Source organism: Vibrio amylolyticus (assembly GCF_023145695.1).
In the GTDB taxonomy this organism is placed as follows: domain Bacteria; phylum Pseudomonadota; class Gammaproteobacteria; order Enterobacterales; family Vibrionaceae; genus Vibrio; species Vibrio amylolyticus.
In genome coordinates, this window is the sequence record NZ_JAJHVV010000006.1 from 57,672 (window position 1) to 115,342 (window position 57,671).

Sequence of the window (57,671 nt, forward strand, 5' to 3'; positions counted from 1 at the left end):
GAACGTGGCTTTAACGCGGTGGCAGAACTGTTGGAAAGCGATTATCAGCCACAAGATGTAAGCAAATTATTGCTTAAAATTGGTTCAACCATGATGGCAACCATGGGCGGTGCATCGGGTGCGATTTTTGGCACATTGTTCCGATCTGGTGCGAAAGCGATTAAAGGAGCAACTGTTCTTGATACGAGCTCGTTATCGACGTTTCTTGCGGCAGGCTTACATGCTGTTTACGAGCGTGGGGGTGCGAAACCGGGTGACAAAACCATGATTGACGCATTAGTCGCAGCAGTGAAAGAATCTGAAAAACACAGTGGCGATCTTACAGAATCATTACCGGCAATCGTCAAAGCGGCGCATCAAGGTGTTGAAGCAACGAAAGATATGATTGCAACTACTGGTAAGGCGAAAACATTGGGTGAACGTTCACTTGGTCACCCAGATCCGGGCGCGGTATCCATGGCGCTTATCCTTGAGTTTATGTGTGAATTTGCGACAGAGCAGGTAGCCGCATGAAAAAACTCTGGATAGGAACCAGTTGGAAGATGAACAAGGACAGTGACTCTGCGCAAGCCTGGGCAAGCGCAGTGTTGCCAAGAATTGAGAAGCTTCATCCTCAATTACAACCATTTGTCATTCCGCCATTTCCATATATCTCTTCAGTGAGTAGCGCTTTTGATGCCAGCGTCATGAAAGTGGGGGCACAGAACATGTGCTGGCAGGAAGAAGGCGCTTTCACCGGAGAAGTATCGCCATTGATGGTCAAAGACTGTGGTGGTAGCGTGGTTGAAATGGGTCACTCAGAACGTAGAGCCCAATTTGGCGAGACAGATGAAACGGTGAATATGAAGGTTCATGCCGCATTAAGGCATGGGTTAACGCCGTTAGTCTGTGTCGGTGATAGTGGAAAAGAGAAGCGTTGGGGGGTGTCTCGTGAAGCGGTAATTAAGCAGGTTAAGATCGCGTTATACGAGGTGCCAGATCATCAAATTCCACAAGTCATCATCGCATATGAGCCTATTTGGGCGATTGGTGAGAGCGGTATTCCTGCAACACCACAAGAAGCAGAGTCAATGCACTTCGCGATTAGACGCGCGCTAAGAGAGCTTTACGGTGCTGATTTAGCGGATGCGATGACGCTACTATATGGTGGGAGCGTCAATTTGGATAACGCATCAAACTTACTCGATCAACCGAACATCGATGGTGTTTTTGTTGGTCGAACCGCATGGAATGCGTCGGGTTACGTTCAGCTACTCGAAATAGCGAACAGCAAATTTAGTAGTTAGTCCTGTTGCCAATTATACGGCCTGTGAAAGCAGAATGTTGATTGGCATTTTTTCTTTCTATTTATTTTCTATTCAACATATTTCGAGAACCTAGCCGTTTATAAAGGAAGTATAGCGATGAGTATTTTAGACAGACTCGCCATCAATACAGCAATATTTGATGGCCACGATTTAAAAACATCCCTCAAAGTCATTAAGTCTTTAGGGGTTAACAAAGTAGAATTTGCCTTCAACCAAGGCTATGTCGGTCAGCTTGATAGTGACATGTTTTCCGCTACCCATGCTGAGTATTTATTGTCTTTGATGGACAAAGAAGAGCTTCATTCAGACGCACTAGGCTGCACCATGAATCTTGCGTCTCCTGATGCGCTTGAAGAGTTTAAATTGCGAATTCGATTTGCGCAGAAACTCGGCGTTAAGTACCTGAATACATGTACGGGACCTATAGCTGAACGGCAGACGATCATCAGCAATTTAAAAGTGCTGGCGCCGTATGCAGAAGTGCACGGTTGTGTGATTTGTATTGAAAATGGTGGCGACCACAATTTTAATGCTTTTGCGAGTGCCGATGATGGTATTCGAATTTTATCTGAAGTGGCGCATCCTGCCTTGGCACTCAATTTTGATCCGGGTAATTCCGTGTCACTCGTCCCCAATTTAAGCCCAAGTGAAGAAGCAAAAATTGCCCTGCCGTTTTGTCAGCACTTTCATGTAAAAGATGTTCAAGTTCATGATGATAGGTTTACCTTTCCTGCGCTAGGAGAAGGCATTATAAACTTCAAAGGGATAGTTTCGTCACTTAATCAACGAGACGTTTCGTTTAGTATAGAGAAACCACTTCGAATGTATCGTCGTAAAGACTCATTTCCGATCCGTGGACGTTCACCAGAGAGCATTCAAGATATTTCAGCCGTCTTGACTAAGAGTATCCAATTCATTGAACAATTGGCTGAAGATTCGTAATCAGTACCAGTTTGGGTCATCAAAAAGATAGGTAAAAGAATAATGGCAATTAGCAATATTAAAGAAGTTATTGAAGATTATCGCCAAGGTAAGATGGTTATCTTGATGGATGATGAAGATCGAGAAAATGAAGGTGATATCATGATGGCAGCGGAGCATGTTACCGCGCAAGATATCAACTTTATGGCGACACACGGTCGTGGCTTGATCTGTTTGACCATGACTAAACAACGCTGTAATGATTTACAGCTTTTCCCTATGGTACAAAACCCAACTGAACCTTGGGCTACGGCTTTTACTGTTTCAATCGAAGCGGCTCAAGGGGTAACAACGGGCATCTCTGCTGAAGATCGCGCGGTCACCGTTCAAGCGGCAGTGGCAAAACAGGCAACGCCGCAAGACTTAGTGCAGCCGGGGCACATATTCCCGCTTGCAGCGAAAGATGGCGGCGTGTTAGTTCGTGCTGGGCATACTGAAGCAGGCTGTGATTTAGCGCGTTTGGCCGGTTTTGAACCCGCGTCTGTGATTGTTGAAATCTTAAATGAAGATGGCACCATGGCTCGCCGTCCGCAGCTTGAAGTGTTTGCCGAAAAGCACGGAATTAAACTCGGTACGATTGCTGATCTTATCGAGTATCGTAACAACACAGAAACGACCATTGAGCGTATTGCACAATGTAACCTACCTACCGAGTTTGGTGAGTTTAATATGGTGACTTACCGTGACACGGTGGATAACCAAATTCATTACGCGCTACAAAAAGGCGAGGTTAGCGACAGCCCAACCAACGTACGTGTTCACCTGCAAGATACCTTTACGGATATTCTGCATTCTCGACGTGAACAGTCTCCTTCGTGGTCGCTTCAGTCTGCATTGGAGAAAATCGCGAGTGATAATGGTGTACTCGTTATCTTAGGCCACGAAGAGAAAAGTGACGCCATCATTAATCGTGTGAAGTATTTTGAAGCGCTCGATAACGGTAAAAGTGCATCACCTAAGAAGAAGCAGCATACCTCTCGTCAAGTGGGAGTTGGATCTCAAATTCTCGCTGATTTGGGCGTGACTAAGATGAACCTACTTTCGTCGGCAAGTAAAAAATACCATGCGCTATCTGGGTTCGGTTTAGAAGTGGTCGATTATATAGAAAGCTAAATTTTTATTCTAAAACTCCACTTACTGAAGGGTCGCTTAATCGCGGCTCTTTTTTCGTTTGGGAGATAGGCTTGGGAAATATCTTTAAGTAAAAGTAGGCGATGGACGTTAAATATGGTTGTCATCTAGCTTAATGAAAGTAAAGCTAGCTCCAGACTGAACTGAGTCAAAGTAGAACTAAGCATGAGCCAAACCAAATTCAAACTAAGCAATAGCAGAACTGAATAAAAGGTAAATCGAAACATGTTTACCGCAGACTTACATATCTAGAGGGGTTATTCAGTAGACTCCCGTTTGATGACATAACTTCATCCTGCTTATCTTATTTTTAGCGCTTGTTTTATTGTGTATGTTTTTTGGAACTTTAGTTAATGAATACCCTTTTTCTTTTACCTATTTTTATTGTTGCAGTCTATCTAGGGCTCTTTATCCCGAAGTTGAGTTTAGATTGGATAGGAATAACGAGTCACCGTTCGATAGTCACACACAGCATGCTCTTACCAATGGTTCTACTGTTGGTTAAATCGAACATTACTAAGGCTGTCGTTGCAGGGCTGTGTGTTGGCATGAGTATCTATTTAGCCATGGATATGGTGTCGGCTATACGGGGCTATGCGACGATTACGATCCCACTTTTAACGCAGTTTTCTTTTAGTGGCTGGAAATCATTAGTGTGGCTTGGCCTCAATTCCGCATTAGGTTTATATATGGCGGCAAGAGTAACGAGTTTCCACCGCTTAATCGTACCCGGTTCCTTTGTATGCGCGGCGATAGCGTATGCGTTTTACTTCCATTACAGTCTGGTCGTGCTATTACCTTGTTTAGTCGTGATGGTATTTTGTTATCGAAAACCGTTGTTATAAGTGTTGAGGGTTAAGAATCGTATCGATAATGACATATAGAGAATTAAGGTAACAAAAATACATTAAATCAGCTTGTTACCTTGCTTTACTTAGACCCGTGTACCAACCTTATTTCATAGATAAAGGTAAGGGCTTTCAATGAGTAAAGAATCAACAAAAAACACCAAGGTAGTTGGAAGAGTTTTACTGCCTTCATTGCTGATAAACCTTCTTTCACTCGCTGTACCTTTAACAGTTTTGCAGATTTATGATCGGATTTTACCGAATCAAAGCTATGGTACCGCCACGCTACTGTTAGCCGGCGCTGCGTTAGCCGTAGGAATGGAAGCGTTAATCCGCTTTGTGCGCAGTTGGCTACTTGCTGCGGCAGCGAGCAACACTGAGAAGGCAACATTTGAAGGTATTATTACTCGGCTTTCTTCAGCATCACCTCTAGACATACTGCGTCTTGGTTTAGGGGGGGTAGAGCAAGGTTTGAGTGCAATACCAAAATTAAAGGAATGGTATTCCGGTGGTGTTATTGCTGGATTTATCGACCTTCCGTTTGCTCTCATTTTCTTAAGCTTGGTCGCGTACATTGGTGGTGAGTTGGTGTTCATTCCAGTTGCTGTCTGGTTGCTGACCCTAAGCATTGTTTGGGTCTCTTCATTCCGAGTGAAGCAACTGAGTGAAGAAGCCTCTTTAGCAGAGCAGCAACGAAAAGCCTTTCTAATTTTGATGGCGCAAACAATTCAGGGCATTAAACGACAGGCGATCGAGTCTCGTATTTTTAGCCAGTTCAAACGCCTTAACCACTCCCGGTCTCTCTCTAAAGCAAGTGAAGAAACGCAAAATGCGTTTGCTCAAGAGTGTATCCAATTAGCTGCATTGGCAACTTCTGTTGCGCTAGTTGTCGTTGGCAGTTTATGGGTACTTGATGGAGAACTCACAACAGGTGGTCTTGCTGCGTGTTCAATTTTGTCTGGGCGAGCGGTCGCACCGTTAAGTGCCTTAGTCGGAGTTAGAATAAAGCTAAATTCGATTCACAGTGCACAACAGGCGATAAACGAGCTTGAACAAATCGAATCGAATACAGTACCTATCATTAAAGAGAGTCAAGTACTAGTCAACCAGATACAGTTTCGCTCAATTAACATCGACCGATTTGGTATAGGTTATACGTTGGATCTCACTGCGGCACAGGGTGACTGCATAATCCTTGATAGTGAAGATCGTCATATTAACAGTCACATGCTGTCGTGTTTGAGTGGTGTAGACGTATGGCGCTCAGGAAGCGCCTATATTGATACATCGAATGTTAGTTCTAGAGAAGTTAGTGAGCTATCACGACATACTGCTTACTGTAGCGTTAAGGCGCAGTTAATTGCAGGCACTCTGCTTGATAATATGTGTGGGTTTAATCCCAGTTGCTCTGAGAGAGCCAATCACTATGCTCAACAACTTGGTCTTCATGATCAGATAATGCGACTGCCCGATGGATTAGAAACGAAGGTCGGCCAAACAAGCACGTCGCTGTTAAGTATGGGGAATACGAAACTACTCAATATCATTACTCAACTTTCAAACAGTAAGCCGATTTTGTTTCTGGATAGGCCCGACGCATCGCTTGACCTTGATGCTTTAGAGAAGTTAGCGCATGTTCTTCAACAAGAAAAATCTCGTGGGCGTTTAATTATTATGGTGACTTACCACCCAGCGCTTCGTGCGCTTGCTAGCAAAGTCGTTTCGATTACTCGTGAATTGGATAAGCAGGAGCATGTTGCATGAATGTACTAGAACAACAGTGCCTAGAGACGCTAAAGGAGCTTGATGCAAATGCGAATATTCAGTTATTCGCGAAGCAGTGGGTCGCTGAGAATGGCGTGTTGTCGTTGGATGATGTTTTTGCTCTATTTGATCGCCTTCATCTGCCTTACGAATTAGCTGGAAATAGTCAATCTGTTGGTGAGCACAAACTTGTTTTAGCCCTTCTTGATGAGAAGAGTTTAGTGCTAGGAAACGTTGATTCAGGGCATTTCTACCCTACAGAATTAGATAAGTCATTAACGTCCATACCTTCTCTTTACCTGGTTATTACGGATCACCCTTTAGAAAAGCCCAGTGTAAATTGGGTGGGTGAGCGCCTACATGCATTTAGGCCAATGATTCCAAAGTTACTATTAGTCAGCTTCTTTACGAATTTGTTTGCGCTTGCCGTCCCTTTTATTACTATGTCGATTTATGATCATGTTATTGGTGGAGATGCAGGGCACGAATTAGAGGGCATTGCGATAGGTGCTGCTTTGTTGCTCTTTATGATGGGGTTACTTAGAACCTTACGCAGTAGAGTATTTGCTTCAGTCTCTAATCGAATCAGCCGAGAGATCTCCCAATCAATCGTTCAAAAACTGCTTAAAAACAGTTATACGCAAAACCAGCAGACCGTACTTTCTAGTCATCAAAGCCAGCTTTCGTTAGCAGATAGAATCTCGAGTGTGCTTTCTGGACCTTTGGGTAATGCCTTATTTGACCTGCCTTTTACCCTATTATTTATAATGGCAATAGGTGTACTTGGTGGCTGGTTGGTGATTGTGCCTATCTGCTCCGTTCTAATGTACTATCTGCTTGCTAAACGCTCTATTCAGTCTGGTAGCAAACGTTCAATGCAATCAACCGTAGCAGGTACGAATCGGCAGAACATGTTAAATGAACTTTCCTCTAAGTTAGTCTTTTTACGTAGCACAGGAATTATTCATCACTGGCGTCAACGATTTGATAAAGTAAACTTCCTAGCGTCTCAAGTTGGTTTTTCACACGCAGTTTTACAAAGTCGTTATACCTCTCTTTTTTATGCGATTAATGTTGGTTCGACACTCGCGATTATGGGGCTTGGTATTGGATTAATCTTTGAGCAAGTCATGACACCCGGAGGCTTGATCGCTTCCATGATGTTGATTTCTAAAGTTACGGGCCCCGTTCAAATGTTGGCGAACAGTGCTCTTCGCCTAAGAGGTTACGAATCTTCAAAGCTTCAAGTAAATCGTTTGTTATCTCAGCCTTCTGAACGTGAGTTTAGCTATCAGCACCAAACATTGCCTGATCAAGCTCCTACTCTTAAATTAGACCAGGTCACTTTACGCTACCCTAAGCAGAATAAACCCGCATTAAATGGTGTTAGCTTCTCTATAGAGGCAGGTGAAATAGTGGCGATAACGGGGCCGTCGTCGAGTGGGAAATCGACGTTGATTGAAGTAATGGCGGGATTGCAACCAATTCAAAATGGTTTGATTGAAGTGGGTGGCGTGAACTTGGTTCAGTATGATCCCCAACTGTATCGTCACTGGTGTTTCATTCGAGCAGCCTATCCCGATTTATTAACATTAAGCGTGAGGGAGTGGTTAAGTGATGGCAATATCGTAAGCGATGATAAAATTCGTCATGCCATTAATGTGGTTGGCGGAGAAGTTTGGTTTAACTCATTGAGTGAGCCTTTAGATAGGCCTATGAGTAGCATTATTCCTGACAGCCTATTTGATGTGCTCTCAGGGAGTGTCGCGCAAATTCTAATCGATGCGAAAGCTCTTGTTCACGATTACAGGCTGTATTTGATTGATAACCCTGTCCCAGATTATAACCCTAAGGCTAAGCGAGTATTTTCTCAGTTTTTAGCTGATAAGAGGGGGAGGGCAACAGTGGTGTTTTCTTCTCATGATCCTGAGCTGATCAAATTGGCGGATCAAGTCGTCGTGCTAAACGAAGGGGCGGTGGTATATGCAGGCCCGTTGGAACAAACTAATGGAACGGATCAGCAAGAAAGGGAGACAGTGAATGGGTGATCGGTATAATTCTGAGTTAGTCGAGTCAAAAAATACAGCTCGCTCACTTGCGTTGGCAACATGGTCGGTTGGATTGTGTGTCGTGGCGTTTGCAGTTTGGTCTGTTATGACCCAAGTTGATGAAATTGCCAAAGCGAAAGGTTCGGTCATTCCTGAGGGGGAGCGTCAGATATTACAAAGTGCCCTGGGTGGAAAGCTTAAACGGGTATTAGTGAGTGAAGGTGATCTCGTGGAACAGGGGCAACCTTTGGTTGAGTTTGATGCCACTTTTCAACGCTCAGCTTTGCAAGAGCTCGAATCCCAGCAGGTCACGTTACAAGCTAGCATCGAGCGTATGAGTGCACTTTTAGAGCAACGTGACCCCGACTTTACTCAATATGAAACGAAATTCCCTGAGATAGTAAGTCAGCAATTATCCCAGCTTAACGCCCAAAAGGCACTGTACTATCAAAAGCGAATTGTTCTTGAGAAAGAGAGTGAGCAGATTGCGGAGCAATTACGCAGTGTAGAAAAAGCACTGCCTTCCTATGAAAAGCAGTTATCTGCGACTCAGCAAGAGTTGGTTATCTTAGAAAAAGGGTTAAAAGCAGGGAATATTTCACGATTACGAGTGCTTGAGATGCGTCAGAAGCTAGCAGGTATTGAACAAAGTATTGCGGAAGCGCGTGGTAAGAAAGCCGTATTGATCCGACAGACAGACAGTAACGAACAAAAGATTGAACAGCTACTCGCTCAGGCAAAAGTTGAGGTGAACGACCAACGTTCTGAAGCGGTATCGGAACTCTCTGCGTTGAAAGCTCGCGTTCGTTCCAGTCAAGCAAAGGTCACGAATACCGTGATCGTGTCTCCATTGCAGGGATTGGTACAAAGTATTCCAAGCACCGAAGTAGGTGGGGTGATTCAACCTGGTGGAACCGTAGTTGAGATAGTCCCTGTAGGTGGGAAAGCAGATTTTAAAGCACGTTTATCGCCAAGAGATATTGGCTTTGTCAGCATAGGTCAACCCGCAAGAGTGAAAGTGGATGCCTTTGACTATAGTCGCTTTGGAGCACTAAAGGGATCAGTAGAAAGAATTTCGCCAACAACAAGTAAGACTGAACGAGGTGAGATTTTCTATGAAGTAGTTGTCTCTGTTGAGAAGCCTTATTTTAGGGATAACCCCGAAACCTTCGCTATTTTACCTGGTATGACAGGTGAAGTTGATATCACTACGGGTGAAAAATCAGTATTTCAGTATTTATGGAAACCGATTTACACCAATGTGAGTGTGGCGTTTGGTGAGCGATAATCGGTGGGCTTGACAAGCTTGGTGTAGCACATCGCCTAAGGTAAGTAGACTCGGTATAAAAAACAAAGAGCAGAATATTCTGCTCTTTGTTTTTTATATTAGCGCTCTTAATCTAACCAAACCAATAGTTACGAATCCATAACGAATACTATAACTAATAGTTGTAAAAACCTAGACAGGGTCAATAAAGCTCGACGGGTCAGCGCTGTCTTGATGATTATCCAGATCGATGCTGTCGTGATCAGGGTGCTTATCATGATCTAGGTGATGTTCATAGGACAATGCGTCTGCAGCGTCGACAGCATTGCTATCGGTCGCAGCGTTAGCTATATCCTGACTTTCATTCAATACTATATCGAGATCGTGGGGGGAATTGTGTTGTACATTAACTCCTGAACTCGGCGATGATTCAGCGATACCCAAAGCGCTTAGGTAGGCGTTAGCCGCTGAGTGTGAATTTACGTCACCCAGCGAATCATTCAATGAATCGATGTTTGTATCTGGTTCATCGTGTTGTACTGGTGGCGGCGGTGAAGGAGAAGATAATGGGTTAACGTCAATGCCTGTTAATGTCGTCTGATCAATATGATGTCCACTATTGCCGTGTACCGATTGTGAATGTAAGTGTAAATGCACTTCCACTTTTGAGTTTTGTGTTCCGGCAAGGGTTAGCACGAACGTATCGGTTTCATCAGTACCCGCGCCATTACTTGTACCTGTATGCGTTTTGATGACACTCGATGATGTATGGTAATCATAATCTAGATGACCCGTTTGTGGGTTGACATGCAACGTTCCAAACTGACCATGAAGGCTAGAGGCAACATGACCGTTAGCCGTCAAAATCCCCCATCCTGTTTGTAAGGTAGGAATCGAAAGAAGTAATTGGGGTGGTGTACCAAGAGAGGCATGTAAATCTTGGTGTCCTGCACTGCCCGTTATTTGAGCCGGTGTAACCAACGTGGGGATCGGTGGTGTATCGGTATGCCCATTAATGGTCATGGTGATCTCTTGCGATACTTTCCTTCCGTGACCATCATCGACGAGCACTGAAAACCTGTCTTGAAGAGTGTCGTTATCATTAAGTGCATTGACGGTTGGGTTACTGTTGTCTAAGTGGTATACCCAAGCACCGTTATGCGCGTCATAAGCTACATGACCATAGTTGGCACTATGTGTCGGGTCTAAGGTAACACTGGTGGAATCACCATCAATGTCATTGATAACAAGTTGACCCGTGGGGGCGAGAGTTGAGTCTTCTTCGACAGAGTGCTGACCGACAATTAAGCCTGCTTGTGGCCTTTCTGAAACAGTAGGTAAGTCATTGGTGCCGGTAATGGTGATTACGATATCATGTTGAGTACCATCAATAGATTGAACCGTGATGGTTTCAGTATCGGTTTGACCCTGAGCTAGCTGTTGGACGACAGGGTGGTTGTTGTTAAGGTCGTAAGTCCAGTGACCATTTACATCGATATGAGCATGCCCATAGCCTTTGCTTCCGGCTATTCCTGCTCCACCTTGTACCGCGGTAAACTCTGCTGTTCCATCAGGATCACTCGCCGTCAACGTACCTGAAGCTTGAAGTGTTATGTCTTCTTTGACCACCCCTGAGGAGTCTCCACTGAATGTTGCTGGGTCAGCGACACTCGCTATATTTATGAGTATTGACCCTTCTTTTGAATTAGCTTGGCCATCATTTGCGGTAAATTGCACCGCACCCAATCCGCTGACACCAGAACTAAAATAGTTGTGAGTTGGGATGAAGATGAGTGATGAAACGTCGGATGCACTGACGTCATCACCAACATTTACTGTAATGCCATTCAGTGATAGCACGCCATGGGTGACATTGGTAATCGTGATATGGTTTAACGTATCGCCATCAATATCAGAATACTTAAAGTCTGCAGTGGTGAACGTATGCGGTTTGTCTTCGAGTGAACTAATGAAACTCGATCCAACGATAGGTGCGTCATTCACTGCGTTAACGTCCAATATCATTGTTGCACTGGCTGAATTTGTATGGCCATCATTCGCAGTGAAGCTAAATTGCGCATAGTTGGCGCCGTTTTCATTATTGATCGGCGTGAAAGTTAAATGACCTGCGTCTAAGTCAGCCTTGCTGATGTGCTGGTTGGCGGTTACGGCGTTACCGTTTAGAAGTAATAATCCATGGCTCGGTATGCTGCTAATAGTCACGAACTGTAACGCATCGCCATCTTGATCACTGTAACCAAACTCACTGGTTGTAATGGTTCTGGTGATGTCTTCATTTGTAGAAACGGTTTGCCCTGTGACCGTTGGCGTATGCTGTAGGGGCGGGGTGACTTCAATAGAGAGAGAGTTTTGAGAAGAATCTCCTATTGGGTTACCACCATCATCGCCGACACGATAAACCATACTTGGCACTTTACCTGTAAAACCAGCTTCCGGGGTGAAGGTATAATGACCATTCGCTTCGATCGCGAGTGTACCGATACCGGCCATAGTATGTGGTTGCCCCGGCCTTACCGCGACATAACCTGACACGGGGTCTTTTATTTGAATATCTTGCAATACTAAATGCGCGTTGGAATCGGTGTCTGTTGCTGCACCACTCAACCCTTGATCCGTCCCAGAGCCAGTAAGTAGATTCCCTTCGATTGGACCACCATGTTGAACACCAGAATCACTAAGACTGTGAAGGACTGGGTCGTCGGTTGTGCCATTTATGGTTACTGTTATTGAATGTTTGGTTCCATCTTTTGAGGTCACTTCAATATGGTCAGTCAGTGTTTGCCCATTATCTAAGTCTTGAATAGCAACATTGTTATTATCTGCGGCATAGACCCATATACCACTGCTGTTAATCACAAACTGGCCATAGGTGCCACTTTGGGTTAAGTGATGTTGACCATTCAAATCCAATGCGGCTTCACCTTGGCCATCCGCGTCAGAAACAATCAGATGCCCGTTGCAAGTAAGAGCGTCTTGAATGGTTGTGGCACCAGTAATATGTAGGTTGTGGTGAAGGCTTGTGTCTTCATCTACGCTGCCTGAATCACCAGTAAATGTTGCGACATCATTAACAGCAGCAAGAGACGTGTTTGCTCCTGTATGAGTAATACCACCATGCCCATCTATAACATCATACGTAAAATGAACTTGCCCGTTGTAGTCTTTAGCTGGTTGGAACGTGTAGGTTCCATCTTTGTTGTCGATAATGACACCATGATCTGTGACTAAATTAGCGATATTGAGGCGACCGATATCGTTGTGGTCAATGTCACTAGCATGGCTAAGAAGTTCAGATGTGCTAAGTTGAATATCGGTATCCTCGACGCCTGGTGCTAGCTTCACTTCTGCTGATACAGTTGGCGCATCATTAGTGCCATGAACGGTCACGGTAAGCAGTTGACTAGCGGTCCCATCTTTTGAATGGACAGTGTGAGTTTCTGTAAATGACTCTCCAGCACCCAGATGTTGAACTTCAGCGATAGAATTGTCGATCATGTAACTCCAGTCACCATTTGCTCTGATCTTGAACTCTCCTTGATGAGCAGTAGCGATGATTTCTGGTTGCAAAAAGGCATCATCATGGTCTGGGTCGACAACTTTTAGCATTCCTCCTGCATATAAATGAGTTGGGCTCGCTGGCTTAAAATGTTCCTCATAAACATCTTGTGTTGTTGGTAACAAGTGAGGCATCAATACCTCAATACGAGCGTTGTTATCTTCACCATGAATGGTTACGGTTACGAGCTTAATTTGGCCATCACTAGTATGGACTTGGTACTGATCGGTCAGTGTCTCGCCTTGTTTCAATGCGGCGACTTTATCGTTGGCGTGATGGTTTCTTACCCAGTCGAGATTATACGAATAGCGACCATCGGGCCAAACCGTCAGTTCGCCGAACCCCTTAGCACCTTGGTTTAAAGAGAAAATAAAGTGGGTTTGATCGCTACTATCGGGGTCGGTTAAACTAATTAGGCCCTTCATAAAAGTTACACCGTTGTACGTATGCAGTGCTTGGCCTTCAGTGATATCAATGGTAGACGACTGAAGTTGCGCTCTATCGTCTGTACCTACCACAGTGATGGTAGCCGTTGCTGGAGTTTGTCCCCCATGATTATCTTCAACCATATAATGAACGGTAATGTCTGACTTTTGCCCCGCACTCAAATGTTGAAATGCTGAGCTATGACTATCGATAATGAGAGTGTGTCCGTCTGGCGCGATACCTATGCCGACAGGCAGTGGACCAGTATGTCCTTCAAAACTGACTTGAATTTGGCTAATCGTTAATGGATCGCCATCTACATCAGTCGCAGTACCAAGTAAGTTTACAGAATGATGTGAGTCTGTATCTTCCGTCACACTGTCGGAGGTAGGAGTGACGTCAGGGTTATCGTTCACAGCCACAAAGGTAGTTGTTGCGCCTGTATGAGTCACTCCGCCATGAGCATCTTTCACGTCATAGCTAAAATGAACCTGGCCGTTATAGTCTTTAGTTGGAGTAAAAGTGTACGTGCCGTCTTTGTTATCGGCAACAGAGCCGTGATCGACTAACAGATTAGCAATAGAAAGCTTACCTGCGTCATTGGAATCAACGTCGACTGCATTGGCAAGTAAATCAGCTTTGGTGAAAGTAAGTACAGTATCTTCAGTGCCAGTAGTAAGGCTCACTTCAGAACTTATATAAGGTCTGTCGTTATCGCCATGTATGGTAATGACTATGTCATGAGCAGTACCATCTTTAGAATATACGGTAATGGTGTCGGTTAGGGTTTGATTCTCACCTAACTTATCAATGGTAGTACCGATTGTTGTTGTCCGATTACCAACCCAATCAACACTGCCAACGGTGACATGGTAATGCCAAGTACCATCTGTATTTAATAGTAAGTGCCCATATTGTCCATGATAGGAGTTATTCCAAGCTCCACCTTTAGAATCAAATACTGACTCACCAGTATCTGGGTCAAGAATATCCAACTTGCCATCAGCGGTGAGCCCGTCTTGCCCGAGTTTAGCCATACCCGGTTGCGCGTGATCAGGAGACCTATCGCCATAGTTGCCATGACCTTCTTCGACATCACCTGCACTAACACCACTTATCGTCGCAGCGTTGTTGGACCCCGTTATTGTGATTGATAGGTTTTGGATGCTGCTCGCGTTATGTTCGTCTGTGACGGTCACGGGAACGGTCAGGGTTTTCGTGACACCAGATGCTAATGATTGATAGGTCGAGTGAGCAGGGTTGAAGCTATAACTGCCGTCCGGATTAACAACTAAACCATCAACCTGCGGTGAGCTGTAAGTTAATGTCGCACCTGTATCTATATCGTGGCCAATCATTTGTCCATTAAGAACGCTTCCACCTTCAGTCACTGAGTGGGACTGTGCATTGATGGTTGGGGCATCGTTGGTACCATGAACCGTAAGCTCTATCGTGTGCGTTGTACCATCTGCCGAGCGTATAACGACTGAATCGTGCTTAACTTCACCATGAGCTAAGTTCTGTATATTGCGGTTGTCGAGTGTATAGGTGTAGTGACCGTCGCGCATGAGCAGTATGTGTCCACCCAATTTGGTGTCGTAGCCAATACCTTGATAGGTTTGTGGACCAATATTCGGATCAAACTGTGCCTCTCCCGCATCTGGGTCTTGGATATTTAATTGACCGTCGTAATGCAGTTTATAATGAGTATCTATGTAACCATGATCTTCTGTGACGCCTCGAAGATCGGCATTCATTTGTACATCGGTAATAACGGCATTATCTGGTGCTGCAGTGAGGTCAAACTTGGCTTGAGTGCTGACGCTACCGCCATGGCCGTCGACCACATTGTAGGTGAGTCGAATCTCACCATTGAAATCTCTATCGGGTATAAAGGTGTAAGTACCATCTTTGTTGTCGATGATACTGCCATGTGTTGCTTGAAGGTTAATCACATTCAACGTATCAGTAGAATCAACATCACTAGCATGAGTTAAAAGGTCAGTTGCTTTTATCGTAACGGGTTGGTCTTCTTTTCCTGCCGGTAATTGCGTCCAAGCGCTGACCACTGGTTTGTCGTTACTACCTATTACATCGATAACAATTTTATGTGGAACTGAAGCTCCGGCACTATCGGTAGCAGTAACCCAAAACGACTCTGATTGATGCTGACCTAAAGCAAGTTGATCTGTTGTGCTTCCCGATGAGTTATCTAACTGATAATGCCAGTGGCCGTGTTGATCAATAGACAACGTGCCCAATTGACCTTGAGCTTGGCTAACTGTCCACTTTATAGTATCGGATGTATCTAAGTCAGAAGCTATTAATGTGCCTTTGACATCGGTTATTCCTGCCGCATTAGTGCCTTGTTCGACAGTATTTCCTGTAGAAACCCCAGAAACAACAGGAAGATCGTTAGTGCCATCAATACGAATAACCAAATTCTGAGGGGGGCTTTGGCCACCACTGTTGTCAGTTGCAGTGACTGGAATGATTAAGGTTTGGTGCTCACCAACTGCGAGATGGTTGAAGCTTGGGTCAGTTGGATCAAGCGTGTACGAACCATCGCTGTTTAAGGTGAAACCGGGGTGTTGGTAAGTGGTCGCGAAAGTTGCAGTGTCGCCATAGTCGACGTCGGTTGCAGTAACTTGCCCGCTGATTTTATGGTCACCTTCGTTCACGGTTTGAGAACTAATGTGGCTGACATTAGGGCGATCATTAGTGCCTTTGATGGTGATGGTGACATGATGAGCAGTACCATCAGCAGAATGAACAATAATGGTATCGGTCGCAGCAGAGCCTTGGCCAAGTCTTTGAACTATTGGATTATGATTGTCTAGAATGTATGTCCAAGCCCCATCTTTTTCGATAACAAACGAACCCAATTGGCCATTAACGTACGATGCTTGAAAGTGATCTTCTCCATGGTCTGAATCAGTTACGGAAAGTTGGCCTTGGACTTGAGTCATTAAATCTTCTCTTACCACCCCAGCATCGACTCCTGCAATAATGGCATTGTCATCGTTACCCCCAATCGTCATATCGATCGTTTGTGGTGTGCCATCTTGGGTGTGAATAGTGAAACTTTCGTGCAATGAGGTGGTGGCTGCGGTTAACGCTTGAATATTTGAAAGAGAGTTATTAACTTGATACTGCCAGTGCCCATGTTCATCAATGGAAAATATACCATAGTGTCCTTGAATGGATTCCGCACTTACGCCACTTTCATTATGATCAGGATCGATAACATCAATTTTACCTTGTGTGGTAATTAATCCATGAGAATCAACCTGATGATCCTCAGTAACGGCCCCTTTTAAGTCGCCTGTTATCGTTGGAGCGTCTTGCTTTCCAAGTATAGGAACTTGGACGACGAGCTTAGCCCCATTTGATAAATGCAAAATGAAGGGGTCGGTTCCGGATTGATTTTGTTGTAGCGATATATAATCAGGTGAATTTGGGTTAAGAATAAAAGTATATTTTCCACTAGCATCGACGTGAAGCTCGCCATATTTACCTTGGATTGTTTCAGGGATATAGTAGGGAGACGTTGTAACTTGGACATTAGGCGCCGAAGCGTGTTCGACTAACGATGGCGTGGTAGAACCGCTTGATATGCTATGAGAAAGAATGGGAAAAGCTATTTCTGGTATGTAATGAACCTGTGGGTGCATATTACTGACTAGATGATGAGAGGATATAGCCGATATATGCTTATCATTCACTGATTCGGTCGTACTTTGAGCGGTGAGGGTAGAGGTTGGGTTACTGATTTCACTTTGATTCGTCTCAGCTAAGTTATTTAATGGATGATGAGTTAGCGGGTTGCTTTTGACCTGCATAGGAGAATCATGGCTCGTACTTTTGTCACCAGAGGTTAAACCATCATCAGCGCTCATATTTGCTTGAACATGTTTGCTTAATGAAGGAAGAATTAACATAAGAGTTTGAGAGAGCGGAACGTTTATTCTTAACCGATTATACAATCTTACTTTCTTAAGGCGTTTATTTGGTGGTGACTGCTCACTTGAAGCATTGATTCTCGCCCGTTTAGACTTATCGGTTGGTACTTCACCATTGTTTGTCGATTGTCGCTTTTCTTTATTGTTATTCTTATCCGTCATTTCCACGCCTATCAAATAAAAACCACCTATTTTCAGTTAAATACACAAGGTGATGTTTTGCGAACTTATAAGCTGATTTTTATGACAAACATGAGAAATGACACGTTATCCATCCTGTTTCGGGTTGTTCAAAAGTCAGAAGGCACTTCAAATGCCATTTCTTGTTCCGTAATCGGGTGACGCAGTTTTAAATACCCTGCGTGAAGATGAAGCCGAGAATCTTTAAAGCCATAGAGATCATCACCAACAATGGGCGTGTTCAACCCTGCTTGATGAGCGCAATGCACTCGAAGTTGGTGGGTACGCCCAGTTTTTGGGTAGAGGTGTACTTTTGTACGGTTATTTTCCACTGAAAGCACTTCAAACCGAGTCTCTGCATTTCGTCCTCTCTCGTGGCTGACCATTTGTCTTGGTCTGTCTTCCATGTCTCCAGCCAATGGTAGGTCGATGATTCCTTGTCTTCTTTCTATTGTCCCTTCAAGTAACGCGGTATATCGTTTCTCGACGCTTCGCTCGATGAATTGTTGCTGAACATGTTTGTTCGTTTCTGCCGTTAAGGTGAAGACCAACAAACCTGATGTAGACATGTCTAGGCGATGTACAACCAATGGTCCAGTGGCATGAGGGTAACGCTTTGCCATACGAGCGTGCACTGAGTCATTAATGTACTTTCCAGAAACCGATAGAAACTCAGCGGGCTTATTGACGACGACAAGGACATTGTCTTCATAAACGATGTCTAATTCTTTGTTTAATGAAGGTGTTATCTCCAGTGGGCTTTCATCTGTCTCAATGCCTTCGAGCATGTGATCCAAGATTTCATAACACTTGCTTTGGCATACAGGATATAGATTCTTATGTTGGCGAATTTGATCGTAAGGAGAGCTGCCCCACCAGAACTCACCAAGGGCGATGGGTTTTAACGACAATTGATACGCCGCTTGTAGTAACTTAGGAAGGTTTTGGTCAATGCTTCCTGCGATTGGCTCATGGTTACCGTCTTTTTGGAAAAATAGTTCGAACAGGCTTTTTGACTGACCCGATTGATTAAGTAATAGAATCGACCTCTGTTCTTCAACCTTAAGTGACAGATCAAGGCGTTGGTACTCATCTCTTTTATCTTGAATCTCTGCCTCAGATTGAGTGATTTTTCCTAATAGCTCGCTAATCGTCTGTTGCCATTTGGTTTTTAATGCTTTGAAAGTTCGCTTCTCAGAGCTACTTTGATCGCCAAGGGTTCTCACTACCGCTGCTAACCGTTCTCGATCACTCTCTAAACTGAATTGTTCTTCTGCTTTTGAGCGTTCTTCTTTTCGTCTTTTTTTTCCATCTTTCATTTCAGCTTGGAATTGAGATATCTCTAACTGAGAGGCACGTTGCTTCTCGAGTAAGTCACTCTTTAATTGATTAAGTTCAGTGGCGGTTTCTAAAGCAACCAGTGTTTGTTTGACAGTGGCAAGTTCTTGTCTAAGGAGGTTGAGGATTTTGTCTTGCTTAGATGATGGAATAATGGAGTCTACGAAAAACTGTGGCGTTTTATCGTTGCCAGCGTATGAACTAAGATAACCCAATTTTCCGTCTTTGGTTTTTACCACTAAAACGGCAAACATTTTTCCTTGGGAATCAAAGTCGTGTGACCACTCTGTTTGTGATGACAAATAGCTTTGAAGCTCGTTCATTGCTATATGAGCTAAAGCGTGGGGCTGGTAGTAATAAGGAAAAGTAAAATACTTTGGTAACGCGATATGATCTATTGAAGTGGAAAATGAAGTAAATTTTGTCTGCGTATTATTAGGTGTCGTCATCATCAATGATCAGTCGTGGGTTATCTCGTCAGTAGTTTACCTAGGGAATCGAACAGAGTACATAAAAGGATGTGCATTAATAGCGTACCTTCGAGGCTCTACAGGCCCTAAAAATCGGATGGTTTACATTGTAAATTGATCAACTTTGGATCTTAGTGGATCATTTTTCTGGCAGGGTGATGATGTGACACAAAAAAACAGGTGAAGGGCAGATAAATAAAAACGCCGCGTCCTTGCGGCGTTTGTACTCCGGCGGCCAAACCGAAAATCGGTACCACGTCTAAAGTGTAGAACAATATGTTCAGTTTTGCATATAAAGATATTCAGATAAATTGATGTTAATTAAGGACATCCCTTACTGTTTGCTTTCCTGATGCACTTTTTATTTGAGAGAAGTAATGATGAGATCGTTGTAAGGTCTCTAATTCTATCATCCATTGAGCGCTACGCTGGGAGGCACAAAACTCACTAATATGTGACACCATATCTTCGCTGTATTTATTAATAATACTGAGCGTTTTAATCACTAAAGGGCTATCTTCTATAGAGATAAACTGTAACTGGCAATAGCATTGGTTCATCACGTGAAATGCGCATTGCTGTCTCCCCATTCTCATCAGAACCTTTGATTGAGCAATACTGGTATCTCTGAGCGTCGAAACTAAAGCAACGAATTGGCACGGTTCGATATCATCTTGATATACCGACGTATTTATATGTTCGGGAATGTAATGAAGCACATTATCAAATAAGTGGTAGGCCTCAGGCCAATGTCCTTCAGCTAATAGTAACTCTGCTTTTTGGTACGTTTCCCAACAGTGTTGAATGTTCATTTTCGTCCTTAGCCATCAACGTTAATTTATTGTAAATGATATTCATTAACAATTGCAAGAAAGAAAATAACTCGATTTCAGTGTGAAAAATAGGCGAAAAAAAGCTTAATTACCTGATATTGATTGTTATTTGTTCAGTTGAGTGTGATTTGGGCGTAAGTCACTAAAAATTCAACAAAATGCATCTAAACTGAATCTTGTAGCAGAATAATAATAACCAAGGAGGTAGTGATGGCGATTCAAAGATTGAACTCTGAGCAACTCTATAACGCGGCTCAACTAGAGCAGTTGCCTTGTAAATCGACCAAAGAACTGGCTCCCATCGACGAGATCGTTGGTCAGAAACGAGCACAGAAAGCGGTAGAGTTTGCCATGTCCATCAAAGAGAAAGGCTATAACATCTACGCGATAGGGCAAAATGGGCTAGGTAAGCGCACCATGATTTTGCGCTATTTAAATCGTCATCAGCATGATGCGAATGCTATGTTTGATTGGTGTTATGTGGCGAATTTTGAAGATATTCGAACACCCAAAGTGCTCAAGCTTCCGTCTGGTGTTGCTGCGAAGCTAAAAACGGACATTGAAAAATTGATGACCAAACTGGTCAATGCCATGCCCCTTGCCTTTGATAATGAAATGTACATTTCAAGGGCTGAAAAATTAAAAAATCAGCTCGCTAATAAGCAGCAGCAAGAGCTTGATAAAATTGGCGCAAGAGCAAAAGAGAAAGGGATCAGCTTAACTCTCACGACTCAAGGTGATTATCAGTTTGTCGCGATGGATGGCGAAGAGCTTCATACTGAAGAGTCTTTTGAAGAGCTTAGTGAGGATGAGCAAGCTGACTTTGGCGACAGCATTGACGAGTTAGAGATCGAATTACGTTCAATGGTTCGAGAGCTTACTGAGTGGGAAGAAACGTACAGCGAAAAAATTAAGAAGCTTAATGATGATGTGACTCTTGATGTCATCACTCACTTTATTAAGCAGCTTAAGCTCGATTACGCGAGTTACCCAGTGATTAAAAGCTATCTCACTGAACTGCAAAAAGACATTGTAGAGAACGCAGACATTTTCTTAGATGAAGCGTTAGAGCAAGGTGAAATAGCGACAGCATCATTAGATAAAAAACTTCCAAGACGCTATAAAGTGAATGTTCTAGTGAGCCGAACCAGCGACGATTTCCCGATTGTTGTTGAAGAGAACCCGAACTACCACTCCCTGTTTGGCTATATTGAAACGGCTACCTTTAAAGGGACGGTATTTACCGATTTCTCTTTGATTCGTGCGGGAAGTTTGCATAAAGCGAATGGCGGCGTGCTGTTGATGGACGCACAGAAAGTCTTAGAGCAACCATATGTTTGGGATGGACTTAAACGTGCGTTACGTGCGAGGCAGCTAAGTCTTACATCGCTTGAAAAAGAAGTGACATTAACGGGTGCGGTTTCTCTTGATCCAGAAGCGATTCCTCTTGATGTGAAAATTATTTTGTTTGGCGATCATCGTACTTATCAACTATTGCAACATTACGACCCAGAATTTAGCGAACTGTTCAGAGTCACGGCAGATTTTGAAGATGAAATGACACGTACAGAAGATGCTGAGCTGCATTACTCTCGGTTTATCTCTAGCATCATTCATGATAACAACTTGCTTCATTGTGACCGAAAGGCGATAGCTCGTATTATTGAGCACAGTTCACGCTTAGCAGGAGACCAAAACAAGCTTTCACTGCACTCTGCAAGCATTGCTAACCTGATTCGTGAATCGAATTACGTATCGCGTCAGGCGAAGTCTAATATGATTCGAGCGAGTCATGTGGAAGAGGCATTAAGTAACCAGAAGATGCGAGTGAGCCGACTTCAAGATGGTGTCATGGAAAGCTTTGTTAACGGCACAACGCTCATCCGAACCGATGGTGTGTCGGTTGGCCAGGTAAACGCTTTGTCGGTACTGAGCACCAGCGATCATATGTTTGGTGCGCCAAATCGAATTACGGCAACCACCGCTTATGGTGATGGTGAAGTGATTGATATAGAGCGCAGTGTTGATTTAGGCGGCAGTATTCACTCCAAAGGTGTGATGATCTTAACCGCATACCTCTCATCTGTATTTGGTAAGACGGCGAAAGTTCCATTAACGACGAACATCACTTTTGAGCAATCGTATGGTGGTGTCGATGGTGATAGTGCAAGTATGGCGGAGTTCTGCGCTGTCGTATCGGCATTCTCTAAGCAGCCTAACCGACAGGATATTGCGATTACGGGCTCGATGAACCAATTTGGTGAATCTCAGCCCATTGGTGGTGTTAATGAGAAAATCGAAGGCTTCTTCGATGTTTGTAAAATTAAGGGTCGTACAAATGAACAAGGTGTCGTTATTCCACGCTCTAATATGCATAACCTAATGTTAAGGCCGGATGTCGTCAAAGCGGTTGAAAAAGGCGAATTTAATATCTGGGCTATTGAGCATGTCACTGAAGCAATCGAAATTTTTACTGGGAAAGTGGCGGGTGAAGCCAGTGAAGAGGGAAGTTACCCGATTGATACGGTGTATGGTATAGCGCAAGCTAAACTGAACGCTTTGCGTAAGTAATGACGGTAATCTAGATTCAAGACTGAAAATATCTATCCTGAGGGCTGCCACTAGGTGGCCCTTATCTTTTTTAATATGTTATGGTAAAAGCATATAAATTATCTATGTTAATTGCGCTAAAGTATTATTGGCTACTTAGTAAGAAAGAGGGAAAGGGTTTTAAGTGCGAAATATAATGAAGAGCTTGGTTTGTTTATCTGCCATTTTTGGATTGGCCACTTTTCAGGCCAACGCTAGTGCTGGCTTTGAAAGTGAAAACATCTATTTAGCCGTTTCTCTTGTTGATAACTATGAACAATCAATGCTGTACGACACAGATAACATTGAGGATATAGTTTGTTCTGATGTGGAGTTAGCAAGAGCCGAAGGGATAGAAAGTCGCTGTAGTAAGATTGCAAGGGTTATGATTGAAAATAACATCCTAAGGCTGGGTAAAAAGGTAAGGAAAGACCTGAAACGGTGTACTGAAAGGGTCAAATCTCAACAAGGAGACATTGCTTTATTTCAAAACCCCAATCATGGTATGTCTTTGTATGTTGATTTGCTGGACATAGCCGATGTCATAAATATTGATGAGCGGTTATTTTCTGATATTCGTTATTATTTAAATATTCATAAGCTAGAGTCGGGTGATCAAGCTGAGATTGATCAGATCAATACGTTGATCGATCTCCATCTTAATAATGTGTACATTGATGAAACGATGCGTATAAAAGACATCAATTCGCTCAATTGTCTCAATCTACAAGTCACAAAGTTCTCTCGCCGTGCGAGTGATATGGATACATATGAAAAGTATGTAACGAATACATGCAGAACGGTTGAACGATTACAACAGTGTCATCAGGACCTTTATCATACAACGAATAAATTAAGAAATGTGGTTGATGATGTACGTCGATATAATGACATTGAGAAAAAGAAGGAGTATCTCCATTTGCCACGAATTAAAGCTGTTGGTCAATAATAGTTGAGTAAAAGATATGGCTGTTGGAAAACTTTGATTTACCATTCGATAAAGATAGGAGTCCCTGTTCTCACTACACTCAATAACGTATCTATTTCATCATTGGTGATAGCGATACAACCATTGGTCCAGTCAAAGCTTTGAACATAGTGTTGTGCACGATTATCACCATTTTTAAATCCATGTATTTTTATGTCACCACCTGGATTCACACCTTTGTATTCAGCCCAATCAGTGTCGGCCTGGTTGGGGTAGTTGATATGTATTGAGCGATAAAAGGAAGAGTCGTCAATTACAAAATCAAGAAGATAGGTTCCTTCAGGGGTGCGTTGATCGCCTTCCCATAATTTGTGCCCTTTAGGTCTTGCCCCTAACGCAATCCGAAACTCATGCACGATGACATCATGTTTGATTAGGTACATTCGTCGTTTGGACTTATCGACTTTTATTAGGTCGATGTAAGATTCATTAGTTTGACTACGACTTTTAACCGCACTTTCTTTAACGGGTGATTCATCGACTACGTCACTTTCTGCGCTAGAGGCAGTTATAGATTCAGCCATCGCACTCACCGATATTATTGATGAAAGTAGACTAATCAACAGTGGCCAGAAAAGCGGAGTACGTTGCATTGAATATTGGACCTTTTTGCGTCTTATAAAGTGGTAGTAGTCGGGAAATTATAAACAATTATGTCAATTTTGGTTGAGGAAATCTTGGATTGATTTTGCTGCCGATATTATTCAGTTCTCAAAATAAATAGAAGTGCAAATAGTGATGATGAAAACCTTGGAAACAAGATCAAATAAATGTCGTCTGTCTCATGAATGAATAACTTGATATTGACGTTTTGCGGCTCACTTAACAATGACCTTTATGCTAGATTGATTGCATACTTATACAGCGCGATTATAGAAATATAGATTATAAAAAAGGCTTAGACTATGTTTCAGAGAGCGCAACTCAAACAAATATCATCAGCAAGAAACCACCGTTATCTGGCGCATATTCTATTCAATTATCTAGACAACATTTTACAACCAAAAGCGATGTCTATCATTAATGAGCCCGTCCATGGAGAGAAAGCGGAAGTTCTCTATTCTTACTCAGAAGGTCTGGAGTTATCGGCTTACCCAAATAGTTTCTGGGCTTGGGCGTCTCAGTTTGATACTTCAGATAGCTTCCTTCCTCTCGCCATTAATACCTGCCGCTGGGACCCTGTCACACTTATGGGAGGAGACTCCTATATATTTATGCTCGATGGCCACCCATCGACTCGTACTTATATCGTGGTAGAGGGCTCAGATGGAGCGTTATTTACACAATTGGATGAACAAAATCAGTTTGATTGCTTAGCGATTGTTTCATCGAGATGGCAGTGTTTACGCGCTGAACGTGAGGCATCCCAAGAGTTTAAACTTCGAGATATAAAAGAAGCGAAATATATAGACGAGCTTAAACAGCGCGAAAACTTCATTGAAAACATGAAGTTAGTCCAGAAAATAGCGATGAACATGTCTACGCCTGAGACTTTAGATGAGCTGTATAAATTTGCGGTTGAATCGGTAAGAAATGACCTTGGTTTTGATCGCGCCGTATTTATGCTGCTTGACATGAAAAAACGTTGTTTTAGCGGTACTTATGGAACGAATGAAAAAGGTCAAACGGTCAGTGAGCATCATACTCAGTATGATCTACATCAGCTAGAAGATGAGTACATTGAAGTGCTTTTTGATGAAGATAGAACGGTTGTTTTAGTTCAAGATGCTCCATTATATACTGCTGGTAAAGTAGTGGGGCAGGGCTGGAATGGTATGCTCGTGTTGCGTGATGGGTCGGAGACAATAGGCTGGATTGCGATCGATAATTACTTGAATCGCTTACCGATCACGACCTATCAAAAGCAAGCGCTTGAAGCGTTTGGTTCCCATTTATCGCAGATCTATATACGTAAGCGTCAAGAGCAAAATGTGAGAATGCTTCATGCCAGTATGGTTGAATTATCACGCTGTATGAAGACAAGTGAAGTCTGTAAATCAGCGGTGATGTTCGCTATTAATCGGCTTGGTATCGACAGGCTTGCTGTATTTTTAACCGATGCTAATTGTTCGTATATGCAAGGAACATGGGGTACCGATATTCAAGGTAATATTGTGGATGAGTCTTACTATCGTTCAGAAACTCAAGATCGGTCCATTGTAAATTTAGCAAGAGAGAACCCCAATGAGGTAGTGTTTGAGGAGTCGGTGCCGATTTATCACGACTTCAATATCGTCGGCTTCGGTTGGACGGCGATGACGATGCTAACCAGTAACAGTGGTGAACCCATCGCATTTATTGCCGCTGATAACCTATTAAAGCGTACGCCACTCACCTCACAACTGCGTGAAGTTGTGAAAATGTTTGCCTCTAATTTGACGGAAGTCTTGTTAAGAACTCGCGCCCAACAAGCGATACACGAGCTTAATGAAAGCCTAGAGCAGCAAGTGAAAAATCGAACTCAACAGTTAGAAGAGGCGAATGAGAAGTTGGAACTGCTCTCTAAAATGGACCCATTAACGCGTTTGGGCAACCGTAGAATGTTGGAGCATTTGTTAGAGAATAAGTGCATTTCTCAAAAAAGCGCCAATACCCAATATGGTCTCATTCTGCTTGATATTGACCATTTTGGTTTATTCAATAATCACTATGGTCATCTTGAGGGGGATATCGCTTTGATGCGAGTGGGTAATATTTTAAAGCGTCATACCCAACTGGAAGATGAAGTGTTCTGTCGGATAGGTGGAGAAGAATTTGTATTATTGGTTTCCCACAAAAGTGAGCAGGTTGTTAGAGAGCTTGCTGAGAAAATTAGGAGCGATATTGAAGCGGAAAGCATTGCTCATATCCCGAGTCCAACTCAGGATATGTTAACCGTTTCAGTTGGTTACACAGTCAAATCTTTTGAAGCTGGTAAGTTTAATTTTGATGCTCTCTACGGTGAATCAGATAAGGCACTCTATCGAGCTAAAGAGAGAGGGCGAAACTGTGTTGTGGGTACTGAGGAAAAACAGGCTGAAGTAAACACTTAACTAGAAATTCTATATTTGAGCGTAGTGATTTGAAGTATTAAAAAACGCCAGTCATCGTGACTGGCATTTTTATACCAAAAAGTGACCTAGAAATCGATTCAAGCTCTCCATGAACAGGAGAAAGGTGCTGAAAATCATAGCGGTCGCCTGTAGGATAGAAAAACAAGATTATGGTCAAAGGATAGTGATGAGTGATAATTAGAAATCAGCTAAAGCCAACGGATTTAGGCCGGATAATTTTACTTCATAGTGAGTTCTATTCTGAGCGAGATGGTTATGACCATACCTTTGAAGCTTATGTGGCTGAGCCATTAGCGCAATTCGCTTTAATAGATAGTGTGCGAGAAAACATCTGGATTGTAGAAGACGATCAAGGCATAGCAGGAGTTATCTGCATTTGTGAACTCACTCAAGATCGAGCTCAATTGCGGTGGTTTATAGTACACCAACGAGCACAGGGTCAGGGCTTAGGTCGAGAGCTGATCAGTATGGCATTGCAGTTTTGTCGGGACCAAGACTACTCCAAAGTCGTACTCTGGACAGCAAAAGGGCTAGATAAAGCAAAAGACGTGTATCTCAAAAATGGATTCGAATTGACGCAAGAACGTACTCATCCACTTTGGGGCGTAGAAGTGACAGAGCAGTGCTATGAGCTCGACCTTTAAGTTTGGTTAAGATGTTCTCAGTTGATGTTTACAACTGACGTGTGCAGCTAATGTTCATAAGTGACAGATAGGGGAGCGTAATGGAAACAGAACGATTGATTCTTAGGCAGTGGGGTGAAGAAGATTTTGCTCCTTATGCTGCACTCAATGCTGACCCAACGGTAATGAGATACTTTCCTTCCACGTTAACGAAACAAGAGAGTGATGAGCAAGCCATGCAAATTCATGGGTTGATTGCTGACCGAGGATGGGGATTTTGGGCTGTTGAGCTTAAATCGACAGGGGAGTTTATCGGGTTTGTTGGCCTTCATAGCCAAGACGAAAACAGTGGAATACCGAATGCCCCGTTTGTTGAAATCGGTTGGCGGATAGCGTCCCAACATTGGGGGAAAGGTTACGCACCTGAAGCGGCAAAAAAGGCATTAGAATTTGGCTTTGAACATCTTAATGCACCCGCAATTTATGCTTTTACAACCTTAACCAATGATCCTTCTCAAATAGTGATGCGTAAGGTTGGCTTAAGCAATGTCGATCAGAACTTCCTTCACCCTAAATTACCGCAAGGTCATGAATTACAACAACACTGCTTGTATAAAATAACAAAGGACCAGTGGTTAGCTGGTCCTTCATAATGTTTACGACCTCTTATTGGGTGTTATGCTTTGAACGTTAAAGTTTGCCCAATGGACATTGATTCGATGGCTTTCTTCGCTCAACTCGCTTCATCATTTTTAGTAACTTATTATTGCTTTCGATCGCGGAAGGCGATGGGCATTGAGCGCTATAAGCAGAGCTAAGTTTTTGTTTAAATTGATTGATGACTTGGCTCTCTTCATCGCTTAAATCGGTGTGTTCGCCTAACCATTGGGTTAAGAGGAACTGACTTTTTATCACATCTTCTGTTTTTAGTGCAGCTTTAAACCTCTCTAATGTTGAGCTATCACCTACCGTCGAATTGCTGTCATCATCTGTGTTATTGCCTCTAACGGATCGATTTCGAATAATAAAGGCCATTGAAACAAGCCAAAGCGTTGCAAATAGGGCGGTTAAATAGGGCCAGATACCGCTGTCGTACACGGTATTCACCGTTTGAGGTAAGGGTACTTGTGGTGTGATTACTTGGCTATTATTGACGCCTGTTGCCTCACTGACAGAGATTGCTAGACCATTTAATGTTGATGCCGTTTGTTTTTTATTCTTACTGTCCCACCAATTGATGCTAACTCCCGATAATTCGTGCTCACCTGTTTGCTGTGGAATAAGCACTTGCTTTAAGGTCATGACCGTATTGCCGTTTTGATCGTGAGTAAACTGAGGCTTTTCTTCATAAACTCGGAAGGTTTCAGGGTAGTCAATTGTGAGGTTAGGGTATTGATTTGGGTTTAAGCCATCAATCTTGAGAGTAATCATACGAGTCAGTGCATCACCGACTTGCATTGCGTGTGGCGTGTCTTCATTAACTAACTGCCCATCTTGATTCAGCCACTGCTGCTCTATCTGCAATTGTTTAGTAGGGAGCCAAGCACCTGAGTAGTTCTCAGGTTTTGGGTGCACAGTCAGAGTAAACTGCTCTGGAGCAGTATCGGCATTGATCATTGTCGTGGTGCCACGGCGAGTGTCGCCATGAATTACCGTACCAGTGAATGCAGGCGCGATAAGAGTAAACTCACCGCTTTGTATGGCATCAATCCTATAGCGTTGATCAACTACAGTCACTTCAATACCATCCTTAATAGTTTGATACTGATTAGGCTCGCCATCTAATTCGATCTTCATGCCATCGATTTTGGGTTGAACAATTTGAGCATTTTGTAGTCGGCGTGGATCTGCCTTAATGATGAGGCGAAAGTCCAGTCTAGCACTCTCTTTTGGATAAAGAGATGTGGTTGATAATCGAGATCTTAACTCCACCAAATCTGAAGCTTGAGGTTGGTCATTGTCCATCGACACTTCGATTTGAATCGGTTGAGTTGTCGCCCCTGCAATTGAAAAACTCGGGATAGTGAGTGTACCAAGCTTTTGCGCGGCGAGAGAGACGTTCCATTCGCTGCGATTATTTCGGTCACCATTGATGATATTGATAGAGGTGCCAAAACTTGGTCGGCTCATATAAAAATCGTTTTCTAAAATTGAGAAATCGATTTCATCTTGAGACACTTTTTCGTTGACGACAATTCTCAGCTGAAAGACTTCATTTTTAGCGACCTGATTGGTACTCACACTCGTAAGGGCGGTGGTTGCCCCGTTCGCAACGAAACTAACGGTACTAACACTGAGTAGCGTTAGGAGTGAAATAATTGATGAGTAACGAGAGAGAATAGATTGCATCTTCACCATTTCTTACCTGTATTTTGAGGAGGTTGTTTTTGCTGAGCTTGTAGCAACATTTGTGCTTGTAACAGACGACTAGGGTCGCGCGCGTTTTCTACCTGTTCTAACTTACGAATAGCGGGATCAACCGACTCCTGATTATCTTGTGCCGCAGAGGTGGCACTTTGACTACTTTCCGGTTCTTGGTCATTCATAGACTCGGCTTGTGATGTGTCATCGTTGTTTGTTTGTTGCTGCGCTTGAGTATTCTCTTCATTGGGTTGAGAATTACTGCTTTCAGGCGAGTCACTTCCGTCATTGGGCTCATTTTGACTGTTGGGTTGTTGACCTGTTGATGGGCTTTGCTCATCGCTGTTCGTCGAAGCGTCGTCTGATGAAGAGTTAGACTCTGAGTTGTCATCAGATTCTGAACGGTCATTGGATTTCTGCTGGTTATCGCCCGATTGTTTACCGTCTTGGGAGTCAGAACTGTCTTCGTTATTTTGACCGCTGCTATCTTGTTGCTGTTGCTGCTCTTGTGCACGCTTAACAATCTCAAGGTTTTCGGTAGCTTCCTTGACGAATTTTCCCTGTTGAATGAGCTGATTGTAATTATCAATCGCTTGTTCAAAGTCTCCGTTTTGGGCTTGAGCGTTAGCTAGGTTATAACGCGCACGGTCACTGTCTATTTTTTCTAGGCTTTCAATTGCTCCTTTGAAGTCACCTGCTTGGTACTGAGCAATGCCACGCCATTCATCGTTAGAAAAGAGTTCAGCGGCTTGTTGATAATCTTCGGCATTATATAAGTCGATTGCCTGTTGATCACTTGTTTTCCAAGGGTTTGCGTAGGCTAGATTTGGCTGTCCAATGGATAGACCTAATATCGCAATAGTAAAGATAACGCCTCGCCTGAACAAAAGGCTAACAGGAACAATGAGAAGCGGGATTAACCAATAGCCACTGTTCACCCGCTCTTCAAGTTGCTGCTGTTGAAGCGATGAAGTAGACGCGGCCACTTGGCTAGTGTAGTTGGCAATCAATTCAACATCGCGGCTATCTGCTTGCACAGCAGTAAATAGGCCGTCAACACTTCGAGCTAGCGTCTTCATATTCGAGAAATTTGATTGAGCAATAACGGTTGTGCCGTTGTCATCTCTTAAAAGTGAACCATCACTTAAACGAATTGGAGCACCAGACGAGGTAGCAATCGCTAGGATGCTTAATCGCCATTGCGTATTATCAAGTAGCGTTTTAATCGCGGATTTTTCAGCGTTATCTATGTCATCTGCGACAAGGATGATCTCACCTTGATCTAAGCCTGCGTTTTGCATCATCTCGATAGCAAGCGCTACCCCTGATGCCGCATCTGCGCCGGGGTAAGGCATAATATCAGGGGAGAGGTTAGGCAATAAATTAAGCAGAGTTTGGCTATCTGTCGTCATTGGACTAACGGTATAAGCGTCACCCGCATAGGCGACTAATCCGGTACTGCCTTCCTGCCATACGTTGAGTAAGTCAGTTACTTTGTAACGAGCTTGGGTTAATCGGTTTGGCTTTATGTCGTTGGCATACATGGATAAAGACATATCCATGACTACGATACGTCCGCCTGAATTTCCATAGACGGGTCTGTCAGATGAATAAAAGCTTGGGCCCGATAGAGCAATAATAGTGACCACCATACCTGCAGTAATCATGTAAATTAACGATTTTCTGCGAGGTGTGTTTTCGATACCAATCGCTTTTGCTAGGTGCGGGGCAATCAAGGAGACTTGATGCGTGTTTTTTCCAAGCCAAATGGTTAATGCCATAGCAGGAATTAACGCGATTAACCAAAGAGGGTATAAGAACGTAAAATTAGACAAAACCTCTCCTTAGAATAAGCACAACAGTAGAAAGAAGTAGCGCAGCAGCGAGCGGGATACCAAACCACTCTGTTTGAGGGCGCCATGTTTGTACTGCATCACTTATCGGTTCAAGCTCGTTAATGGTGTCGTAGATGGACGCTAAGTCATGGCTGTCTCGAGCTCTGAAGTATTTTCCACCAGTAAGGTTAGCGATATTTTGTAAGGTGACTTCATCGAGATCGTGCGCCGTGTTGACTTTACGAGTCATGAAAAACTCTTTGACGACCATTTCACCTGCGCCAACACCAACGGTATAAATTGTCGTATCAAATTTATTGGCTATCTCAGCCGCTTCCATTGGGTCAAGGACACCGGCGTTGTTTCCACCGTCGCTGAGTAAAATCATTACGCGCTGTGGAGCATCACTATCGACAAAGGTTTTGGTGGCAACGGCAATGCCATCACCAATCGCAGTTTGTGAACCAAGTAAACCAAGCACGGTTTGATTGAGCTGATCTGACACGGTTTGTCTGTCGAGAGTTAACGGTGTTTGCAAATAAGCGTGGTCGGCATACACCACTAGTCCAAGTCGGTCTCCCGATCGTTTCTCGATAAAGTCAGTGAGTACGTTTTTTACTGCTGTTAAGCGATCAATGTACTCATCGCCTTGTTTCATGTCTTTTTGGGTCATTGACCCAGATAGGTCGACCACTAACATCAAATCTCGATGTTCAGGGTTATGCGTGACAGGGTCGCCATACCAAACAGGACGAGTGAGTGCGATGACCAAACACAGCCAGATAAGTGTCGCGAGCACTCGCAACAACGTCTGCTTTGGCGCACTTTGAGCATTCACCTTCGGCAAAAAGGGCAGTTGTATAGGCGCTGCTACTTTTACAGGGGGAAGCAGACGATGAATGATCAAAGGGAGCGGTAATAGAAACAGCGCCCACCACCACACAAACTCGATATTAGCCAAGCTTACGTCCTCGTTTCGGTGGCAGTGCTTGGTCGACCCATTGGTAACAGTGATCAACTAAAAGCTGTGGCTCTTCAATGGCGTCTTTTTGGTATAGCGCTTGTTGCCACTTCTTCGAGTTGTGAAGAAAAAGTGGTGTCTCCAGTTGAGAATCTAAAAATACATACCAGTCTCGGCCTGTTAAGTGAGCGATATGTTCACGAGGGAAATAGCAAAGCGCGACTTGTCGTACGAGCTCAATGGCGTCAGAGGGTTTATCTTGCGCTTGATCCTGCTTGAGTAGTTTGAGGGCAGTTTGTTTTGGTGCAAGCCTCTTTTTATTCCACTTAATGAGCGCAACAATAAGAATAACAGTAAAGATAACGCCCAGAACAGACGCCCACCAACCCCATGCAAGGGGAAACCAAGACGGCATAGGAGGAAGTTTTAAATCGTTAAGTGCTAATAATGCTGAGCTAGATGAATCCGTCATTTAGTGGTGTCCAGAAAGTTGTTGTAGTAATGATTTATTGCTAGAGATTGAAGTAAATGAAATACCTAGCGACTGGCAGCTTTGTTTTAATCCATTAAGGTGTTGATTATATTTATTTTCAATACTTTTTCGACTTGAACGAGAAGAGAAGTCTATCCACATAGACTTCTGTTGATTCGTGACTCTCTCAAGGCCTCGAAACGCTGTTTGCCCATATTCTAAAGGATCAGAAAAATGGATCATACGCACCAGATTATGTTGCCGTAATCGTTTGAGAAGAGGACTATTTGGATCTTCCAATCGAACAAAATCACTCATTAAAATAATCTCACTCCCTTTCGGGCATAAACGATGTAGGGCTTGTAGCCCTGAGTCCATCGAGCTAGGTGATGTATCAGAAGCAGGGGGTGACTTCGCTTGGTTAGGCTGATTCAAGGTGTCATTGTGAATTTGAATTAGCTGTTGGAGCAGTGTCAATGGCCCACGGTCTCTTGAGGTTGGCTTTATATCAATGAGTTTATGACCCGTATCGATAACCGCGCCAATACGGTCATTATTGGCAATGCAAAGCCAGCTAAGTAGGCTCGCCATGTGCGCCATTTGAACCGACTTTAATTGCAGAGTTGAACCGAAAAACATGCTTGGTGAGAGATCGATATAAAGAACGACAGGCTTCTCGCACTCTTCAGTGAACAGCTTCGTATGGGCTTTTCCCGTACGGGCAGTCACGCGCCAATCGATACTGCGAATATCGTCTCCCGCTTGATATTGGCGAACTTCCGCGAAATCCATTCCTCGACCAAGCTTTTTACTTTGATGCTGCCCTGAAATTTGTGCCCACAAGCTTTTCGCTGGTGGTAGCCAGTGAATACTCTGCTGTTTGTAGTACAGCAGTTCGTCAAGCGAAAGCGTCACTCCATTGGAGTGCGGTGGTAAAGAGGAGTGGTTCTTCATGATTAACGACCGCTTACGCGCTACCAACTAAAGAGAGTAAATGATTCACCACTTGGTTTGGATGTACTCCTTCTGCTTGAGCTTGATACGAGAGCAATAAACGGTGGCGTAACACAGGGAAAGCCATGGCTTGTACATCTTCAGGAGAAACGAAATCACGCCCTGATAACCAAGCGTGCGCTCTAGCACAGCGATCCAGTGCGATAGTGGCACGAGGGCTGACACCAAGCTCAATCCATTGAGAGAGCGTTTGATCGTACTCTTCAGGCTGGCGCGTTGCCATGACAAGGCGAATAATGTACTGCTCAATGCTGTCAGCCATATGGATATTAAGCACATCTTGTCTTGCCGTGAAAATATCCTGTTGAGTCAGCGTCGGGGGAGAAACAGCGTGTTCACCTTTGGCTTCACCGCGATTGAGGCGCAATATTTCTAGCTCACTTTCTGCATTCGGGTAACTTACATCCAAGTGAAGTAGAAAGCGATCGAGCTGAGCTTCAGGTAAAGGGTAAGTACCTTCCTGCTCAATTGGGTTTTGCGTCGCCATTACCAAAAACAGCTCAGGCAGCTTGTAGGTGTTCTTACCTGCTGTTATCTGCTTTTCTGCCATGGCCTCAAGTATTGCCGCTTGAACTTTTGCTGGCGCACGGTTGATTTCATCGGCTAACAGGAGTGAGTTGAAGATAGGGCCTGGCTGAAAGCTAAACTCGCCTGTTTCTTGGCGGAATATATCAGTACCCGTTAGATCGGCAGGTAAGAGATCGGGTGTAAATTGGATTCGATGGAAATCACCTTCAATGCAATCGGCCAAAGACTTTACTGCACGGGTTTTAGCGAGCCCCGGTGGACCTTCGACTAAGATATGCCCATCAGCTAATAGCGCCACTAACAGCTGTTTTACTAGGTCAGACTGCCCAATAACTTGGCTTTCAAGGTAGGTTTGTAGTTGCTGTACGGCTTTTATCGTCATCGGTATATTTCTCCTAATTTTTCAATTAGTGAGCCAAAAGTAAAATAAGTTCCATTAACTTCGTTCTCATCAGGACTGTTTGTTGCAAAAATAGCCAACGAGATCTTGTTAACAATCAGATGATTACATTATGGGGATGATTACGATGGTTCCAAGCGTTTTGAGTTGGAAAAGTTGGCTCCATATTCCAAAATTGATGATTACTAAATAGAAAACTAAATAGAAAACTAAATAGAGTGCCAAACAGTTTGCTGATTAACTGAGCATCTTTTGCGGGCGAACGATAGCAGGCTAGAATAAACACGATGAAATGGGTAAACTCGGGGATAGAGATTTCAGTTTTTAATTTAAACCCATTTCTAATGGGTATTTTGGTAGGTAAATATAATGAGCGATTTTGAAAAAGAGCTAGAGCAAATATCTCAAGAAGTAGCGAACGAGCCTGAAGTGAAATTACCTTCACTTGAAGATCAAAAAGCAGTCGTTGCGGAGCTTAAAAAGCTAGAAGAAGAGGGCAAACTTACCCCTGAAATTCTCGAAGCTCACTTTGGTCAGTTCTACGCTAAGAGTGATGCGCCAGTTCATTAAACCTATCAGAGGGTTTAAACCGATATTATGAATAGCCCGCTTCTGCGGGTTTTTTATTTCCTATGGGTAAGGAGCCAATAGGTAAAGTGCCTATGGGGAAAAGTACGAATGGGTAAAGTGATCATGATATTGTAAGATTGAACTGATGTCTGTTTCGTTGACTCAAACAGAAATATTGAAGGACAGTGACCGCTAGGGAGTGCCTGTTGCCAATTTATCTTGTTACTTTTATTACCATGGTTGCTTTCGCAGCCAACTCGTTACTGTGCCGAGTTGCGCTGGCACATAATGCGATTGATCCAGGTTCATTTACGATTTTGCGCATAATATCGGGCATGTGTACTTTGGTGATTATTCATTTCATCGCGCGTCGCTTCTTAAGCAGCGAACAAACTCCATCAAGTTCTCTATTACCAACCAGTCGGAAGCATTTTGTATTGTTACTGTGTGGTTCGCTCACGTTATTTCTTTATGCGATAGCTTTTTCGTTCGCGTATATAGAATTGACGGCGGGAGCAGGGGCGCTGCTACTCTTTGGCGCAGTCCAGCTTACTATGATTGGTTTTCATATTTGGCAGGGCAATGCGCTAAACCGAAACGAATGGCTTGGGTTAGGGCTATCGATTTCCGGCTTTGTGTTGTTGATGCTGCCATCTGCCAGTGCGCCTGATTTTATGTCAGCGATCATGATGATATTTGCGGGGATCTCTTGGGCGGTGTTTACGCTACTTGGTAAGCGTAAGTCTGTCACTTCTCCCCGCGTTGGAATGACTCAGAGTTTTATTGGCGCTGCCGGTATTGTGCTGTTTCTTAGCCCTTGGACATTAAAAATAGACAGTATTACGTTTGATGGAGCGATGTGGGCAGTGCTATCTGGCGTGTTAGCATCGGGTATGGGGTATGTGCTTTGGTATTATGTGTTAACTAAGCTGTCAGTACTTAAAGCATCGGTCGCGCAGCTTTCCGTTCCAATTATCGCGTTGTTTTTGGGTATGCTGCTGTTGGACGAGGCGTTATCACTGACTGTGGTCATAACTAGTGTGATGATTTTAGGGGGAATATTGCTCATTTTTTTAAACAAAGAATCATCACCCGCTAAATAATAAAACACCGCCAAACCTTTTCAGGGGCGGTGCTTTGAGCGTCTTGTCTATTTTGATAGGAAGGTGATTACTTCACTTTCCACTCAATGTTTTCGCCAGCGCGAATTGGAACAACTTTGTCTTGGCCAAATGGCATGATCTCATCAACCAACCAAGACTCTTTCACTAGCGTGATGGTGTCGCTGTTACGTGGTTGGCCGTAAAAGTCTGGCCCATTGTGGCTAACAAAGCCTTCAAAGTTTTCCATCTTGCCTTCAAGGTCAAACACTTCAGCATAAAGTTCAACAGCCGCGTGCGCAGTGTATGAACCTGCACAGCCACATGCTGCTTCTTTGGTGTGCTTTGAGTGAGGTGCGGAATCAGTACCGATAAAGAACTTCTTGCTACCACTTGTCGCGGCTTCAATAAGAGCTTGCTGATGCGTGTTACGCTTTAAAATTGGTAAGCAGTAGAAGTGTGGCTTAATGCCACCAACCAACATGTGGTTGCGGTTATACAATAAGTGGTGAGCAGTAATTGTCGCAGCTACATTGTCGTTTGCATTGTTAACGAAAGACGCGGCATCAGCAGTAGTAATGTGCTCAAGAACGATTTTTAGATTTGGGAAATCGTTAACGATAGGCGCTAAAACTGTATCCAGGAACTCTTTCTCACGATCGAAAATATCAACATCGTGCGTTGTTACTTCGCCATGAATCAGCAGTAACATGCCCACTTCTTCCATCGCTTCAAATACGTGGTAGATGTTTTTCGCTGACGTCACACCTGAATCTGAGTTGGTCGTTGCACCTGCAGGGTAAAGTTTCGCAGCGACAACCGCACCAGAAGCTTTCGCTTTACGAATTTCGTCAGGTGTTGTGTTGTCAGTCAGGTAAAGAGCCATTAGTGGTTCGAACTGCTCACTTGGCTTTTCTGCCATGATGCGATCACGGTAAGCAATAGCCATTTCCGTATCAGTAACTGGTGGGACTGTGTTTGGCATGATTAAAGCGCGGCCATTGTAGCGGCTAATATCACGAACGGTATCGGTTAGTACGTCGCCATCGCGAAGGTGAACATGCCAGTCGTCTGGGCGAGTAATAGTAATAGTTGTCATTGAAAGCTCCCACCAATTAGTCGTTAGATAATTGCGTTGTTATGTGATTGGAGCCTAAACAGATTTTTGAAGGCAAACGCTTCCGTCTAGGCGACAGGATGATAGTGGAAAAGCGGATCTATTTCACGTTCTTTCTCAAGTTTCACACAATTATTGATTGATTTGACCCTAGATAGGATTGTTTGCAGCGTTGCTATTTCGTTATAATTTTGGCTCAAATCTAGATTACAAAAACAAATGATTACTTAAGGTAGCTAATGTCACTCGCTCATCTCTCGCAAATTAATGTTTATCCTGTTAAATCCGTTGGTGGAATATCACTATCGAGTTCTTGGGTAGAATTCCAAGGATTAAGTTTTGACCGTCGTTTTATGCTGGCAACGTCAGACGGTACGATGGTGACGGCGAGAAAATACCCGCAGATGGTTCAAGTGAAAGCGAGCTTATTGCCCAATGGTTTCGTTTTTACTGCTGAGGGACAGCGCCCACTTAAATTAGCCTATTCAGATTTCAAACGCCAAGAGACGCAGGCAACGGTATGGAAAGATAGCTTCGCTGCCTATACCACAACCGACAGAGCCAATGATTGGTTTAGTGAGATCGTTGGACAAAATGTTGAGCTTCTCTACTGCGGCGAACAGTCAAATCGCGTACGTGAAAAAGTAGGGCATAACGTTAGTTTTGCTGATGGTTATCCGGTTCTCTTGATAAGCGAAGCGTCATTGGAAGAGCTTAATCGACGTAGCCCTGAAGCACACTCAATGACACAGTTCCGCACAAACTTAGTGGTGAGTGGCACGGAGCCATTTGCTGAAGATTGTTGGAAAACGATACGAATTGGTGAAGTGGTTTTCGATATTGTGAAGCCCTGTGAACGATGTATTTTAACGACCGTAGATACAACGAAAGGTGCTTTTAGAGCGTCTAAAGAACCGTTAAAAACACTGATGACATTCAGAGCCGATGAGTCAGGCGGTGTGTTCTTTGGTCAGAACCTTGTCGCAAGAAATGAAGGCGTTATTACCGAAAATGATCGTATTGAAGTGCTGGAATATCAAGAAGGTCAATTTTATGCAGAACGACCACGACCAGAATTGGCGGATTCATCGGATAGCAATTCGGCCATGGTAAAAAAAGAAGGGGCAGAAAAAGAAGAGGCAAAAAGCTTAACCTTAACAGTGAATGGAAAAAGCTTTGTAGGTAATAACCGACAGACGTTACTAGAGCAAGCTGAAACTGCGGGCGTGATTATTCCAAACAAATGCCGCGTTGGTATGTGTGGGGCATGCAAAGTGTCGATAGTCGCTGGCAAGGTGAACCACGAAGATGTGCCTGTTCTTAAGCTTGCTGAGCGATTCGATAATATCGCCTTTGCTTGTTCTTGTATTCCAAAAACTAATTGTGAAGTCGCCATTTAGTTGCAGCAACCACAAGACGATATTGATAGATGATTAAAATGAGGCGAGCATTCTAGCTCGCCTCATTTTTTATATAAGTTTCTACCTGTTTATACATGAGGCTTTGGAAGTGGTGCAGCCAGAGCATTGGGTGTAGAACGTTTCTTTATCTGTGAAAGAATCACACCAGTAATCACCATCAAGCCACCGATTAAGTGATAGCTATGAACTGACTCATTAAGAAGCCACGTCGCGAGAGCGACCGAGATAACCGGCATGAGATTCATAAACATCGCACTTGATTCCGCTCCAATAGTGTCGATTGCCTTTACCCACATCCAAGGTGCCAGAACCGAAGCCAGAATAGCCGCGTAAGCGATGAGTGGAAGTGACTCTTGTGTTGGTAATAGTTGCTCACTTGTCATCCAAAGTGGTGCTAGCATCAATACCGCGAATACGCCTTGGCAATAGATCAGCGTCCAATTGCCTAGTGGCATTTTCCAACGCTTGAGTAACACACAATAGGTTGCGTAAATGATGGCCGCAAGCACCATAAGCCCGTCACCTTGGGTGATATCTTGATGGAGGAAGAATCCAATATCCCCATGCCCAAGCATAAAGGTTAATCCTGCCAATGAAATTACCCCACCAACGACACTGATCATTGATATGGATTTGCCCAGTAACGGTACACTGATAAAAACCGACAGAAGAGGCACTAATGAGATGATCAGTGACATATTGGAAGCCGTTGTCGTAAGCCCAGCGTAATAGCCTAATGATTGGTTAAGCACCATCCCAAGCAGAGATAGAAAGGCTAACTTTGAAAGGTAGGGCTTAATTATTGACCACTGTCGAATAACCGTGGGTAAACAAAAAGGTGTCATGATCAACATGGCAAAGAACCAACGATAAAAACTCATGGCACTGGGTTCAATGGCGGTCGCGGCCATTTTATTGATGATGGAATTGCCACCCCAAATCATCACTGTAAAAAGTGGAAGTAAATAAACCATGTGAACCCTATCGCATTATTGCCCGTGGAAATAAGTCTGACACGTCGGTAGAATAATAAGTATCTTTTAAAAGACATGTGACGTGATAGGAAGACAAGATTGAAAAAACCAGCACGGATACTACACCCATCATTATCAATCGCTCGCGCACCATCGGATGTATTTATGAATTTTGAAGCGTTTCTCTCTAATACAGAGACGCGAGTTCACAGCCACCCTTGGGGGCAAGTTCAGTTAATAAGTGGTGGTATTCTCGAAATGGAAGCAGAGGGCACACGTTTTTTAGCGCCGCCTCATTTAGCAATTTGGGTACCAGCCGGTGCGCAGCATTGCAGTTTTAATAGAAAACCTTTGGACTACTGCTCTCTCAATATCGCGCATGAACTCACTGCTAATTTTCCCAGTCAAACCAGTTTGATTAAAGTAACGCCCATTGTCTCTTCAATCATAGATGACTTTCGCCAACGTAAAATCAATGTCGCCCAAAGCGAGCAAGATAAACGCTTAATACAAGTTCTATTGGATCAATTGGCCACAGAAGAGACGGAACGCCACTTTCTACCTACTACTAATCACAAATACTTAGCAACCATATTGGCATCGGTTGAAGAGAACCCGACGGATACGACATCGTTAGGGCAGTGGGCTGAACGTGTCCACACGACTGAGAGAACGTTAGCACGACATTGTCAGGCGGAGTTGGGGATGAGCTTTACTGAATGGCGATTGCGAGTGAGATACTTGCACTCGATGGACTTATTAAGAAAAGGCCACTCCGTAAAAGAAGTCGCCTTAACCTTAGGCTATAACCAAGCAAGCCCTTATATTTCAATGTTTAAGAAGTATTCGGGGCAAACACCAGAGCAATACAAAAATAGATTACTCTAGCGTTTTGCGTTGTTTACGCTTTTAACTGTGCTATACCAAAATCTAACGCGCCGATAATTGCCGCAACTTGAGCGTGATTACACTCTTCGTCGTTGACTTTAGGGCTGTCAGGGTAGACTTCAGTGGTGGTGCCGTACTGGCAACCACTCAAACCACCACATAAAGACAACGCTTTTAATGGGTAGTTAATCACGCCTTCCTGAACAACGTCAGAACCAATGATCTTATTGTTGCTATCAGCAGGGGCAATGTGCGTAACTTGCTTTACTGATTCAATAACGGCACGCTGAAACTCAGGTTGTGGATTTTCAGTATCACCAACCGTGTAGAAACCATCAGGGATCATCCCTTCAATCAGTTCTTTACCGTCGCGAGCGGCTAACGCTGGGCGAAACTCTGTTTCATCACTGTCGGTGGTTTCATGTAGATCAACGTGAATAAAGATCTCCGTCTTCAAACCCTTAACCATCTCCATCAAGTTTGCAGACTCTTCAGCGGGTGTGTCTTGATAAAATGAACGGTTAGGATCAATCGCATTTGGGTTCCAACGATTAATCGTCTCATAACCCCAAGGGCTGACACATGGTGCAACAACGATGTTGAAATGCTTGCTATAGAATTGAGCTTGAGTTTCGACGAACTTAAGTGCGCCATGAACACCACTGGTTTCATAGCCATGCACACCACCAGTGACTAAGATCGTTGGCTTGCTTTCATCCCAATCACAGTTTTTGATGCAGAAAAGAGGGTAACGTTCAGGATCGTAAGAAAGTGCTCCGTATTGCTCGACATTATATTGCTTAGCGAGCGCTTGAATTTTTGGCACCACTTCAACGTTGTATTCACGTTTAATACGGGTTTGCTCTCTCCATTCTTTACGTTCTTGGTCACCCCAAGGTTTTCCCTGTACACCAATTGGGTACACAAATGAGCTTTTCATAACTTTACCGCTTTATTATTAATTTGAACTGAGCTTATGATGAGTAATACGCGAGGGCAATGATTATTCGCTAACGGTATGGATAATGTTAGTCATATTGACTGTCAATAAGGGTTATATGGCGGTTTATAGCAAACTGTCACGGATGAGATCAGTGAGTGTGTCTTCCGATTGAGCACCGATTAATATTTGCTTTTGATTAAATATAAAAGCAGGAACAGCGTTTATTCCAGCGTCTATCCACTGCTGCTCTGTTGTCGCCACGGCTTTTTCCCATGTTTCGTCTTCGATGACTTGCCGAGCAACTTCTGGGTTCAGACCAACCGATTTGGCAAGACTGCATAAGCTTTCCGTGCTGTTAATATTAACTGACCGTGTGAAATAGGCGTTAAACAGTGCCATTTTAAGGCTGTATTGCAAACCAAATTGGGCAGACCACATAAGGAGTTGATGCGTCTTTCTGGTGTTGTATATCTTCATGTCGGGCGTAAAGTTAAAGAAAAAGTTGAGCTCTTGACCTAGTTGAGTGATCGTTTGTCTCGCGCTTTCGCTCGCATCACTGGTGGAGGCATACTTTTCGAATATATGCTGATGCAAGTCCATCCCGTCTTGACTCATTGCAGGGTTAAGTTCGAAGGGGTGCCAGTGAACCTCAACGGGCTGTTTGAGTGCTAGCTGGTCGATGACACGCTCAAGACGTAAGTAGCCAATAACGCACCATGGGCATACCACGTCAGATACAATATCGACACGTAACGTCATTATACTTTCCCTCTACATCCCAATGAATCAGTATTAAGCCCATTTTTTCAGGCCTACACCTATTAAAGTATAGATGCGGCGTTGTGGTTTGCTAAATAGTGCATTAATGACATGAAGCAGGCCGGTTTTGGAGAAATCATTCGCTATAGAAAGAATGTTTTTGCTGAAATGAAGAATCATAAGCAACGCTACGCCCCCTAACTCATACTAAGAATGAAAAGAAAAGGGGGAATGCTTTCTTTAACGATAGCGATATAATGCCGTTACTAATAGTAATAAAATCTACTTAAGGGATTGAATACATATGGAAAATGTGAATTTTGCCAATGTAATCTTACATGCATTTGATTGGCCTTATGCCTTAGTGGGTGAGCGTGCGAAAGCGATTTCTGAAGGCGGTTATAAATCTGTATTAGTGTCTCCACCAATGAAATCATTGGTGCATCCAGAGGGGACCGAGTGGTGGCAACGCTACCAACCGCAAGACTACCGTGTTATTGAAAACCAGCTCGGTGATACACACGATTTTGTTTCAATGGTTGAAGCGCTCGCCAAGTTTAATATCCATATTTACGTGGATGTGGTTTTTAACCACATGGCAAACGAATCTTCGATTCGTAGTGATCTACAGTACCCAAATCAAGCTGATCTAAATCGCTATCAGGCGGATTCTGATTATTACGAATCACTTCGACTTTTTGGTGATCTCTCGACACCGATTTTTGACGAAGATGACTTTGTCGATGCCTTTGGAATCAAAGATTGGCGCGATAAGTGGGAAGTACAAAATGGAAGAATCACGGGTGGGCCAAATGATCCAGGTTTACCTACGCTTAAAGATAATCAGCATGTGATTGAGCAGCAAAAATCCTACCTGTTGGCGTTAAAAAAGCTTGGTGTGAAGGGTTTTCGAATTGATGCGGCTAAGCACATTACACTCAAACAGTTACAACAAGTATGGAGTAAGGAAGTCACGGATGGTGTCCATATTTTCGGGGAAATCATCACCGATGGTGGGGCAACAAAAGAAGAGTATGAACTGTTCCTAGAGCCCTATTTAAAAGAGACCCGCTTAGGTGCTTATGACTTTCCGTTATTTCAGACGCTGTATGATTCACTCAGTGACAAAGGAAGTTTAAAGTCATTGGTTGACCCATACTGTTTTGGCCAAGCGCTCTCTAAACGCCGAGCCATCACTTTTGCGATTACTCATGACATTCCTAACAATGACGTATTTCAAGATATGATCATGACGGAAGAGAATGAGTGGTTAGCTTACAGTTATATCCTTGGGCGAGATGGTGGCGCACCGTTAATATATAGTGATTTAGACCAAAGTGGCGTTAAAGACTCGAACGGGTTGCCAAGATGGCAAGGTGCTTGGGATGATGCTCGAATGACAAAGCGAATTCACTTCTATAACAAGATGCATGGGTTGCCAATGCGTATGATAGAAGCGAGTGAAGATTTATTGATTTTCCAGCGAGGAGAGCAAGGCATCGTAGTTCTTAATAAATCGATATCTAAACTGACCGCTCAAATCAAGGCAGATGGAACCTGGTTAGATAACCTGAGGGATGATAATTATGAAGCACAATCTGGCTTACTCGATATTACCGTGGATCCCAAAACAAGCCTGCTTTTGATAAAACAGGCGGTGACCGACGAAATCGCTTAGCGATAACGAGTACTGTAAAGACTTAGAACGGCTCGCCTATTTGTCGGTATGTATCGCTGATATAGGAATCGTCGCTAATACGTGAATAATAGCTACTGCGCAAATAATAGCTAAAGTGTGTGACCTAAGATAAGCGCGGCAACTTGGTCACACTCTTTTTCATTTCCTGAAAAAAGCTGCTCAGCAATGAGTGGCTTTTTTTGCCCTGAAAGTGCACGTTTCTTCGCTTCTCGAATGAGCAGTGCGATTTGCACTTGAGCGTCAAGATTTGTTGCTTCTAGTGGTTTCCAAGAAGAGACAGCCTGACTGAACTTATCAAGCTTTAGCTTAGGGTTTAGGTTCAACGTTTCGAACTTTACTAATGACAGCACCGATTGAAAATACGGATCATCGACTAATGTTTCTTTAGCCTCTCGTTCACCAACTTTCGTCAGCTGACAAAGCTGATTAAGCAGTGCTTCTAAAAGCTCATTTAGTTTTATTTGGCCTGAGCTTGCAGGGAAATTCAGGTCGAGTCGAGAAGAGAAATCAATCGACTGAATCTGACTGTTTGGAAAAAAGGTCAAACTACAAAGGCAATCTAGCGGAATCCACATCGATTCACCTTGGTGGATGGCGTATTCGTTTTTCCCTAGTCGGACTAACATCAACCCCTTTATCACTCGGATGAGACTCTGCTTAATGACCTTTTTACGAGGTGTTGTCGTTAAAAACTCGTATTGAGTGATGTGATGTTGAATGGCGTAATGCATGAGCTAGACCTTAGTGTACGGGGCGACAAGATTACCTTTTCTAGCAAAAAATGCCAATAGAACGGAATGACAATCACAAACATCTGGTCAGACCTTGTAATTTATGAGAACTCAATAGCTGATAACCTCACCAACTATGCGTAGAATAGGCGAGCTTTTTTCTATTACGTAGTAACTAATGACTTCAAACACAGACCCTTATGTAGATATTCGTCCTTATAATGATGACGAGATCCCAGCTGCGCTAGATCGCCTTATTAATGATGAAGAGTTCATCAGTGCGATTCTTCACCATCGTTTTTCAAATCATGCGTCTTGGTTCATGGCGATAATGAGTCCGTTTGTTAAAGCGTACCTGAAATTCAAATGGAAAAAACTGACCAGCGTTGAAGCGATTCAAACAGAAGTAAAGAAGTATCTAACCAATACACTGAAAACGACGACCAATGGTGTGACGTTCAGTGGTTTAGATAAGTTAGACAAAGAAACGTCTTACCTATTTGTTTCAAATCACCGTGATATTGCAATGGATCCAGCTTTAGTGAACTTTGGTTTGTACGAAAGTGGTCACAAGACAGTGAGAATTGCGATTGGCGATAACTTGCTTAAAAAGCCTTGTGCGACTGAGCTGATGCGTCTTAATAAAAGCTTCATTGTTAAGCGTTCGGCAAAAGGGCCACGTGAAATGATGAAAATGCTTGGCACACTGTCTGGTTACATTAAGCACTCCTTAGATTCTGGCAACTCTATCTGGATTGCTCAGAAAGAAGGGCGAGCAAAAGATGGCAATGATTTTACTGATCCTGCGATTTTAAAAATGTTCCATGTCGAAGGGCGTAAGCAAAAAATCAGCTTTGGTGAGTATTCTAAATCTTTGCGTATTGTTCCTGTTTCGATCTCTTACGAAAACGACCCATGTGATATTGCGAAAGCACGTGAGCTTTATGAAAAAGCGACACATGGCGAGTATGAAAAAGGTGAATTTGAAGATATCGAGAGCATTATCCAAGGCATTGTGGGCGATAAAGGCAAGGTTCACGTGGCGTTTGGTGATGTTATAGATAACGAATATGACGCACCTGAAGAGTTAGCGGCTGAGTTAGATCGCCAAATTCATGAGAACTATAAGCTGTTTCCGATCAACCAGCTTGCTGCTGATATGGAACAAGACGTAGAGCCACAAACACGTGAACGCTTACAAGAGAAATTAGAGCAGCTACCTTTGGATGCACACAAATATCTGCTTGATAGCTACGCAAACCCAGTTCATAACCAGAACTAATACGCTTTGCAATGAGCACTAGCCAAAACAAGAAAGAGATGCTTTAAAGCATCTCTTTTTCTATTTGGTCGTTAAACGGTATTTTATCGAGCTTGTCTCTTATCGCGCAACTGCTCCACCAAGAGTCAGGTTAGAAGGCCATTTGGTGATGGTATTACCACCAAGGTAGATATTGCCATTTACGGTCATCGTCTCTGGAAACGTGGTGATTTTCGATCCACCAATAAAGAGGCTACCTTCAACAATAATACCTTCAGGAAGTTGTTCTAAAGGGGTTCTGATCACACTCAAATCACCCCTCACTCTAAACCTAGGGGGCAGTGTCGCTACTTGTGTATCGGTGAGATTAATATACCCACCTACGTTAATACCACCAGGCCAGCGCGTTAGCTTAGAACCCAACAGGTTTGCATAGCCTTTAATTTTCGTTCCTTTCTGAATCTGTTTTAATTCGCAGTTTGTTGCTTCAAGGCTCCCATTAATATCGATGCCTTTTGGAAGTTTTTTTATCGATGTTTTTGAAATGTTGAGGTTACCTTTTACAACAAGGCCGTCTGGCAATGAGGTGTAAGGCTTATTTCTTAAGTCAAGATTTCCATAATTGTCTAAATGATTAAGGATCTTGTAGTGGTCAAGTGGCTCACTAAAGGAGAGTGGAGAAACTAAGATAAACAGAGAGACAAAAATAGCTTTCGTTAAAGTAGTTTTCATCAAAGGTGGCGCCAAGGGTAACAAGAGAGTGTTTAGTATCGTCAGTAAAGAGAGAACGATCAATCTTAATCAGAAAAAACTGTGATATTTACTCTAAGTATCAGCGAGATAAAAGGACAAATGAGCTGGAGTTATACAAGCAAGTGAAGGTATTTAATAATGAGTGATTGTGAAAAAGAGTAGCAGCCAATGTGTTGATGAGAAATGACTTACTACTCTATATCTAATAAAAATAATCACCCGTGTTTCAAACGGTATTAACGTCTAAGTGAGCGAGTCTTCAATTCAAAAATTACTTTCTCTGCACTGACTTCAAACTTAAAGCGTGCTGTTGCTTCTGTAGACGCTTCAGTAATTTCTGGTAGCTCAATTTCAACGTTTTTACATACGTCGTTAGCAAGCGTTAGATACTTGTCTAATTCTGCTTTAAGGTGAACAGAGTCGCTCGCGTGGATCGTTACTTCAGAAACCTCGTCCCCTTCATTGATGATAAAGCCAATTTCGCCAGCACATCCGCAAGCTTCACATACATCATTTTCGATTTTTTCGGTGCTCATTACACATTCCCCTAACAAAAGTCCGGACATTTTACCTATCAATTTGATCTCTATCCACAAAAAAGCGCATAGTCGTGCGGGATAGAAACAGAATGTTATACTGTAGTGATTGTGATGAAGCTCTACCTGACTTCTCAACACAGCACTTCTGCTGAGCACAAGTGTATAGTGAACTGTGATCAAGATCGAATATATCGGCGGCGAAGCAGAAAAACCGCAAGAGTAGCTGTGCTCATGAGTTGTCTATTCGTGATATATATAACATCATTCCGTTCAATGAAAAGTAAGTGAAAGAGTTAATTGGTGTATTGATAGAAATCAATATGCAAAATTACTCATATATGTAAATTGAGAGTCATGTACCTGTGTCACCATTGAGTACACGACCGAACGGATTAAATACTCAAGGCTGAGTAAAGTTAATAAATAGAAGAGTTAAACGATGCCAAAGCGTAGTAAAGAAGATACTGAAATTACCATTCAAACAATTATGGATGCGGTTGTTGATCAACTATTAAGGCTTGGTTATGACAAAATGTCTTACACCACCTTAAGTCAACAGACTGGCGTATCTCGTACTGGCATTAGCCATCACTTTCCAAAGAAAACCGATTTTACAGCAGCATTAGACGGCCGTATCTTCAAAATATTTGTTGAACATTTAGATGTTAGCAGCGATTTGAAAACCTTTTCTGACAGCTGGGTAACAGCATTAAACGATAAAGAGTTTTTAGCGATATTACGTCTGCTATTTCACCACATTGTGACCGCAGAGCGAGCGCATGAATTTGCGGCTAATGGTATTGACCGACTTTACAAAATGGCTGAAACTCAGTTTGGCGAACAAAGCCAACGTGAGATTGAGTGGTTGATGGGGAAATCCCTGATCGCTATGGCAAAATAACGGCTTTATTGGGCGTTCTCTTTCATAATGGAGTGCCAGAAGAAATTTTAAAGTACCCCTGATTTCATAGGAAGTCAGGGGTACTTCTCTTTCTCTCTCAAGAAAATCATGATCCTTGAATAATAATTGAACGTTATCTGTGCCGTTGTGAGTTTTATTTATAGAAGAATCAATTAATAAGGGAGAAAAGTCGTTATTCAAGTCGTGATACGGTAACTATCTGTTACACTCTAATTAAATAATAGTTATTTTATAGTAGGTGAACGCATGTCTTACTCCGTTCTCATCTGTGATGATTCTGCTTTGGCTCGAAAACAGATGGCACGTTCTCTCCCTGCATCACTTAATGCTGAAATTACCTTTGCTGTCCACGGATTGGATGCTTTAGAGAAGTTAGAACAACAAGAATTTAAACTGATGTTCTTGGATCTCACCATGCCTGAATTGGATGGTTTTGGAACGCTTGAAGAGATAAAAAATCGTGGAATTGATATTCCAGTTGTTGTTGTTTCCGGTGATATTCAGCCCAAAGCAAAAGAGCGCGTTGATGCATTGGGTGCGAAAAGTTTTATTCAAAAGCCCATCGATAAAAAATTACTTAATGATGTTTTAAGAACTCTCGTTGTCCCTGCGGCTCAACCGCAAATTGTGACACCAGCGCCTCTTGACCTACCAATACTTCGTCGTAGAGATATCTATATGGAAGTAGCGAACGTGTCTATAGGGCGAGCAGCAGATGCGTTAGCACGGCATTTTGACGTGTTTGTTCACCTGCCATTACCCAATGTGAATATTCTAGAGCTTAGTGAGCTTCACATGGCACTAAGAGATCTTGCTGACAACGATCAGGTATCGGGTGTTTGCCAAGGGTTCAGTGGTGAAGGCATTGCGGGTGAAGCACTTGTACTATTAAGTGATTCGAGTGTCACTGATCTTAAAAAGTTGATGAAGGTACCTGCCGATAGCGAAGAGTTAGAAGAGCTAGAACTGTTAATGGATGTCTCTAATATTCTTGTTGGTTCATTTCTAAATGGGCTAGGGGAGCAATCAGAAGTACGCTTTTTCCAAAGTTCACCGGTTCTTCTTGGCCAGCATATATCGATTGATTCCGTTATTAACTCTACCAGTGGCAACTTTACGAAAACCATGACTTTTGAAGTGAGTTACAACATTGATGGGACATCGATTCGATGCGATCTTCTATTTATGTTTGTTGATGAGTCTTTACCACTGATTGATAACAAACTTGCCTACTTAATGGAGGACTTTTAATGTTAAATCTTCCTGCCGAATTTGAGCAGTTCCACTGGATGGTTGATATGGTCCAGAATGTCGATATGGGTTTAATCGTGATTGATAGAGACTATAACGTTCAAGTGTGGAATGGCTTCATGACTCACCATAGTGGTAAGCAAGGTCACGATGCCATTGGGAAATCATTGTTTGAACTGTTTCCTGAGATCCCACAAGATTGGTTTCGTTTAAAAACTAAACCCGTTTATGACTTAGGTTGCCGCAGCTTCATTACATGGCAACAAAGACCCTACTTATTCCATTGCCGCAATGTTAGGCCAATCACTCAGCAAGCGGAATTTATGTACCAAAACGTCACACTAAATCCAATGCGTACGCCAACAGGTGAAATTAAATCGATGTTCTTATCTATTCAAGATGCCACTTCCGAGGCGCTCGTTTCATTGGAAGCAAATAAATCGAATAACTAGCAGTGTGAATACCTAATTGATGGCGTTAGAGCTTAAAGCTCGCGCCAACAAGAAAGGATGAATTTGAATAATCGCCTTCCAAATCGTGATGGATGAATTCGACATTAACATCCAGATCTGGCCGAAAAATAGAGTTGAATTTAACACCGACGCCGTAGTAGGGCTGAATGCTTGACGACTCTACGACGGTATTAGGGTTGATCGTCAGATTTGTCTCTTCGAGCGTTGTATAACTTATCCCTCCTTTCGCGTAGAGCGTTCCTAGCTCTTTCACTGGGTGTTGGATCTGAACACCACCAAAGTAACCTTGGTATGAGAGACCAATCGTATCCAAATACTCATTAGAATACTGTGGCGTGTCGGAAACGATATTGGTGTAGCCAACATCTAGCCCGATAAAAGGGGATAAATAATAGCTATACCCTACATTCGTTAACCACGCGTTCTTACTGCCTAGTTCACCAGAGATACTTGAGTAGCCCGTTTCTGCGAATAACCTATGCGAGTTTTGGTTTGCTAGAGCAGGTGGAGAGAAGGTAGAAGCTTGTAATATTAACCCGATGACGACAGTAAGATAGGCTGCTTTTATTGTTCTCTCCATGATGATAATTCCCTGGTGTCGAATTTTTGACCTTTACACTGGTTAAGCAATAACCGATCCGAACATTCAAAAAATGAAAACAGAAAATATTTAATGAGAAACAGAAGATATTTCTGAATTTTTGAATTAGAAATGATGGAATTTCGAACAACGAAAAGAGATTTAGATCACGCAATTGCTTTGAAATGGTGGCTTGGTAAGAAAGAGCTTAAATGAAGGGGCTTGGCATTAAACTGAGCGATGGAGTCGAAAGTTTTGTAATGAACTGATTTTAAAGGAAAATTACCGTGATTTTAGAGTGGGTGGAAAACGATTGCTTTCTCTAGGTGCTTTCCTACGTAAGGTAACATAAAAAAAATTAATTTATCAGACTTGCAGGAAAAAAATCACGACCTATAATGCTGAAAACCGGAGCGTCTGCCAACGCTCCGGTTTTTTTGTGTCCGAAGAAAGGTAAATCGTCTGCCAACGACTTATCAACGCACTATGCTTAATGATGGTTGTAACAAATCAATGAGCATGATGCCCACTGGAACATGTATTACTAAATCAAGGAATTTACACAATGCGTATCGAACAAGAACTTAAGTTAGGCTTTAAAGATGTACTGTTTCGCCCGAAGCGTTCAACACTGAAAAGTCGTTCTCAAGTAAATTTAACCCGCGATTTTACATTCAAGCACAGTGGTCGTCAATGGTCAGGTACACCTGTTATTGCAGCTAACATGGATTCAGTTGGTAGTTTTGAAATGGCAACCGAGCTTGCTAAGCACGGTGTTATGACTGCAATGCACAAACACTACACTGTTGAGCAGTGGGCTGACTTTGTAAAAGGCGCAGACAAAGAGACTCTAAACAAGGTATTCGTATCTACTGGTACGTCTGACCGTGAGTTTGAAAAAACAAAAGAGATCTTGGCATTAAGCGAAGACCTAGAATTTATCTGTATTGATATAGCAAACGGTTACTCTGAGCACCTAGTAGAATACGTAGAGCGTGTACGTGCTGAGTTCCCGACTAAAACTATCTCTGCAGGTAACGTTGTTACTGGCGACATGTGTGAAGAGCTAATCCTAGCGGGTGCAGATATCGTGAAAGTGGGCATCGGCCCAGGTTCTGTATGTACGACACGCGTTAAAACAGGTGTTGGTTACCCACAACTTTCAGCAATCATCGAATGTGCAGACGCAGCACACGGCCTTGGCGGCATGATCATTGGTGACGGCGGTTGTGCTTGTGCTGGTGATGTTGCTAAAGCATTCGGCGGCGGCGCAGATTTCGTTATGCTTGGCGGTATGCTAGCAGGCCACGAACAGTCTGGCGGCGAAGTTATCGAGCAAGACGGTAAGAAGTTCATGAAGTTCTACGGCATGTCTTCTCAGTCAGCTATGTCTAAGCACTCTGGCGGTGTTGCGAACTACCGCGCAGCTGAAGGTAAAACCGTACTGTTACCATTCCGTGGTGACGTAAACGACACTATCAATGACATCCTTGGTGGCGTACGTTCAACTTGTACATACGTAGGCGCAGCAAAGCTTAAAGAGCTAACGAAGCGTACCACGTTCATCCGTGTACAAGAGCAAGAGAACAACGTTTTCGGTAAAGAGTAAACGGAAATAGTTTTTCTATTTTGAATATTAAGGGCCGCTTTTAGCGGCTCTTTTTTTGTCTGAAAATTGGCAGGTGGCGACAAAGTGGCGACAGCCATTCAAAAAAGTTTTTTGTGGCGGCAGACTAAAGATTTGCAATAGGGTTGAGCGCGATGGCATCGGTAAGATGATCGGGAGCAAAATGGGCGTATCTCATCGTCATTTTAATATCAGCGTGGCCAAGAATATCTCTTAGCACCAAAATATTGCCGCCGTTCATCATGAAATGGCTAGCGAACGTATGGCGAAGAACATGCGAGGCTTGCCCAGTTGGTAATGTTAAACCTAATTTATTCTTCAAGATGTAGCAGAAAGGGGTGTAGCACTCTTCAAACAACTTACCGGATGTTGGTTTATAGATTTCCTCATACAAAGCTTCAGAAATAGGCACAGAGCGATTCTTCTTGGTCTTGGTGTTCGTATAAGTGATCTTATGTTTCGACAGCTGGCTACCGCGTAATTGCGCCGCTTCGTTCCACCTTGCACCTGTTTCCAAACAAATCTTCACTATTCTAAGCATGTCATCTCGTTCGTGGCATCCAACAAGCTCCAACAGCAATGGGATCTTCTCTTTGCATAGGAACGCCATCTCTCTTTCAGATTGCTTAAAGGGCTTTAGTTCTTCCAAAGGGTGGGGAAGCTTCCATTCACCCAGTTCTTTAAGCTTACTGAAGACTGCTTTGAACCGAGCCAGTTCAGAATTCAGAGTAGAGATGCTTGGCGCACCTTTCTGCCATCGGTCATCAACAAAACTAATATGTCCAGCCATGCGCTTACTGCGAAACTCAGAATAAATTTTAGCCGTAAAAACAGAAGCAATAGGGTTACCCATAGCCTCAACCATCAGTTTGAACTTTTGAAATATCACATCACCGTTAGCGAGTGTTTGCCCGTAATGGGAGTACCAAAGCTCAATAACATGAGAAAGCCTACGATGATCTGGCTTGTCACCCATCCAGGGCTTTTCTTCAATCTCTCGCATTGTGTGTAGCTCAAACGCTTTTGCTTCCCCTTTCGTTGTGAACTTCTTACGAACACGCTTACCGTTGCGCCCGTTTGGGTAGCATTCACAAATCCAGGGTTTCGTTGAACCATCTTTTAAATTGCGGACAGACATAATAAAGCCTAAAATAACTGTATATATAAACAGTATAATTCGAGCTAAAACGTAGAGCAATGTTTTAAATTGGGGGAATGGCACATGCCTCGCACCCTGAAGAAAGAGGCTGGTTCATTACGGCTTCGATAGAAGATTAATTAGGTTCTACTATGTTTCAATCAATTCAAGTGAGTGTTGGCTACGGCATTTACAAAATCAATAGCGATGGCCCGATAGGGATGAACACCAAGAACGATGGAAAAGTTATCGCTCTTCTAAAACGTGGAAATCAATTTTCAGCACCGTTTGGTGGCTTCATTGAGGCAGAGAACGTCATTGGCCTACAGAAAGTAAAGCTGATCGATATTAAATACCTGTGTACTGATCTAGAAGCAGAAGTAGTTGAGTATGTAATACAGCAAAATCACTACGTGGTAGGAACGTACCGAGACAACCGGCTCTATATTCTATTGTTTGGCGGACAGCCAAAGCATCATCAGTTAAAAGGGAAAGAGAATGATGGGAAGAATAACGTGTTTGGGTTGTTTTGACGCAATGACTATACATTTTGGTTTATAGTTCACCTGCATTAAGAAGTTTACTCACTAGTTTTCACAACTGGAGCGTTCCAATCAATAACTTAATAGCCATAGCTATATTTCTGATTTTCATCTATTTCGGGCTGTACTTACCAGACTTGGATTTGAAGTGGATGAGTGTTTTGCATCATCGCTCGATCATTACACATAGCTTACTCATTCCGTTGCTACTACTGCTGGTTAAATCAAACCTAACGAAACCCGTTGTAGCTGGGTTATGTGTAGGTGTGAGTATTCATTTGGCGGCTGATTTACTGTCACCAATGAAAGGGTTTGCGCTTATATACCTTCCTGCACCTATCAAGTCATCTATTGGTGCTTGGCAGTCATTTGTTTGGATGGGATTGAATGCAGTAGTCGGCTTGTATCTCGCAGATAGGTTTACGACATTTCACAGACTGATCGTTCCAAGTGCTTATGTTTGTGCTTCGCTGTGGTACGCCTTCTACAATGAGCAGAATATCTTTGTACTCGTACCGACCGTGATAATTTTTTTGGTGTGCTTTAGAAATCTGATTATTAGGTCTAGTAAGCTTTAGCTATAGATTTTTCTTTCGTAAAGCCCAACGTAAATAATAGATAAGTTTCTTTTTAAGCATCCTAAGTCGATGTTTTTTCTGCAGAAAAAGCCATATCGCTGTATTTTTAATCCCTTTTATATCAAGTGGTTAGGTCTTACTTAATGGTGAAGGTAGACTCATTGTGTGATATATTAGCTAAATTACCCTCTGCAGTTGCTAGTGATGAATCAGCTCAATAAACATAACTCTTCCTTACGTGAATTTTTAGAGTCAGAAGAAGACCATCTAGACACCAGTGTTTTAGGTGAAATGGTAAACCTTGATTCAATAGATGTTGTACTTAGAGAGTGCTTAACTATAGAAGAAATGCGTGAAGCAGGTAGCTTTTTTACGGGAGCAGAATTAGCTGCAACTGCAGTGAATTTATTCCAAGCACCAATAACATTTGATTCAGTAGTGTTAGATCCTACTTGTGGAGCTGGTAACTTACTTATTGAATGCTCTAGAAGGTTAGGGGTTGAATCTACGTTATCAAAAACACTTGAAAAGTGGGGTGGAGTTCTTTGGGGCTACGATATTCATGAATCCTTTGTCGAAGCAACTAGATTAAGAATTGTAATTGAGGCTCTCTATAGAGGAGTAAAAAAAGACTGCAGTATTGATGCGGCTTTGGCAATGCTGACGCATATTAAGTGCGGTGACGCTTTGATGGTAGATTCCGACGAGTTGGCAACTGTTACTCACAGCATAATGAACCCTCCATTTACAAGTTGGCCTTCTCCACGAGAAAATTATTGGAAGGTTGGAAAGGTAAATGCAGCAGGCGTTATTTTTGATAAGTACTTAAGACTTTTACCTTTAGACTGCAACATTAGTGCAATTTTACCTGATGTACTTCGCTCTGGTAGCCGATATGAAGGCTTTAGAACATTCACGTCTAGTCAAGTTAATGCGCAATGTAATGTATGGGGAAGATTTAATTCCAAAACTGATGTGGACGTATTTATCCTTCACGGCAATTTGGAAGAAGATAACCAAGAAGAAATTGCTTGGCATGAAGACCTTGGTGAATACACAGCGCTGTCTGAACGTTACGATGTTTGTATTGGACCTTTGGTTGCTTACCGTGATCCAGAAGAAGGAGAGTCATACCCATACTTTCATCCCAAAAACTCTCCTAATTGGCAGACTGTAACGGAACCTACTGAATTTCGAAGATTTTCTGGTACAGTGTTAGAGCCACCCTTTGTCGTTATTAAGCGAACATCTAGCCCTTCAGATAGGTATCGCGCTTCAGCGACCATCATAAATTTGAAAGAAGCGGTGGCGATAGAAAATCATATGATTGTGATTAAGCCCAAAAGCTCGACACTTAGAGATTGCAAAAAAATACTTAAAGTATTGAAATCTAATCAAACTAATGAATTTTTGAATGAACGAATTAGATTACGTCATCTAACTGTTACGGTAATTAAGGATATCCCCATTGAGGGAACATAATGATGAAGATTAAAAAATTAGAGTCAAAACCTTTTGAGTTGTCTGCTCGAGTGACGATGCAGTTAGGTCGAGAGAGTATTTCTAGTTCTACGGTAGCGATTTCTGAGCTGATTAAAAATTCTTATGACGCGGATGCTGAAGAAATATCAATAAAATTCTTACTAGATAGCAAAGGTGTCAATACTCTGGTCATTGAGGATAATGGCTTGGGTATGGATTATGCTACATTGACAAATAACTGGTTGAAAATAGGAACAAGTAACAAAGTCTATAATGCTTATTCGCCAGTAAAAAAGCGGCTCAGAGCAGGTGCGAAGGGCTTAGGTCGGTTGGGCGTTGATAGATTATGTAAGAAGTTACAATTATTCACTAAGACAGCTGATATGAAGGCTCCACTTCTTCTGGAAGTAGATTGGAAAAAATACGAAGGTGTAGATGTCGGTCTGTCTGATATTGAGCATGATATTTATGAGGTGGTTGGTAAAGTATCTGATAAATATGGGAAATCTAATCTTGATGAAAAAACTCAAGGCACTAGGCTTGTATTACACGACTTGACAGACAATTGGTCAGATTCGTTTGTTGAAGTACTTGTTAATGAGTTAAGGCTTCTCGTTTCTCCATTCAAATCTATGAATGATTTCAAGATAAAACTTAATATTGAACGAGATGGTAAAAATCAAAACATAGAGATTTCCTCTGAACATATTTTGGACGCAGCACGTTGGCACGTTAAAGGGATGGTTGATACAGACGGAAATGTTGGAGTTGAATATCATAATAAAATATCTAATGAGACAATAAAGTTAGAACCAATCCCATGGCATAATTGGATAAAAGGAGCTGGCAAAAAAGCTAATTTTGGCCCTGTTTCTTTCGAGTTCTACTATATGTCGCAAGGTACCGAAGATTTAAAGAGAGTTAACCTTAAAGCAAAAAATTTCCGTGAGTTCATGAGATTGAACCAGGGAGTGCGCTTGTATAGAGACTTTTTTAGGGTAAGACCTTATGGAGAACCTACAGGTAAAGGCGACTGGCTAGGTTTAGGTTTTCGCAAGGCCAGTAGTCCTGGTGGTATAAGCCAAGGTGGGTGGAAAATTGGTCCAAATCAAATTGTCGGTTCAGTTATCATTTCAAGAAATGAAAACGCTATCCTGAATGATCAAGCTAATAGAGAAGGGATTGTTGAGAATGAGGCATTCGACCAGCTAAGAGTTTTTTTAATTAAAACTATTGAATCTTTTGAAACCCTGGCACATAAGGATGCTAAGCAAAATACAGACGTAAACTTATCTGAAGAGTTAGCCGCTTGGGTTGAGAAGGAAAGTAAAAAATATAGTGAAGAATATAATCAAGTTCTCAATAAT

General features: G+C 42.9%; 46 protein-coding genes (2 of these 46 cut by a window edge). 27 read left to right on the top strand and 19 right to left on the bottom strand.

The window, feature by feature from the left end; all coding sequences use genetic code 11:
* The 8 genes from dhaL to KP803_RS10620 form a co-directional block, all read left to right on the top strand.
* A protein-coding gene (gene dhaL / locus KP803_RS10585) for a dihydroxyacetone kinase subunit DhaL (RefSeq protein WP_248008809.1) crosses the window boundary here: on the top strand, positions 1-513 show its 3' portion. Its footprint begins 123 nt before the window's first position; the window shows 513 of its 636 coding nt (coding positions 124-636); the start codon falls outside the window, past its left edge; it ends in the stop codon at positions 511-513.
* Positions 510-1,286, top strand: coding sequence for a triose-phosphate isomerase (locus KP803_RS10590; protein WP_248008810.1), 777 nt, complete (start codon positions 510-512; stop codon positions 1,284-1,286). The genes dhaL and KP803_RS10590 overlap by 4 nt, the downstream gene beginning before the upstream one ends.
* A gap of 117 nt (positions 1,287-1,403) precedes the next feature.
* Complete coding sequence (locus KP803_RS10595; RefSeq protein ID WP_248008811.1) at positions 1,404-2,249, top strand: sugar phosphate isomerase/epimerase family protein; 846 nt, start codon at positions 1,404-1,406, stop codon at positions 2,247-2,249.
* A gap of 42 nt (positions 2,250-2,291) precedes the next feature.
* Entirely contained in the window at positions 2,292-3,401 is a 1,110-nt protein-coding gene (gene ribBA, locus KP803_RS10600; protein WP_248008812.1) for a bifunctional 3,4-dihydroxy-2-butanone-4-phosphate synthase/GTP cyclohydrolase II, read from the top strand.
* 371 nt (positions 3,402-3,772) lie between these two features.
* Complete coding sequence (locus KP803_RS10605; RefSeq protein WP_248008813.1) at positions 3,773-4,264, top strand: hypothetical protein; 492 nt, start codon at positions 3,773-3,775, stop codon at positions 4,262-4,264.
* 138 nt (positions 4,265-4,402) lie between these two features.
* Positions 4,403-6,031 (top strand): ABC transporter transmembrane domain-containing protein, encoded by a 1,629-nt coding sequence (locus KP803_RS10610; RefSeq protein WP_248008814.1) that lies wholly within the window; start codon positions 4,403-4,405, stop codon positions 6,029-6,031.
* Positions 6,028-8,079, top strand: coding sequence for an ABC transporter transmembrane domain-containing protein (locus KP803_RS10615; protein WP_248008815.1), 2,052 nt, complete (start codon positions 6,028-6,030; stop codon positions 8,077-8,079). The genes KP803_RS10610 and KP803_RS10615 overlap by 4 nt, the downstream gene beginning before the upstream one ends.
* Positions 8,072-9,367 (top strand): HlyD family type I secretion periplasmic adaptor subunit, encoded by a 1,296-nt coding sequence (locus KP803_RS10620; protein WP_248008816.1) that lies wholly within the window; start codon positions 8,072-8,074, stop codon positions 9,365-9,367. Before KP803_RS10615 ends, KP803_RS10620 begins: the two co-directional genes overlap by 8 nt.
* 171 nt (positions 9,368-9,538) lie before the next feature.
* Here the strand turns inward: KP803_RS10620 and KP803_RS10625 are convergent, their stop codons facing one another.
* From KP803_RS10625 to KP803_RS10635, 3 genes are all read right to left on the bottom strand, one after another.
* Entirely contained in the window at positions 9,539-17,473 is a 7,935-nt protein-coding gene (locus tag KP803_RS10625; RefSeq protein WP_248008817.1) for a VCBS domain-containing protein, read from the bottom strand.
* 128 nt (positions 17,474-17,601) lie between these two features.
* The gene (locus tag KP803_RS10630; protein ID WP_248009054.1) at positions 17,602-19,278 is read right to left on the bottom strand and encodes an RluA family pseudouridine synthase; all 1,677 of its coding nucleotides are present in this window, start codon (positions 19,276-19,278) and stop codon (positions 17,602-17,604) included.
* A 338-nt stretch (positions 19,279-19,616) separates the two neighbouring features.
* On the bottom strand, positions 19,617-20,111 hold the full coding sequence (locus KP803_RS10635) for a hypothetical protein (protein WP_248008818.1): 495 nt from the start codon (positions 20,109-20,111) through the stop codon (positions 19,617-19,619).
* A 231-nt stretch (positions 20,112-20,342) separates the two neighbouring features.
* Here KP803_RS10635 and KP803_RS10640 point away from each other — a divergent pair, with 231 nt between their 5' ends.
* Positions 20,343-22,703, top strand: coding sequence for a Lon protease family protein (locus KP803_RS10640; RefSeq protein WP_248008819.1), 2,361 nt, complete (start codon positions 20,343-20,345; stop codon positions 22,701-22,703).
* Positions 22,704-22,878: 175 nt separating this feature from the next.
* Positions 22,879-23,670, top strand: a complete 792-nt coding sequence (locus KP803_RS10645; protein WP_248008820.1) for a hypothetical protein — start codon at positions 22,879-22,881, stop codon at positions 23,668-23,670.
* Positions 23,671-23,708: 38 nt separating this feature from the next.
* Here the strand turns inward: KP803_RS10645 and KP803_RS10650 are convergent, their stop codons facing one another.
* A complete protein-coding gene (locus KP803_RS10650; RefSeq protein ID WP_248008821.1) occupies positions 23,709-24,233 on the bottom strand; it encodes a L,D-transpeptidase family protein in 525 nt (174 codons plus the stop codon).
* Positions 24,234-24,614: 381 nt separating this feature from the next.
* Between KP803_RS10650 and KP803_RS10655 the strand changes: the two genes are divergently transcribed.
* From KP803_RS10655 to KP803_RS10665, 3 genes are all read left to right on the top strand, one after another.
* Entirely contained in the window at positions 24,615-26,741 is a 2,127-nt protein-coding gene (locus KP803_RS10655; protein ID WP_248008822.1) for a sensor domain-containing diguanylate cyclase, read from the top strand.
* A gap of 191 nt (positions 26,742-26,932) precedes the next feature.
* On the top strand, positions 26,933-27,406 hold the full coding sequence (locus KP803_RS10660) for a GNAT family N-acetyltransferase (protein ID WP_248008823.1): 474 nt from the start codon (positions 26,933-26,935) through the stop codon (positions 27,404-27,406).
* Positions 27,407-27,486: 80 nt separating this feature from the next.
* Positions 27,487-28,038 (top strand): GNAT family N-acetyltransferase, encoded by a 552-nt coding sequence (locus KP803_RS10665; RefSeq protein ID WP_248008824.1) that lies wholly within the window; start codon positions 27,487-27,489, stop codon positions 28,036-28,038.
* Positions 28,039-28,075: 37 nt separating this feature from the next.
* On the opposite strand, the gene KP803_RS10670 is transcribed toward KP803_RS10665, so the two are convergent.
* Genes KP803_RS10670 through KP803_RS10695 form a run of 6 tightly spaced genes read right to left on the bottom strand, consistent with a single transcriptional unit; the run spans position 28,076 to position 34,938 of the window.
* Complete coding sequence (locus tag KP803_RS10670) at positions 28,076-29,734, bottom strand: BatD family protein (RefSeq protein WP_248008825.1); 1,659 nt, start codon at positions 29,732-29,734, stop codon at positions 28,076-28,078.
* A 2-nt stretch (positions 29,735-29,736) separates the two neighbouring features.
* Positions 29,737-31,581 (bottom strand): VWA domain-containing protein, encoded by a 1,845-nt coding sequence (locus tag KP803_RS10675; protein WP_248008826.1) that lies wholly within the window; start codon positions 31,579-31,581, stop codon positions 29,737-29,739.
* On the bottom strand, positions 31,574-32,542 hold the full coding sequence (locus KP803_RS10680; protein WP_248008827.1) for a vWA domain-containing protein: 969 nt from the start codon (positions 32,540-32,542) through the stop codon (positions 31,574-31,576). The genes KP803_RS10675 and KP803_RS10680 overlap by 8 nt, the downstream gene beginning before the upstream one ends.
* Positions 32,535-33,014 carry a DUF4381 domain-containing protein gene (locus KP803_RS10685; protein WP_248008828.1) on the bottom strand — a complete coding sequence of 160 codons (480 nt, stop codon included), beginning with the start codon at positions 33,012-33,014 and terminating at the stop codon, positions 32,535-32,537. The genes KP803_RS10680 and KP803_RS10685 overlap by 8 nt, the downstream gene beginning before the upstream one ends.
* Positions 33,015-33,968 carry a DUF58 domain-containing protein gene (locus KP803_RS10690; RefSeq protein ID WP_248008829.1) on the bottom strand — a complete coding sequence of 318 codons (954 nt, stop codon included), beginning with the start codon at positions 33,966-33,968 and terminating at the stop codon, positions 33,015-33,017.
* Positions 33,969-33,981: 13 nt separating this feature from the next.
* Entirely contained in the window at positions 33,982-34,938 is a 957-nt protein-coding gene (locus tag KP803_RS10695) for an AAA family ATPase (protein WP_248008830.1), read from the bottom strand.
* A gap of 387 nt (positions 34,939-35,325) precedes the next feature.
* On the opposite strand from KP803_RS10695, the gene KP803_RS10700 reads away from it, so the two are divergent.
* Both KP803_RS10700 and KP803_RS10705 read left to right on the top strand, forming a co-directional pair.
* Complete coding sequence (locus tag KP803_RS10700; protein ID WP_248008831.1) at positions 35,326-35,526, top strand: restriction endonuclease subunit S domain-containing protein; 201 nt, start codon at positions 35,326-35,328, stop codon at positions 35,524-35,526.
* Positions 35,527-35,732: 206 nt separating this feature from the next.
* A complete protein-coding gene (locus KP803_RS10705) occupies positions 35,733-36,629 on the top strand; it encodes a DMT family transporter (RefSeq protein WP_248008832.1) in 897 nt (298 codons plus the stop codon).
* A gap of 67 nt (positions 36,630-36,696) precedes the next feature.
* Here KP803_RS10705 and pyrC read toward each other — a convergent pair whose 3' ends face one another.
* Positions 36,697-37,725 carry a dihydroorotase gene (pyrC, locus tag KP803_RS10710; RefSeq protein ID WP_248008833.1) on the bottom strand — a complete coding sequence of 343 codons (1,029 nt, stop codon included), beginning with the start codon at positions 37,723-37,725 and terminating at the stop codon, positions 36,697-36,699.
* 257 nt (positions 37,726-37,982) lie between these two features.
* On the opposite strand from pyrC, the gene KP803_RS10715 reads away from it, so the two are divergent.
* The gene (locus tag KP803_RS10715) at positions 37,983-39,143 is read left to right on the top strand and encodes a YcbX family protein (protein WP_248008834.1); all 1,161 of its coding nucleotides are present in this window, start codon (positions 37,983-37,985) and stop codon (positions 39,141-39,143) included.
* An 89-nt stretch (positions 39,144-39,232) separates the two neighbouring features.
* On the opposite strand, the gene KP803_RS10720 is transcribed toward KP803_RS10715, so the two are convergent.
* Positions 39,233-40,138, bottom strand: a complete 906-nt coding sequence (locus tag KP803_RS10720) for a DMT family transporter (RefSeq protein ID WP_248008835.1) — start codon at positions 40,136-40,138, stop codon at positions 39,233-39,235.
* 99 nt (positions 40,139-40,237) lie between these two features.
* On the opposite strand from KP803_RS10720, the gene KP803_RS10725 reads away from it, so the two are divergent.
* On the top strand, positions 40,238-41,026 hold the full coding sequence (locus tag KP803_RS10725) for an AraC family transcriptional regulator (RefSeq protein WP_248008836.1): 789 nt from the start codon (positions 40,238-40,240) through the stop codon (positions 41,024-41,026).
* Positions 41,027-41,039: 13 nt separating this feature from the next.
* On the opposite strand, the gene KP803_RS10730 is transcribed toward KP803_RS10725, so the two are convergent.
* Positions 41,040-41,966, bottom strand: a complete 927-nt coding sequence (locus KP803_RS10730) for a M14 family metallopeptidase (protein WP_248008837.1) — start codon at positions 41,964-41,966, stop codon at positions 41,040-41,042.
* Between the two features lie 126 nt (positions 41,967-42,092).
* The gene (locus tag KP803_RS10735) at positions 42,093-42,728 is read right to left on the bottom strand and encodes a DsbA family oxidoreductase (protein ID WP_248008838.1); all 636 of its coding nucleotides are present in this window, start codon (positions 42,726-42,728) and stop codon (positions 42,093-42,095) included.
* 304 nt (positions 42,729-43,032) lie between these two features.
* On the opposite strand from KP803_RS10735, the gene KP803_RS10740 reads away from it, so the two are divergent.
* A complete protein-coding gene (locus KP803_RS10740) occupies positions 43,033-44,406 on the top strand; it encodes an alpha-amylase family protein (RefSeq protein ID WP_248008839.1) in 1,374 nt (457 codons plus the stop codon).
* 110 nt (positions 44,407-44,516) lie between these two features.
* Here KP803_RS10740 and KP803_RS10745 read toward each other — a convergent pair whose 3' ends face one another.
* Entirely contained in the window at positions 44,517-45,158 is a 642-nt protein-coding gene (locus KP803_RS10745) for a hypothetical protein (protein ID WP_248008840.1), read from the bottom strand.
* Positions 45,159-45,336: 178 nt separating this feature from the next.
* Between KP803_RS10745 and KP803_RS10750 the strand changes: the two genes are divergently transcribed.
* The gene (locus KP803_RS10750; protein WP_248008841.1) at positions 45,337-46,440 is read left to right on the top strand and encodes a 1-acyl-sn-glycerol-3-phosphate acyltransferase; all 1,104 of its coding nucleotides are present in this window, start codon (positions 45,337-45,339) and stop codon (positions 46,438-46,440) included.
* Between the two features lie 99 nt (positions 46,441-46,539).
* Here KP803_RS10750 and KP803_RS10755 read toward each other — a convergent pair whose 3' ends face one another.
* Together KP803_RS10755 and KP803_RS10760 are read right to left on the bottom strand one after the other, a co-directional pair.
* A complete protein-coding gene (locus tag KP803_RS10755) occupies positions 46,540-47,151 on the bottom strand; it encodes a hypothetical protein (RefSeq protein WP_248008842.1) in 612 nt (203 codons plus the stop codon).
* Positions 47,152-47,408: 257 nt separating this feature from the next.
* On the bottom strand, positions 47,409-47,708 hold the full coding sequence (locus KP803_RS10760) for a DUF406 family protein (protein ID WP_248008843.1): 300 nt from the start codon (positions 47,706-47,708) through the stop codon (positions 47,409-47,411).
* A 442-nt stretch (positions 47,709-48,150) separates the two neighbouring features.
* On the opposite strand from KP803_RS10760, the gene KP803_RS10765 reads away from it, so the two are divergent.
* From KP803_RS10765 to KP803_RS10775, 3 genes are all read left to right on the top strand, one after another.
* On the top strand, positions 48,151-48,612 hold the full coding sequence (locus KP803_RS10765) for a TetR/AcrR family transcriptional regulator (RefSeq protein ID WP_248008844.1): 462 nt from the start codon (positions 48,151-48,153) through the stop codon (positions 48,610-48,612).
* Between the two features lie 267 nt (positions 48,613-48,879).
* Positions 48,880-49,884: a response regulator gene (locus KP803_RS10770; protein WP_248008845.1), complete on the top strand. Its 1,005-nt coding sequence runs from the start codon at positions 48,880-48,882 to the stop codon at positions 49,882-49,884.
* The gene (locus KP803_RS10775) at positions 49,884-50,336 is read left to right on the top strand and encodes a PAS domain-containing protein (protein WP_248008846.1); all 453 of its coding nucleotides are present in this window, start codon (positions 49,884-49,886) and stop codon (positions 50,334-50,336) included. Before KP803_RS10770 ends, KP803_RS10775 begins: the two co-directional genes overlap by 1 nt.
* 25 nt (positions 50,337-50,361) lie before the next feature.
* On the opposite strand, the gene KP803_RS10780 is transcribed toward KP803_RS10775, so the two are convergent.
* Entirely contained in the window at positions 50,362-50,937 is a 576-nt protein-coding gene (locus KP803_RS10780; RefSeq protein WP_248008847.1) for an outer membrane beta-barrel protein, read from the bottom strand.
* 565 nt (positions 50,938-51,502) lie between these two features.
* Here KP803_RS10780 and KP803_RS10785 point away from each other — a divergent pair.
* Positions 51,503-52,546 (top strand): GMP reductase, encoded by a 1,044-nt coding sequence (locus KP803_RS10785; RefSeq protein WP_248008848.1) that lies wholly within the window; start codon positions 51,503-51,505, stop codon positions 52,544-52,546.
* Positions 52,547-52,670: 124 nt separating this feature from the next.
* On the opposite strand, the gene KP803_RS10790 is transcribed toward KP803_RS10785, so the two are convergent.
* Positions 52,671-53,702: a phage integrase gene (locus tag KP803_RS10790; RefSeq protein WP_248008849.1), complete on the bottom strand. Its 1,032-nt coding sequence runs from the start codon at positions 53,700-53,702 to the stop codon at positions 52,671-52,673.
* Between the two features lie 152 nt (positions 53,703-53,854).
* Between KP803_RS10790 and KP803_RS10795 the strand changes: the two genes are divergently transcribed.
* The 4 genes from KP803_RS10795 to KP803_RS10810 all read left to right on the top strand — a co-directional run.
* Positions 53,855-54,235: a hypothetical protein gene (locus KP803_RS10795; protein ID WP_248008850.1), complete on the top strand. Its 381-nt coding sequence runs from the start codon at positions 53,855-53,857 to the stop codon at positions 54,233-54,235.
* Positions 54,236-54,396: 161 nt separating this feature from the next.
* Positions 54,397-54,822, top strand: a complete 426-nt coding sequence (locus KP803_RS10800) for a hypothetical protein (RefSeq protein WP_248008851.1) — start codon at positions 54,397-54,399, stop codon at positions 54,820-54,822.
* A 204-nt stretch (positions 54,823-55,026) separates the two neighbouring features.
* The gene (locus KP803_RS10805; protein WP_248008852.1) at positions 55,027-56,304 is read left to right on the top strand and encodes an N-6 DNA methylase; all 1,278 of its coding nucleotides are present in this window, start codon (positions 55,027-55,029) and stop codon (positions 56,302-56,304) included.
* Positions 56,304-57,671: the 5' portion of a sensor histidine kinase gene (locus KP803_RS10810; RefSeq protein WP_248008853.1), read on the top strand. The gene runs 933 nt beyond the window's last position; only the first 1,368 of its 2,301 coding nucleotides appear in the window; it begins with the start codon at positions 56,304-56,306; its stop codon lies off the right edge, out of view. Before KP803_RS10805 ends, KP803_RS10810 begins: the two co-directional genes overlap by 1 nt.

Coding starts and splice junctions, on each gene's coding strand:
- KP803_RS10590 (WP_248008810.1), top strand. CDS start 510: ATGAAAAAACTCTGGATAGGAACCAGTTGGAAGATGAACAAGGACAGT.
- KP803_RS10595 (WP_248008811.1), top strand. CDS start 1,404: ATGAGTATTTTAGACAGACTCGCCATCAATACAGCAATATTTGATGGC.
- ribBA (WP_248008812.1), top strand. CDS start 2,292: ATGGCAATTAGCAATATTAAAGAAGTTATTGAAGATTATCGCCAAGGT.
- KP803_RS10605 (WP_248008813.1), top strand. CDS start 3,773: ATGAATACCCTTTTTCTTTTACCTATTTTTATTGTTGCAGTCTATCTA.
- KP803_RS10610 (WP_248008814.1), top strand. CDS start 4,403: ATGAGTAAAGAATCAACAAAAAACACCAAGGTAGTTGGAAGAGTTTTA.
- KP803_RS10615 (WP_248008815.1), top strand. CDS start 6,028: ATGAATGTACTAGAACAACAGTGCCTAGAGACGCTAAAGGAGCTTGAT.
- KP803_RS10620 (WP_248008816.1), top strand. CDS start 8,072: ATGGGTGATCGGTATAATTCTGAGTTAGTCGAGTCAAAAAATACAGCT.
- KP803_RS10625 (WP_248008817.1), bottom strand. CDS start 17,473: ATGACGGATAAGAATAACAATAAAGAAAAGCGACAATCGACAAACAAT.
- KP803_RS10630 (WP_248009054.1), bottom strand. CDS start 19,278: ATGACGACACCTAATAATACGCAGACAAAATTTACTTCATTTTCCACT.
- KP803_RS10635 (WP_248008818.1), bottom strand. CDS start 20,111: ATGAACATTCAACACTGTTGGGAAACGTACCAAAAAGCAGAGTTACTA.
- KP803_RS10640 (WP_248008819.1), top strand. CDS start 20,343: ATGGCGATTCAAAGATTGAACTCTGAGCAACTCTATAACGCGGCTCAA.
- KP803_RS10645 (WP_248008820.1), top strand. CDS start 22,879: ATGAAGAGCTTGGTTTGTTTATCTGCCATTTTTGGATTGGCCACTTTT.
- KP803_RS10650 (WP_248008821.1), bottom strand. CDS start 24,233: ATGGCTGAATCTATAACTGCCTCTAGCGCAGAAAGTGACGTAGTCGAT.
- KP803_RS10655 (WP_248008822.1), top strand. CDS start 24,615: ATGTTTCAGAGAGCGCAACTCAAACAAATATCATCAGCAAGAAACCAC.
- KP803_RS10665 (WP_248008824.1), top strand. CDS start 27,487: ATGGAAACAGAACGATTGATTCTTAGGCAGTGGGGTGAAGAAGATTTT.
- KP803_RS10670 (WP_248008825.1), bottom strand. CDS start 29,734: ATGCAATCTATTCTCTCTCGTTACTCATCAATTATTTCACTCCTAACG.
- KP803_RS10685 (WP_248008828.1), bottom strand. CDS start 33,014: ATGACGGATTCATCTAGCTCAGCATTATTAGCACTTAACGATTTAAAA.
- KP803_RS10690 (WP_248008829.1), bottom strand. CDS start 33,968: ATGAAGAACCACTCCTCTTTACCACCGCACTCCAATGGAGTGACGCTT.
- KP803_RS10695 (WP_248008830.1), bottom strand. CDS start 34,938: ATGACGATAAAAGCCGTACAGCAACTACAAACCTACCTTGAAAGCCAA.
- KP803_RS10700 (WP_248008831.1), top strand. CDS start 35,326: ATGAGCGATTTTGAAAAAGAGCTAGAGCAAATATCTCAAGAAGTAGCG.
- pyrC (WP_248008833.1), bottom strand. CDS start 37,725: ATGACAACTATTACTATTACTCGCCCAGACGACTGGCATGTTCACCTT.
- KP803_RS10715 (WP_248008834.1), top strand. CDS start 37,983: ATGTCACTCGCTCATCTCTCGCAAATTAATGTTTATCCTGTTAAATCC.
- KP803_RS10720 (WP_248008835.1), bottom strand. CDS start 40,138: ATGGTTTATTTACTTCCACTTTTTACAGTGATGATTTGGGGTGGCAAT.
- KP803_RS10730 (WP_248008837.1), bottom strand. CDS start 41,966: ATGAAAAGCTCATTTGTGTACCCAATTGGTGTACAGGGAAAACCTTGG.
- KP803_RS10735 (WP_248008838.1), bottom strand. CDS start 42,728: ATGACGTTACGTGTCGATATTGTATCTGACGTGGTATGCCCATGGTGC.
- KP803_RS10740 (WP_248008839.1), top strand. CDS start 43,033: ATGGAAAATGTGAATTTTGCCAATGTAATCTTACATGCATTTGATTGG.
- KP803_RS10745 (WP_248008840.1), bottom strand. CDS start 45,158: ATGCATTACGCCATTCAACATCACATCACTCAATACGAGTTTTTAACG.
- KP803_RS10750 (WP_248008841.1), top strand. CDS start 45,337: ATGACTTCAAACACAGACCCTTATGTAGATATTCGTCCTTATAATGAT.
- KP803_RS10755 (WP_248008842.1), bottom strand. CDS start 47,151: ATGAAAACTACTTTAACGAAAGCTATTTTTGTCTCTCTGTTTATCTTA.
- KP803_RS10760 (WP_248008843.1), bottom strand. CDS start 47,708: ATGAGCACCGAAAAAATCGAAAATGATGTATGTGAAGCTTGCGGATGT.
- KP803_RS10765 (WP_248008844.1), top strand. CDS start 48,151: ATGCCAAAGCGTAGTAAAGAAGATACTGAAATTACCATTCAAACAATT.
- KP803_RS10770 (WP_248008845.1), top strand. CDS start 48,880: ATGTCTTACTCCGTTCTCATCTGTGATGATTCTGCTTTGGCTCGAAAA.
- KP803_RS10775 (WP_248008846.1), top strand. CDS start 49,884: ATGTTAAATCTTCCTGCCGAATTTGAGCAGTTCCACTGGATGGTTGAT.
- KP803_RS10780 (WP_248008847.1), bottom strand. CDS start 50,937: ATGGAGAGAACAATAAAAGCAGCCTATCTTACTGTCGTCATCGGGTTA.
- KP803_RS10785 (WP_248008848.1), top strand. CDS start 51,503: ATGCGTATCGAACAAGAACTTAAGTTAGGCTTTAAAGATGTACTGTTT.
- KP803_RS10790 (WP_248008849.1), bottom strand. CDS start 53,702: ATGTCTGTCCGCAATTTAAAAGATGGTTCAACGAAACCCTGGATTTGT.
- KP803_RS10795 (WP_248008850.1), top strand. CDS start 53,855: ATGTTTCAATCAATTCAAGTGAGTGTTGGCTACGGCATTTACAAAATC.
- KP803_RS10800 (WP_248008851.1), top strand. CDS start 54,397: ATGAGTGTTTTGCATCATCGCTCGATCATTACACATAGCTTACTCATT.
- KP803_RS10805 (WP_248008852.1), top strand. CDS start 55,027: ATGAATCAGCTCAATAAACATAACTCTTCCTTACGTGAATTTTTAGAG.